The organism is Streptomyces sp. BE303, from assembly GCF_036290945.1.
Classification (GTDB): Bacteria; Actinomycetota; Actinomycetes; order Streptomycetales; family Streptomycetaceae; genus Kitasatospora.
Genome location: NZ_JAQYWZ010000953.1, coordinates 113,123 through 170,793, shown reverse-complemented (window position 1 = coordinate 170,793; position 57,671 = coordinate 113,123). Strand labels below are relative to the sequence as shown.

The following is a 57,671-nucleotide window of genomic DNA, read 5'->3' as shown; positions in this document are numbered from 1 at the left end:
CCGCGTCGGTGTGGACGGTCCGGGGGTGGACCTCCAGCGAGACGACCGCGGGGTTGCCGTTCTGGTCGGTCCCCTCCTCGTAGAGGCGCCGCTCCCGGTACTCGTCGGGCAGGCCGAACAGGTGGCCGATCTCGTGGCCCAGGATGGCCCGGCCCGTGTGCAGACCCCAGATGTCGGAGTGCTCGCGCACCTCCCCGTCCAGGACCCGCACCCGGTGGTGCGCCTGGCCCGCGTCCTCGACGAACTCGGTCCGCACCACCAGGACGTCGCCGTCCGGCAGCCGGTGCCCGGTGTTGTAGTACTCGTCGACGCTCTGCTGGGCGCGCTCCCGCAGGTTCCGCAGGGCCGTGGTGTGGTCCTGACCGGCCGGCAGCCCCGAAGTGTCGAGGTGGATCCGCACGACGGCCTCGACCGCCGGGCTGCCGTCCAGCAGGAGGCCGCGGGCGGCCTGGAACCGCCGGAGGCGGGTGGAGACGCTGCCGTGCAGCGCCGTGTTCGCGGGTGCGGTGACCTCGACCGGATCGAGGACCATGGCGAACCTCAGGTCCGGCGCGGGCGCCTCGTGCGCCGGCCGGACCCGGTTCGGCTGCTGCAGCGGTGCCTCGTCCAGGTCCATGTGCAGGTCCGAGTGCAGGTCCGACGCCGAGTCCCGGTCCTCGGAGCTGCGGTCGGAACCGGCGTCGGAACCGCCCTCCCACTCCATGCCCTCGTCGTCGGAGGACAGCATGAGGTCCAGCGAGTCCGCCTCGGACCTGTCGTCGACGTCCGAGTACTGGTCCATGGCCTCGTCCTGAGAGGAGTCCCAGGACGACTCGCTGCCCGCGTCCGATTGGAGGTCCGTGTCCCCGTCCGCGTCCGGGCGCGGACTCGAAGAGGACGCATCCGCCCTGCTGGTGGAATGCGGAAGGAGCGGCTCTGCTTCGGGGCCCGTCTGCCCGGGGTTCCGCTCGGGGACGATCTTGCGGCCCTGGGAGGCGAAAGCCTGGTCCGGGGAGCCGTAGATGTCGATGATGCGGTACGAGTCCCAGTCCCGGACGACCGTGATCCGGATCCCTTGGTGCTCGACCTCACCGGTCTCGGTCCGCAGGCCCGTGGCGGGGTCCACGCCCGTGCGGTCCGAGCCGATCCGCGAGCCCTGCACCGCCGCGTACCTGGCCTCCGCCAGGGTCCACTCGGGCGGCAGGTTCCGGCCCGGCCGGGGGGTGCCGGCGCCCCCGCCGGGAGGGTCGCCCGACCCGTCCCAGGCCGCGAGCCCGGCGGAGAAGGCGTCTCCGGAACCCATCCCCTCGTCCACCGCCCGGCTGACGGTCGCGGGACGCTCGCCGGTGCCCGGGGTCCCGGGCACGACCAGCGGCCCGTGCGGCGAGGCACCGGCCGGCGCGCCCGGCTGATCGGCCGTCGGACGGTGGATCAGGTGCCGTCCGTCCCGGGTGACGCCCTCGATCCGGACGCCGTCCGCCTCCCCGGTCCAGTGGACGGTGCCGTCGTTGCGGGTGTCTCCCCCGGTTCGGTTCGCGTAGGCACGGTCCACCGCGGAGAGCACCTGCCCGGGCGTCCAGCCCGCCGGGTAGAAGGTCTGCGTCGGGCTGTCCTCGCGGCGGTGCCAGCGGGAGGGGAACTCCGACAGCGGCGTGCCCGGAGTGACACCGGGCTCCAGGAACCAGACGGCCGCGCGGTAGGTCCCGTTGGGGTTGGCCTCCGCCGCCGGTCCGACGGCGATCCCGCGCCGACGGCCGGCCTCCTCGGTCGGCCGGTGGTGCCCGCCCGACAGGGTGAGCCGGTCGCCGTAGCGGACGAGGTCCTCGACCCGGTGGTCGAGGGACCCGTCGGTACGGCGCCACGGCAGGTACGCCGGTGCGTCCAGGCCGCCCTGGTCGTCGGAGGGCCGGAAGTAGGTGATCTGCCCCGCCTCGGTCCGGCCCTCGACCCGGACGCCGCCGTACTCGCCGGTCCACCGGTACGAGGTCGGCCCGGTCTCCGTGGTCGCGCCGGTGCGCCGGGCGTGCTGGTACGCCTGCTCCGCGGCGTACACCGCGTCGTCCGCCGTCCAGTGCTCGGGGAACATCGTCCGGCTGCGCCTCGGCGCAGCCAGGTCGCCCGCCGGGGTGCCGGTCCGCGTCGCCGTCGCGTCGGCCGCTCCTTCGGACACCACCCTGAAGGTGCCGTTGCGGTTCTCGGAGCCGGCCGGCCTCGGCGGCCTCGGCCGCTCCGATCCCGCCGGCGGGTAGAGGTGGCCGCTCCCGTCCCGGCCGCCGTACAGCGCGATGCGGCGCGTGTCCTCCGTCACCAGGGGCCTCGCCGGGGCGCCGCCCGGCTCCGGGCCGCGGTCCCTGCCGAAGGCGATGTCGACCACCGCGCCCAGCTGGCGCAGGTTCCGCGTCGCGAGTGCCCGCGAGGGGTCGATGACGTTCGGCCCGATGGCCATGTGGTCCTGGTCCACCGGGTAGCGGCCGAAGCTGTCGACGTGGCGGCCGCCCATCAGGCCGCCGTCCACGTACACCGGCCGTGCGCCCCTGGACGCCTCCCGGTACTCGTCGGGCAGGCCCAGGAGGTGACCCACCTCGTGCGCGACCACCCCGCCGGTGGTGTCCAGACTCCACGTCCGGTGGTTCTCCCGGTCCGTCTCCGGGAGGACATTGACGGTGTGGTGGCTCTCCGCCTCGGTCTCGACGAACCGGAGCTCGACGCGCAGCCGGTCGCCGCTGGGCAGCCGCTGGCCGACGTCGTAGATCTCCCTGACGCCCTCCCTGGCCGAGTCCCGCAGCGCGTCCAGTGCCCGGACGGTGGCGGGGTCGGCCAGGTCCAGCGTCGAGGTCTCCAGTCGCACCCGCACCGTCAGCACGGTCTCGGTGTCGCCGTCCGCCAGCCTGATGCGGGTGGCCTCGAAGCGCTGGACCACGCGGACGTCCAGGCTCCGGTCGAACGCGTTGCCCGGCGGGACGACCTCGTGGGTGCCGATCACCCGGTGCGGCTCGGGCTGCGGCGCGGTCAGCTGCGGGCAGAACCGCTGGTGCGGCTCGCCCCAGACGTCGGTGATGACCCCGTGCTCCACCCGCACGTTCACCCGCACACCGGCGAAGGTGCCCCGGTGGACCACCGGCGCGGGCGTGCCCGGGCCGGCGACGGCGGCCGGCCTGGTCCGCATGATCTCGCGCGCGGCGTACCTGGCCTCGTCCGCGGTCCACTCCCGGGGGAGGCCGCGACCCGGCCGGTCCCAGGCCTCGGCCGTGAAGTGCGGCCGGAGCCCGGTCGCCCAGTGGTGGCCGCCGTGCGCCTCCACCGGGTCCGGGATTCCGTCGAGGTGCCGCTCCAGGACGAACAGCAGGTCGTGCGCACCCGCCCCCTCGTACAGGCGGGGCAGGGCGGCCCGGAGGGTCGGCGCGTCGCCGAGACCGACCACGGTCGCCGGGACGTCCGGGTCGTCGGTGAACTCCAGCCGCAGGTCCAGCCGCCGCGAACCGTCCCGGTGACTCTCCAGGTACGGCTCGACCTGCGCCCGCAGGGCGTCCTGCGCGCGGTGCAGCTCGGTCTCACCGGCCAGGGCGCCCGGGGTCAGCCGGATCCTGGCGGTGACCTGGACGCCGGAGTCGGCGCCGTCCGCACCGTCGTCGTCGAAGCGCACCTTCCGGATCTCCACCGGCCCGAGGTCCGGGAGCGGGTGCGGCTCCCCGACAGCCGCCACCCCCGCCACGGGCCAGGGGTGGTCCCCGTGCTGGGGAGCCGGCTGCCAGTCGTACGGGCGGTGGAAGAGGAAGTCGCCGTTCGGACCGAACAGCCCGACGATCGAGACGCCGCCGGAGTCGCCGACGACCAGCGAGTGGCCGCCGTCCGCCGGGCCGCCGTACCAGGCGTTCGCCATCGCCTCCTGGACGTGGTGCGCGGTGACCGCCGCCGTCCAGCCCTCCGGGTAGTGCGCCTGCCCGGGCGCGCCCACCGGGCGCCTCCAGCGGGACGGGAACGCGGCGATCGGGGCGTCCGCGGCGATGCCGTCCGCGAGGTGCCAGGTGTCGTACGTCCGGACCACGCCGTTCGGCTCGGTCACCGGCTGCGGTCCGGACGCCGTCCGCTCCGCCCGCGGCGGGGGCGTGACCGCCCCGTCGGACGTGAACGTCTGCCAGCCGGGGTTCCGCAGGGCGGCCGGCAGCGCGTCCTGCGGGCCGACGGGCGCGGTCCCGGCAGGCGCGGTCTCGGGCGCGGTCCCGGCAGGCGCGGTCTCGGGCGCGGTCTGCTGCCCCTCCGCTCCCTCGGTCGGTGCGGGCCCGGATCCGGGCTCGTCGGAGGCCCGGACGGTGTGCGGTATCTCGCCGAGGGTGCGCTCCGGCCGGGAGAGCTGGGACGGGAAGGTCTGGCCCGGGGCCCCGAAGAAGTCGACGATCAGGTCGTTCTCGGTCCGGACCCTGATCCGGATCCCGCCGACCGTCACCTCGTCGGCCGGAGCCGCCGGGGCGGGCCGCTCGTCCATCGCCTTCTGCACGGCGTGCATGGCGTCCAGGCGGGTCCATGCGGACGGCAGGCCGACGTTGACGCCGTCCTTGACCCCCGGGGCGAACCTCGGCCAGCCGTTCGGCGTGTCCGCTCCCAGCTGGGGCAGGGTCGCCGGACGCTCGCCCGTTCCGGGCGTGCCGGGCGCACGCAGCGGCGGCACCTCGGGGCGCGGGTCGCCGTGGGGCGTCCAGTCCGAATCCCCGGCGTGCCAGCCGGCCAGGCCGAGGAGCTCGGAGAGCGGCATCCGGTCCGGGTCGGCGAGGTCCGGCAGGTAGGTGCGCAGGTCGAGGTCCCGGGTGCCGGCGTCTGCGGCGAGGGGGACGCTCAGCCCGTCCCTGGCCGCGACCTTCGTGAACTCGATCTCGAACCGGGCCGGCGGATCGCCCTCGCCCGAGTGCAGGCGGACGTACGCCTCCGCGGCGTTGCGCACCGCCATCTGGTGGCGCACGACCGTGATCTGCGGCGTCCCGGGCGGGAAGTCCAGGTGCACCTTGGCGGTGAGGAGCAGGCCGGTCTGGCCGGCGGCGAAGCGGACGTGCTGGACGACCGCCCGGCGGCTCCCGAAACTCATCGAACCGGGGGAGGACTTCGCGGTCACCTCCTTCCAGTCCCACCGGGTGATCGGCTGCTCGGCCGTCGGGCGGTGGACGAGGTGGAGCCCGTCCCGGGTGATCCCCTCGATCCGGACGCCGCGCGCCTCGCCCACCCAGTGCTCGTCACCGTCGCCCCGGGGCCGGGGGTCGCGCCGGGCCGCGTACGCCGCCTCCACGGCGGAGAGGACCTCGTGCGGCGTCCAGCCCTTGGGGTACATCGTGTGCGGCGCCTCGTCCGCGCTGCGGTGCCAGCGGGTGTCGAAGGTCGACAGCGGCGATCCGGGGGCGACCTTCGGGTCGAGGAACCACGCGGTCGCCCGATACGTGCCGTTCTCGTTCTCGCGCTGCGGAGGGCCGATCATGAGGCCCTTGGCCATGGCGGCCGCCACGGGCGGCGCGTGGTGCGCACCGGTGAGGGTCTGCCGGTCGCCGTAGCGGGCGTGGTCCTCCGCGCCCAGCGCGAAGGTGCGCTCCACCGGGCGCATCGGCTGGAAACTCGGGGTCGCCAGGGCGCCCTGGTCCTCGGACGGCCGGAAGGAGGTGAACTCCCCGCCCGTCACCCGGCCCTCGATCCGCACCCCGCCGTACTCGCCCACCCAGCGGTACGAGCCGGGCCCCTGCTCGGTGACCAGCCCGGTGCGACGGGCACTGTGGTAGGCCTGCTCGGCCGCGTACACGGCGTCGTCGGACGTCCAGTGCGCGGGGAACATGGTCCGCGTCCGACGGGGCGGCTCCTCGCCGTCCGGCTCCGGGCGGCGCGCGGGCACCGCGAGGTCGCCGGCCAGTCCGTGGCTGCGCACCCGCTCGGGGCCGGGATCGCGGTCGGCGACCTTGAACGTGCCGTTGCGGTGCTCCGAGTCCGGGATCCGTTCCGGCCGGGGGCGGTCGGAACCGGGCGCGGGGTACAGGTGTCCCCCGCTGCCGTCCGACGGGCCGTACAGGGCCGCACGGCGGACGTCCTCGCCGAAGGCCACCCTGGACGGCGGGCCGCCGCGGTCGGCCGGGCCGCCGGGGAGGTCGAACAGCGGGTCCACGACGGCACCGAGTTCCCGCAGGTAGCGGACCGGGAGCCCCGGGGCGGCCAGCTCGGCCGCGGCGGCCCCCCGGTGGTCCTGGTCCACGAGGGGCAGGCCGGACCGGTCCAGGTACGGGGTGCCCATGAGCGCGTTGTCCTGGTGGACGGGCCGCGGGCCGCCGGTCGCCTCGCGGTACTCGTCGGGGAGGCCGAGGGCGTGCCCGAGCTCGTGGGCGAGCACCCGCTCGGTGGTGCCGACGCTCCACTCCGTCAGGCTCTCCCGGGCGAGGACCGGGTGGACCGTGACGGTGTGGTGGGCGTCCTCCCGTCGGTCGGTGAACTCCACCTCGACCCGCAGCAGGTCCCCGCCGGGAAGCCGCTGCCCCCGGTTGAACTGCTCGTCGACACCGCGCCGGGCCCGGTCGCGCAGGCCGTCCAGCCGGGGGTCGTCCTGACCCGACGCGCCGAGCGGCGAGGTGTCGAGGTGCACCCGCAGCTTCAGCACCGTCTGGGTGTCGCCGTCGGCCAGCCGGATCCGGCCGGCCTCGAACGACTGCAGGGAGCGCTCCCCGACCCTCGCCAGGAACGCGTCGGAGGGCGGCCGAACCTCCGCCGTGGCGAGGACCTGGTGCGGCCGGTTCTCCCGGCCCGACGGCCGGAGCCCGTGGTCGCCGGGGACGCCCTCGATACTGCTGATCAACCCGTCCGTGATCCGGACCGCGATGCCGGCGCCGGCGAACCTGCCCTTCAGGCGCACCGCCCCCTTCGGGGGGAGGCCGCCGTCCGTCCTCGCCTCCGCCTGCCTGCGGACCTGGTCGGCCGCGAACAGCACGTCGTCGGCGGTCCAGTGCGACGGCAACCCGCGGTGCGGCCGGGTCCAGGCCTCGTCGGTGAAGTGCCCGCGCAGCGATTCCCGTTCCTGCCCCATCCGGTCCGCGGTCCGGGGCGGCTGCTCGTCGGGGCGGGGCGGACCGGGCTCGCGCAGGCTGCCGGGCACGGGCTTCGGCAGGCTCTCCGCGCGGACCGGGTCCAGCACGGAGGCCGGCGCGTGCCGCTCCAGCAGGCCGCGCAGGCCGTCCGGCCCCGCCGCGTCCAGCAGCGGGCCCAGGTGCCGCGCCAGGTCGTGGTCCGTGTCGTCGTCGATCCTCGCGCTGCTGAACGCGTCGTCCGGGTCGTCGGTGAACCGGAGCCGCAGGTCCAGGACCGTCCCGTCGCCGGCCTGCCGGGAGACGTACTGCTGGGCGAGGACCCGGAGGCGCTCGTGCGCGTAGTCCAGCTGCACGAACGACAGCGGCTCCGTCGGCTCCAGGTGGAGCCGGGCGGTGACCTGAAGGCCCTCCTGGCCGTTGTCGAACAGCACCCGCCGGACGGTGACCGGGCGGGTCCCGCCGTCCAGCGGGAGGGCGACCGGCTCGGAGCGCGTGGTAACGGCCGCGTCGTCCCAGCGGCGGTACCCGGTGTGCGGCTGGAGGTCGGCCGGCCGGTGGGTCAGGATCGCGCCGTCCCGGCTGAGCCCCTCGATCCGGACGCCGTGCGCCTCGCCGATCCAGTGCTCCGTCCCGTCCTCGCCCACCGGCGTGCTACGGCGGACCGGGCTGTCGTAAGCCGTCCGCGCCGCCCGGTCCGCCCGGTCGGGCGACCACTTCCTCGGGTAGAGCACCGTCTCCGGCGCGTCCGCCGACGTGCGCCAGCGGCTCGGCAGGGCCGCCTCCGAGGAGCCCGGCAGCAGGTTCGGGTCCAGGAACCAGACCTTCGCCCGGCTGGTGCCGTTCGGGTGGTCGGAGCCCTTGACCGGCACGACCTGGATGCCGGAGGCCCTCTGCTCGGCCGTACCGAGCCGGTGGTGGACCCCGGTCAGCGCCCGTCGGTCGCCGGGCGCCACGGGCTTGCCGAGCGCGGCCGCGTGGTCGGGCACGGGCCGGTTCGGGGCGTAGGGCGGCGGGTTCAGCCCGCTCTGGTCGTCGGAGGGGCGGAACGAGGTGATCGCGCCGCCGGTCGCGTCCCCCTCGATCCGCACGCCGGCGTACTCGCCCGTCCAGTGGACGGGGCCCGGGCCCCCGAGCCCGGCTGTCAGATACGCCTGCTCGGCCGCGTACACGGCCTCGTCCGCGTTCCAGTGCGGAGGGAAGAGGGTGCGGGCGGCGGTACCGCCGCCCGACGACGGCACCATGCGCAGTGATCCGTTGGGGTTCTCCTGGTACTTCGCGCCCGGGTGGGCCCGGTCGAAGCCCGGCGTCAGCAGGTGGCCGTCGTCGCCGCCCGGCCGGCCGTACAACGCGGCGTCGCGGACCTGCGGTTCGACCCCGGGACGCGGCGGAAGGCCCGTGGCGGCCCGGCTCTCGGGCCGGTGCTCGCCGGGCTGCCCGTCCCGGTCGCGGTCCGGGGTGAACGCGCCCTCGACGGCGGTGCCCACGGCGCGCAGGCCGTCCGGGAGCGGCCCCCGCGCGGCCCGGTCCGTGCCGGTCCCCTGGTAGACCTCCCGGTTGCCGTCGCGCAGACCGAGCACCCGTCCGATGTCGTGGCTGACCACGTCCCGGCTGACCCGCGTCCCCCAGTTGCCCTCGTCCTGACGGACGGTGCCGTCGTGCAGCCGCACCGTGTGGTGGGCGGTGGCGGGGGAGTCGACGAACTCGACCCGCACCCGCAGCACGCTGCCGTCGGGCAGCCGGTGGCCGTTGTTGTAGGCGTCGGCGACGCCGTCCAGGGCGCGGCGCTGCAGGGCGGCGACCCGCTCCGTCGGCTGCCGCAGGCTCGTGCTGTCAAGGTGCAGCCGCAGGACGAGTTCGGTGGCCCGCTCCCCGGTGGGCAGCGTGCCGCGCCGGGCCTCGTAGGGCCGCAGCGGGGAAGCCGCCTCGGTGGTGGGCCGGGGGCCGGCGGGCGGGTTGACCTGCGTCGCGGCGTAGCCCGGCCGGAGGTCCGAGCCGGCGACGGGCGGCGGCACGGGCGCGGTCACCTGCTGACCGGAGTCGGTCACCGGCTCGGCCTGGGGCTGGGCCTGGGGCTGGGGCTCGGGCTGGGACTGGGTGTGGGTCTGGCTCTGGGTCTGGGTCTGGGCCGACTGGTCCTGCTGGGCGGTGTGCTCCTGCGGGAGTGACGCGAGCGACGCGTTCCGCTCCTGCGGATTCGGCTGGACGGACGCCCCGTCGAGACCGACGGAGGAGGTCGACGAGGTGACGACGCGGTCCCCGGCCAGACCGGCGGTCTGCTGCTCGACCGACGGCCCGCCCGGTGACAGGGGCGGCCCCTGGTGCGCGGCGGCGGACGCCGTGGCCGGGGCGGACGTCTCGGCCGGGGCGGTCGCCGCGATCGGGGCGGACCTCTCGGGCGCGGCGGACGTCGTGGACGCGGCGGACGTCGTGGACGCGGCGGACGGGGCCGCCGTCTCGGACGTCGTGCGGACCGGCGCGGCCGGGGCGACCTCGCCGGCCCCCGGGTTCTGCGCCCCCGGCCCCTGGCTGACGGTCGGGCGGTTCGGGGACTGGCCCTGACCCGGGGTCTGGTTCGCGGCCTGGTTCGGAGTCTGGGTCTGGGTCTGGTTCTGCGAGGGGTTCGGGGACTGGTTCTGGCCCTGGGTCTGGGTCTGCCCCTGGGTCTGGGTCTGTCCCTGCGCCTGGCCCTGCTGCGGCCGGGCGGTCTCCCCGGTCCTCCCGGGCGCGTTCGGTGCGTCGCCCTGGTGCGACACGGTGGCGACCGGCGCGGGCGCCGGCATCCAGTCGTCGAAGACCTCCTCCAGCCGGGCGTGCCCGAACGCCTCCCGGAACAGTGCCGCGTACTCCTCCTGGGCGGACGTGTCGCTGTACGTGTCCTCGATCTGGCCCCGGCCGAAGGCCTCCCGGATCAGCGCCCGGTTGGCGTCGGCGTCGTTCCCGAAGACGTCCTCCAACTCGGCGTCGCCGTAGGCACGTCGGAAGGCCGAGGCGACGTCGCCGTCCGCCTCGCCGTGGGCGCCGCGCGAGAAGCCGAGCAGGTGCTCGCCCGCCCCTGACGACCCCTCTCCGCCCGAGCCGAGCTGCGGTCCGAGCCGGGGCACCAGGAGCGGGGCCGGGTTGCCGGAAAGGTTGCTCAGCACCGCCAGGATGGTCAGCGGGTGGTAGGGCGGGAAGTACTTGGACTGGCCTTCGCCGATCGCCTTGAACTGGGTGTCCTGCACCCAGGTCATGTACCGCTGCATCATCGGCGCCGCGGCGTGGTGCAGACCACGGGCCATCAGGCCCATCGCCATGCCCGAGCCGAAGGTGGCGAGCGTGGTGGTGAACTCGTGCTTGTCGGTGAAGAGCAGGTTGTAGAAGCCCTCGGTGAGGTTGCCCTGGACGCCCTCCTTGAGCTGCTCGCCGACCGCGTAGCCGAGGTGGAACATCCGGTTGCCCTGCGTCATGTGCTCGCCGACGTCCACCAGTCGGTCCGCGAGCGCGCCGACGCCGCGTTCGGCGAGGTTGTGGCCGCTCTTCTCCATGACCTCGCGCAGGCCCGCGCTCAGCGCGGCGTGGTCGACGCCGTTCTTGCCCCAGCCCTTGACGAAGGTCTCGCCGAACTCCTTGCCCAGGTTCCGGGCGGCGGTCTCGCCGATCTTCTCCTTGAGGTGCTTCTCGAAGGACTGGGTCATCCGCTCGACGAACTTGTCGGCCGCGGCCTTGCCGAAGCCGTGGCGCAGGAGGTTGTCCGAGGACTCCAGCAGCGTGCCGAGGTCGCGGGCGAAGGCCCGGGACGCCGACTTCTCCAGCCAGCTGCCGGTGCCCTCGGCCGCCGCCTTCTTCGCCGTGACGCCGGCGAGGTTCTCCAGCGTGCCGGTCCCGCTCTTGGCCGCTCCCTTGAGGCCGGCCTTCAGCGCCTCGTTCAGCGCGGCCCGGTCGCCGTGGATCATGAAGTCGGACAGCTTGTCGGCCGCCACCCGGCCGCCGGTCTTGCCGAGCAGCCGGCCGAGCAGCTTGCCGAGGCCCATCCCGATCAGGTTGAGCGGACCGGAGATCACACCGCCGATGACGCCGAACAGGACGGCCTGCTTGAGGGCGTCCTTGTCGATCTCCTTGCGGTTCCCCTGGCCGATCTGGATGCCCTGGATGATCAGGTCCATGGTCAGGCCGCTCATGATCCCCGCGAAGGTGTGCAGCAGGATCGTCTTGAACAGGAACTTCATCAACGTCGTCAGCACCGCGCGGGTGAAGATCGTCTTCAGGGTGATCCCGGCGAGGCTGGCGCCGAAGGTGAACGGCGCCCAGAGGATGGCCAGCGCGATCTCCAGCAGCAGCTGGACGAGCTGGGCGATGGCCATCCACTTGGTGTACTCGGCGGCCGTGGCCACGTCGTCGGCGCACTTCGCGAGCGCCGTGGCGGTCTTGGTCGCCGTGGCGATGTAGTCCGACGCGCCCTTCTCGCCGATGAACTGGCTCATCTGCTCGGAGAACTCCCGGGCGGCCTGGCCCTCGAACTGCTGCCGCGCCTTGACCGCGACCTCGGCGATCAGCCGCCGCAGCTCCGGCAGGTCCCTCGCGAGCTTCTGGTAGGCGTCCCGGACCTCGCGCAGATCGCCTTCCCGGATCTCCGGCCAGGGCATGCCGGTGACCTTGGAGAAGAAGTCCGCCGTCGTCTTGTCGACGACGATCGACGAGTAGGGCACGTGGATCAGCCTGCCGTTTCCGGTCGTTCCAGGGGTGGTGCGAAGCCTGCCGGTACCTGACGGCTAGCCGTGGTTGGCGATCTCGGTGGCGAGGTCGTCGGCGCGGTCGAGCTTGTCGGCGAGCTTCTCGCCGTTCTCGCCGACCGTGCCGACCACCTCACGGACCTTCTTGATCAGCTCGGTCAGGTTGGTGGTCGGGTCGTCGATCTGCTCGTGGTACTGCTTGCCGATCTCGTCGCTGCCGCCGACCGTCTTGTTGACCCGGTTGATGATCTCGACCTCGGCCTCGATCTCCTTCAGGAGGTTCTTGAGCTCGGTGAACTCGGCGAAGGCCTTCTTCATGTACTCGGTCTTCGCGAGCACGTTGGCGTCAGCCACCGAATTCCTCCTGCTTGCGGGTCTTCTTCTTCTCGACGTCGTCCGCGTAGCCGGGGCGCATCGCCCACAGCGGCTCCAGCAGGTCGTCCAGGTCGCTGCCGCCGGTCATCGACAGGCGCAGGGTGTCGCCGATGCCCTCGAACTCCCGGATCCGGGCGGCGACCTGCTCCCCCACCTTGGCGCGGGCCTCGTTGAGGAGGTCGGTGAGCAGCGCGCCGAGTTCGGCCGGGGCCTTGTCCCGGTAGCCGGTGGTGTGGAAGGTCAGCGCGAGGACCTGGCCCTGGGGGCCGACCTTCACCGTCACCAGGCGGTCCTTGGAGGTGACGGAGGCGGTGAGCTTCTCCAGCTCCGCCTGCGTCTCCTCGGCCTTGGCGAGCTGGTCGCGCATCGCCTCCATGGTCTGGGCGATCTGGTCCGCGAAGGGATTGCTCATGTGTCGTGCTTCCTCGTCGTTTCGTTCCGGTCGGGGTGGTGCGCCGGCCCTGTCGGTCCGGCGCACCGGCGTCGGTGGCCCCGGTCTCAGCGGCCGATGACGCCCTCGACGGCTCCGCTCTCGGTGCCCCAGACCTCTTCGTCCTCGGCCAGCCAGGTGGTGCGCTGGCGGTCCTTCTCGTTGCCGCCCGCACCGGCGCCGCCGCCCATGCCGGGCGGCATCATCGGCGGCATGGCGCCGCCGGAGCTGGTGGCCACCTGGCGGCCGGTCAGCGCCGCCTGTTCGGCCGCCGCGGCGCGGGCCGCGCGCTCGGCCGCCATGCGCTCGGTGGCCGCCTCGGCCGCGGCCTTCAGTCCGCTCGGGTCGCCGCCGGCGGCGAGGCCCCGCGCGCTCGTCCCGCCGACGGCGCCGGTGATCGGGGAGATCCCGCCCGGTCCCGTGAGGAGGGACCCGCCCGAGCCGCCGCCGGCGGAGCCGAGCAGGCCGACACCGCCGAGGCCCGACGCGCCGAGGCCGAAGTCGTTGGGCGCGAGCAGGTCGTCCTCGGTGCTCAGGTAGCTGTGGCCGAGGTCGTCGATGATCTGCCGGCTCTCGGAGACGGGGTTGCCGCGGCCGTCCAGGAGGGTGCCGTCCGGGGCGATGGTGTAGTCCCGGCCGACCACCATCGGGTTGCCGCGGTTGTCCAGGACGGGCCGGCCCTCGCCGTCCACCACCCGGCCGTCCTCGGTGACCCGGGAGCCGGTCGGCACCACGACGTTCCGGCCGCCGGAGCCGCCGGTTCCGCCGCCGACGCCACCGGTCCAGCTGCCGCTCCCGGGGCCGCCGCTCCCGATGCCGCCGAGCAGGTCGGGGACGTGCACGCCCGGGCCGGGGCTGCCCGTCCCGCCGCCCGGCAGGGTCGTTCCGCCACCCGGGAGGATCGGGCCGCTGCCGCCGCTGCCGCCGCCGGTGACGATCTCGGGCGGCTTCACGCCGCCGGGAAGGCTGGTGGGCGGCTTGGTGCCCCCACCGCCACCGCCGCCGGTGTTCCCGCCGATCCCGCCGATGCCCCCGGTGCCACTGCCACCGGATCCGCTGCCGCCGGTGCCACCGCCCCCGGCGCCGCCGTCGAGCTTGAACTCCTTGTTGCCGGGGCCGCCGCCGCCGAGGTCGTTCTTCAGGTTGAGGTCGTCCTTGCCGCCGGTGCCGCCCCCGCCGCTCCCGCCGGGCGGGGCGTCCACCTTCGGCGGGACGGGCGGCGGCATCCGCAGGGCGACCCGGGGGTGGTTGCTGTTCATCTGGTTCAGGAGTCTGGTGTAGGCCGATTCGAGGAAGATCAGCGCTCTACCCGCCTCGTTGTCCAGCGGCCGATCGAGGTTGGCCAGCCAGATCTCCTTGCCCCGGACGACGACCTTCTCCCAGAACTCCTTCGTCTGCGGGTCACCGAACGGGGACGCGGTCACCTTGAAGGTCAGGTCCCCGTGCCCGTCCGCGGACGCGATGTCGCTCGACTTGAGGTTCGCGTCGTAGGTGGCCTTGGCCACCGTGTCCTTCCGCCAGCGGACCTCGACCGTGGCGTCCTTGAAGGCGTCGGCCACGGCGTCCTGGAGGGCGTTGGCGGGGTGGGCCAGTCGCATCTGGCGCCACTGGTGGAAAGCCATCTCCAGGGTGGACAGGACGTCCAGCAGAGGATTGACCATCCCGCCCAGCGCATTCTTGACGCCGTTGTCCGCCAGTTGGCGCTGGAAGCTGGCGATCTCGCCGTGGAAGGCACCGAGCACCGTGTGGAACGCTCCTGCGGCACTGCCCTGCCAGTCCCCGTCCGGGGCGTCGACCTCGTCGACCCAGGTCTTGCTCCTGGTGACCCACTCCTCGAGGAACTTGGAGGCGCGCTCGTGGGCCTCGGCCACGCGCCCGAAGGCGGCCACGTCGAACCGGTCGTTGGCGAACGGCGGATTCCGCAACGGACTGATGATCTTGAGGAACTCGTGCTGCCACCGGTCGAACGGCGAGCCCGCGTTGAGGGTCGAGTAGTCGAAGTTGATCCCGTAGACGTAACTGCCGCGGTAGTCCTCATTCTCGTACGTGAAGTGGTAGTTCCACCCCCACCAGGCGTCGTGCGGCATACCCTTGCTGTCGGACGTCTTCCACTCGTGGTAGACGGTCGCGTCCCCCATCCCGTCGCCGGGCGTCCACTTGACGTCCTTACCGGCGACCGCGCCGCGGTCGACGAGACTGGTCTGGGTCGACGACGCGAAGATCGCGACGGCGTCCTCGTACTTGCCCACGGTGAACCCCTTCGACTGGACCGGCGCGGTCGGATCGGATCGGCCCCGGAGGGTCGGTGGTGCGGGCCGGCCTGCGCCTGGACCGGCCCGCGTGAGGGCACTGCGGCCGGGGTCAGCGGCCCCCGGCGCCGGGAACGACGTTGTTGAGCAGGTACATCAGCTCGGCCACGCTGATGGCGTCCTCCTCGCCGTTCTGCAGGATGAGGTCGGCATCCTTGAGGTCCAGCTTCATGTCCGTGGCCTGCTTGTTGATGGTTCCGAAGCCGGCGTTGACCGCGCCGAAGTAGTTCTTGAACGCGGTGGCGAGGAGCCCGACGGACGGAGCGCTCGCGCTCGGGTTCCCCGCCAGCAGGTGCGACGGGCGTCCTGTGCTCGTCGTGCCGCCGTCGGTCGCGTAGAGACCGATGTCGAGGACGTACGAGTTCTGCGTGAACCCGTCGATGAGTGCCTGGAGCTTCTGGTTCGCGAAGTCCGCGACATAGCCTTCGGTGATCTTGGTGACGCCGTTTCCGTCACCGGACTCGTTGCCTGCCATGGCGTGTCAGTCCCGTCCGTCGGTCGTCAGCCGATGCCCCGGCCGGCCTCGAAGTCCGCGCTCCAGAGGATGTGGTGGATCTTCGCGAGGTCCTGGGTGGCGGAGTTGATGTCACCGATCATCACCCCGTCCTTCGTACGGAGGGCCTCGGAGAGGTTCTCCGCGGCGGTGGAGAAGACACCGAGGAGGGGACCGCCGTAGAAGCTGTCCAGCTTCTGCTTGGTGATGCGCATCGCGTCCTCCATCCGCTCGGCCGTGTCGCTGAGGTACTGGATGGCGGCCTCGACGCCCGCGTGCTCGACGAACACTTCGCTGACTCCCGTTTCGTTGGAGAGGGGGAACGGCCGGGCAGCGCGCCCGGGCCGGTGGGACTTCGGTTTCGGTCGCCTACTTGGGCGGGTTCAGGGCGTCCTTGATCGGGTCGTACCCGTCGGGGCTCTTGTTGGCGACCGACAGGGCGTTCTCCTCGGCGGCGTTGAAGGTGTTCTCACCGGCCGCCAGCTTGCCCAGGAAGTCGTTGTAGAGGCCGATCACCTCCTGGTACTTCCGCTGCCAGTCCCCGATCTTCTGCACGAAGACGACACTCGACTTGGCCTGGAACTTGGTCTCCAGCTCCTGGATGCTCATGTCGATGTCCCGCTTGACGCCCTCCATGACCCCCATCTGCGACTCGATGGTGCTCTTCACGGCCTGGATGGAGGCCGGATCCGCCTTCGTGACGGCATTCGGGTTCGTGCTGTTGGCCATCGCGGTCCCTCTCGCGTCGGACGTCTCTCTGCCGGGCCCGCCGCACGGGCGGGCCCACCAGGCTGAACGGCCCCGGGGGTCCGGCCGGTTCAGCGCCCCCCGCGGACGGCGGCGGACCGCCTCAGCGCGCGCACTTGCCGTCCGTCGCGGGCGGCTGGACGAGCCCCGTCCCGGTGAGCGCCGCCGGGTCCAGGCTCGGTCCGGCCGGCAGCAGCGCCAGCAGCCGGCTCGGGACGGCCACCGGGGCGGCCCCGGCGTAGCCGAGGCGTTCGACGGCGTCCGGGGTCATCGGGAACCGCACCCCGTTGTCGGTGACCAGGTACAGCGTCGAGCCCTGACCGCCCCCGGACAGGGACCGCACCAGCGCGCCGCCGCCGGGCCGGACGACGATCCGGTCGGCGGGGGTGCAGCTGGGGACGACGCCCGGCTCGGCCACCGGCGGCAGGCCGAGGACGGCGGTGGCGTCCGGCATCCGCAGGTCGACCTCGCCCGCACCGGCGGCGGGCAGCCCGGCGCAGAGTGCCTGCCCGGGGCCGGGGGCGGCCAGCACCGGGGGCCGTTCGGGCAGGCCGGCCGGTGCGAGTTCGGCGGTGACGGCGGTGGGCGCGGAGTGGGCGGCGAGGTCGGCGGCGCCGACCGGGGCGGTGGCCACCGCGCCGCCGCCGTAGGACTCCTTCTGGGTGCGCGGGTCGCCCTGGAGGAGGGCGAGCAGGGTGGCGCCGACCGGCACCAGCCCCTGGCCGGTGAGGACGAAGCGGTCCTCACCGCTGCCCGCGAACAGCTGGCCGACCCTGGTGGGCCGTCCGGAGAGGTCGGGCCCGGCCGTGCCCCGGCCCGGCAGGTCCGGGGAGCGCAGGTCGGGCCCGGCGGCGAAGGTCTGGAGGAAGGCCGCGGTCACGGGGACGGGCACGGCCGCCGTGTAGCCGAGCGCGCGCACGGCGCCGCCCTGGACGTCCAGCGCGTGGCGGCGGCCGTACCGGAGCAGCTGCGGGGCGCCGTCGGGGGCGGCCACCAGCACGGCCCGGTCACCGATGGAGCCGTTCCCCGGCCGGGAGCCGACGGCGAGCGAGAGCAGCGGCGCGGGCCTCCCCCCGGACGCGCCGACGGCCTGGACCGTGCAGGCGAGCCAGTCGGAGCGGTCCAGCGAGGCGGGCGCGGGCAGGCCGTCGGGGGCTCCGACGATCCCGACCGGGCCGCCCCGGTCGGTGCCCTCCAGGGAGCGGCGGGAGACCTCGTCGACCTTCAGCTGGTCGCCCGCCAGCAGCCGGGCACTGGCCTGGTTCAGGACGGGGTGCAGCAGCCCGCCGGCGTAGAGGTAACGGGTGCCGGTCTCCTTGACCACCACCACGGTGCCGGGTTTGCGCCAGCCGGTCGCGCCGCCGGGCTTGACCAGTCCGTAGACGCCCGCGCCGACGCCGACCAGCAGGGCGATCGCCAGACCGATGGCGATGCCCCGGTTGGTCCGGCCGACCGGGCTGTCGGGGGCGTCCGGCTCGGCCCGCAGCATGCCGGCGGAGACCCGGCCCGTCACGAAGAGGTGGGCCTGTACCTGGTCACGGCGGGACTGCATGCGGTGGTCCTCCTGCGGGGCGTGGCGGCCGGTACGGACGGCGGGCCCGGCCGTCGTCGGCCCGTGCGGTGGGCCCCGGCCGGGCGGGCCCCTGTCGGGGGCGGCTCAGCCGCCGAGCCCCCGCATGGTCCGGTAGAAGCCGAGGACCTGGAGGGCGAGGGGCAGCAGCGCGATGGCGGCCAGCGAGTGCGTCAGGTCGCCGGCCCGGCCCCAGTACGGCAGCAGGCGCCGCCCCGGGACGGTCCAGGCGACGACGGCCAGCCCGAGGGCGGCCAGCAGCAGTACGGCGAACAGCACGAGCCGCCCCGTGCGGTCGCTGTCCAGGCCGATCCGCGCGGCCAGCAGGGTCAGGCCCAGCACGCCGGGGAGCAGCACGGCGAGCCGCTGGCGGATGCTGCCGATGTCCCGGGCGTGCAGCAGGAGCAGCGCCGACAGGTCGGCGGCCATCACCGGTGTGCCCCAGCCGGTGTCCCCGACCCCGGCCAGGACGACGAGCGCCGCCGCGCAGACGGCGCCGACGGCCGTCAGGAAGGCGGACAGGTAGCCGTCGGCGACCGTGCTCCGGGCGAGCACGTCCTCGGCGGGGAAGGGCTCGATCTCCTCCTGGAGCTCGTCGGCGTTGCGGGGCAGCGCGGGCAGCCGCAGGCCGGAGAGCTTGAAGGCGAGGCCCGGCACGAAGGCGCCCAGCAGCACCGCGGCGGCGGCGACCAGCGCGGCGATGCCGGTGACGGCCATGCCGCAGGCGGCCAGCGCCCCCGCGCCGAGGACGAGCACGGCGGCCACCAGCAGGCCGGGGAAGAACGCGCCGCCGCCGACCGCGACCAGCGCCACCACCGCGCCGCCCACCGCCGCCGATCCGCCGGCGAGCAGCCGGGTCGGGCCGTCGAGTCCGGGCACCAGCGCGGCCGCGGCGGCCGCGTACGCGACGGCGGCGGTGCCCAGCGCGGTGCCGGCCGGCGCGTCGCCGACCGCGCGGGAGGCCGCGGCGGCGCCACCGAACAGCAGCAGGGCGGCGACGGCCGCGCAGACGCAGCGCACGCCCTCGGGTCCGGGCAGGGCCAGCAGCAGCAGGCCGCCGACGAGCGCGAGCAGGGTGAGGGCGAGGGCCAGGTGGTGGGTGACGGCGGGGCGCCAGGAGTCGCCGCGGGCGATCACGCCGGTGCGGACGCCGTCCACCAGGTCGTCGAAGTGCACCTCCGGCAGGGCGTCCCGGCGCGGGCGCAGGAACAGCTCCTCGCCGTCGCGGACGGCGAGGGCCTCCAGGGTGAGCTCCTCGTCGAAGGGTTCGCCGCCGAGGCGCTGGAGCACCCAGCCGTCGTGCTCGACGCCGCTCTCCTCGACGGCCGTGCCCGCGTAGCCGACCACGGTCGGCATCAGGTCGGCGAGGACGACGTCCCCGGGCACGGCCAGTTCGAACGCGGCCTCGGGTGCGCGGAATCTCAGCCTGCACAGTCCGGTCGCCGCCACTGCACCGCTCACCTGTCGTGCCCCTCCTCCGCCGGGCCGGGCCTGGCCGGTCTCCCACAGGCCACTACGGGCGGCGGGGGCCCGGCGGTTCACCGGGCCGGGCCCGGCCGTCCGCCGGGCCCGGTGAACCGCGCGCGGAGTGCGGGCCGTAGGCCAGGGTGCGGTCCCCGTGCCGCCGCCACCCGGTCCGGGCGGGTCCCGGCCGGGCCGCCCGGCGGTCCGCCCGCCCCGGGGAGGCGCAGTGAGAGGAGAACCCCGTTGAGTGTGGTCGTGGTCGACCGTCCGCCCCGGCGTCCCGGACCGGAGATGCCGGACGGGGAGATCCAGCTGCAGGAGCCGCCCGGCCTGCCGGAGCCGCAGAGCGGGATCTCCCAGATGCTCACGATGGCCCCGATGGCGCTCAGCTCGCTCTCGATGGTGATGATCTTCCTCAACCCGAACGGCGGGGGCGGGCCGCTCCAGTACGTCGCGATGGGCATGATGGGCCTCTCCGCGGTCGGCATGCTGGTGACCCAGCTGATCCGCAGCTCCGGGGACCGCAAGCGGCAGCTGCGCGGGGAGCGCCGCGACTACCTGCGCTACCTCGCCCAGATGCGCCGCCAGGTCCGCCGGCACGTCGTCAACCAGCGGCTGGCGCTGGCCTGGCGCCACCCCGGGCCCGGCACGCTCGCCTCACTGGTGCGCACCTCCCGGCTCTGGGAGCGGCGCTCCTCCCACCCGGACTTCGGCGACGTACGGATCGCGACCGGGCCGCAACGGCTGGCGGTGCGGCTGGCCCCGCTGGCCACCAAGCCGATCGAGGACCTGGAGCCGCTCTGCGCGCACGCGCTGCGCCGCTTCATCCACGCGTACGGGTCGATCGCCGGGCAGCCGATCGCGGTGCACGTGCGCGGCTACGCCCAGGTGCTGGTGCGGTGCGCCGCCCCGGAGGACCAGGACGACGGCGGAGCCGACGAGCCCGATCGGGAGCCGGCCCGCGCGCTGGCCCGGGCGATGCTCGCCCAGCTCGCCTTCTTCCACGCCCCGGACGAGCTGCGGATCGCCGCCGCCGTCGCGCCCGAGCGACGCGCGGACTGGTCCTGGCTCAAGTGGCTGCCGCACGCCCTGCACCCGACCGAGACCGACGGTGCCGGGCCGGTCCGCCTGGTGGCCGGCTCGATGGTGGAGCTGGAGCAGCTGCTGGGGCCGGAGTTCGCCGAGCGCCCGCCGTACGAGCCGGAGGCGCAGCCCGCGCGCGACGAGCCGTTCACGGTGATCGTGCTCGACGGCGTGCGGCTGTCCTCCGGGAGCCGGGCCGCGCTGGCCGGCTACCGCAACGCCGTCCTGCTGGACGTCGGCGAGGCGCTGGAGTGGAAGCACAACCGGTTCCGGCTGCGGCTGCGGATCACCGACGGCGAGCTGGAACTGGTCGGCGCCGACCGCAACCGCAACGACGAGGTCACCCCGCTCGGGCGCCCGGACGCGCTGGAGGTGCCCGCCGTCCGCCGGTTCGCCACCACGCTGGCGCCCTTCCGGCTGGGCGACTCGGTGGACACCGCCGAGCCGCTGAACACCGACTTCGACCTGACCGCCCTGCTCGGCATCCGCGACCTCCACCAGCACGACGTCCGCCGGGCCTGGGCGGACCGCGGGCGGACGAGCCGGCTGCGCGTCCCGCTCGGGCTCGGCGCCGACGGCTCCCCCGTCGACCTCGACCTCAAGGAGTCCGCGCAGGGCGGCATGGGCCCGCACGGCATGCTGATCGGCGCCACCGGCTCCGGCAAGTCCGAACTGCTGCGCACCCTCGTCCTCGCGCTCGCGCTGACCCACTCCTCGGAGACGCTCAACTTCGTCCTGGTCGACTTCAAGGGCGGCGCGACCTTCCTCGGCCTGGACCGGCTGCCGCACACCTCGGCGGTGATCACCAACCTCGCCGACGAGGCCGCCCTGGTCGACCGGATGCGCGACGCCCTGCACGGCGAGATGAACCGCCGCCAGGAGCTGCTGCGCGCCTCCGGCAACTACAGCTCGCTGCTGGACTACGAGGCCGCCCGGGCCGCCGGGACCCAGCTCGACCCGCTGCCGACGCTGTTCGTCGTCGTCGACGAGTTCAGCGAACTGCTCTCCGCGCACCGCGACTTCATGGACCTGTTCATCATGATCGGCCGCCTCGGCCGGTCCCTGGGCGTCCACCTGCTGCTCGCCTCACAGCGCCTGGACGAGGGCCGGATGCACGCGCTGGAGTCCCACCTCTCCTACCGGATCGCGCTGCGGACCTTCTCCGCCATGGAGAGCCGCGGCGTGCTCGGCGTGCCGGACGCCTACCAGCTCCCCTCGCAGCCCGGCAACGGCATCCTGCGCAGCGACATCGCCACGCTCACCCGCTTCAAGGCGTCCTACGTGTCCGGCCCCTACCGCAGCCGGCGCGGCGCCGCCCAGCAGGCCGCGGCCGCCGGGCAGATCGTCCCGTACGACACCGCGTACGTGACGCCCAACCGGCCCGCGCCGGAGCCGATCGAGCCGGAGGCGCGCGAGGAGGAGGCCACCGTCACCCTGCTGGAGCTGGCCGCCGAGCGGCTGCTCGACGCCGGACCGCCCGCCCACCAGGTCTGGCTGCCGCCGCTGGAGGTCCCGCCGACCCTGGACGAGCTGCTCCCGCCGCTCGCCCCGAGCGAGGCCCACGGCCTGACCCCGGACGGGTGGCCCGACCGGGGCCGGCTCACCGTCCCGGTCGGTGTGGTCGACCGCCCGTTCCAGCAGCTGCGCGAGATCTACACGGCCGACCTGTCCGGCGCCGGCGGCCACGTCGGCATCGCGGGCGGCCCGCAGAGCGGCAAGAGCACCCTGCTGCGGACGCTGGTCACCGCGCTGGCCCTGACCCACACGCCGCAGGAGGTGCAGTTCTACTGCCTCGACTTCGGCGGCGGCACGCTGGCCGCCCTGCGCGGCCTGCCGCACCTCGGCGGCGTCACCGGGCGGCACGACCCCGAGCGGATCGGCCGCACGCTCGCCGAGGTGGCCGGGGTGATCAGCCGCCGCGAGCAGAGCTTCGCCCGGCTGGGCATCGACTCGATGACGACGTTCCGCCGGCGGCGGGCCGCCGGGGACCCGGAGCTGGCCGACGAGCGGTACGGGGACGTGTTCCTGGTCGTCGACGGCTGGAACACCGTGCGCCAGGACTTCCCCGACTACGTCTCCGTCTTCAACCTGATCGCCGGACGCGGTCTGAACTACGGCGTCCACCTCGTCATCGCGGCGGCCCGCTGGGGCGAGATCCTCGGCGGCCTGCGCGACCAGCTCGGCACCCGCTTCGAGCTGCGGCTCGGTGACTCGATCGACTCGATGATCAACATGCGGGCCGCGGCGACCGTCCCCCGGATCCCCGGCCGGGGTCTCACCGAGGACCGCCTGCACTTCCTGACCGCGCTGCCCCGGATCGACGGCGTCGGGACGACCGAGGACCTCGCCGAGGGCGTCGCCGACCTGGTGGACGCCGTCAACGAGCACTGGACCGGCCCCCGCGCCCCCGAGGTCCGGATGCTGCCGCTGCTGCTCGACGCCGCCGACCTGCCCGCCCCCGAGGGGCGGCTGCGGGTCCCGCTCGGGCTGGAGGACACCGCCATCGCGCCGCTCTGGCACGACTTCGAGGAGAGCCCGCACCTGCTGGTGGTCGGCGACAGCGAGAGCGGCAAGACCAACCTGCTGCGGCTGATGATCAAGGCCATCACCACCGCGTACACCCCCGCCGAGGCCCGCATCATGCTGATCGACTTCCGGCGCGACCTCTACGACAGCCTGCCGGAGGAGTACCGGCTCGGTTACGCCGTCTCGGTGGACGTGGTCAAGCAGATCGTCTCCGGGGCCGCCCGGGCGATGGAGGCCCGCGTTCCGGGCGAGGACATCAGCCCGGCCCGGCTGCGGCTGCGCGACTGGTGGACGGGGCCCGAACTGTTCGTGATCGTCGACGACCTCGACCTCGTCCCGGCCTCCGGGCCGAACCCGTTCGAACCGCTGCTCGGACACCTCGCCCAGGGCTCCGAGCTGGGCCTGCACCTGGTGATCGCCCGCGCCGCCAACGGGATCGGGCGGGCCTACTCCGATCCGGTGCTGCGCCGGCTCCAGGACATCAACACCCCGGTGACGCTGCTCTCCTGCCCGCCCAGCGAGGGCACGATCTTCGGCAACGTCAAGCCGCGCCAGCTGCCGCCCGGCCGGGCCCTGCACATCACCCGGCGGCGGACGGTCCAGCTCCAGACCGCCCTGGTCGCGGAGCCGGACGCCGGGGCCGACGGGGCGGCCGGGTGACCGCCGCCGGGCGGCGGGCGGACCGCCCGCCCCGCGCGGCGGTGAACCGGCCGCCCGGCGGCGCCCGTAGTCCAAGGCGATGAGCCTCTCCCGCACCGGCACGCCCTCCGGCGACCCCGCGCCGCCGGCCGAACCCCGCCGCCGGTTCGCCCTCCGGCGCGGGCCGCGCCGTGCGCTGCCCGCGGGCGAGGCCGGCGCGCCCGCCCCGGCCGCCGGGACCGCCCCGCCGCCCTCCACCGCGTCGGCACCGTCCACCGCGCTGTCGCCCTTGCCCTCGGCGTCGGCGGCCCCGGTGCCGGCGCCCTCCGTGCTCCGCCCGGTCGGCCCGCACTTCGTCATCGCCCCGGCCACCGCCCGCGACGACGAGCTGTCGGCCGCCATCGGCGCGCTCCGGCCCGTCCCGGACGCGGTCGTCGTGGTCGCCGCCGCCCCCGACTCGGCCAAGGTCCTGCGCGACCGGATGGCGGACCTCGGCGTGGTCGCCCGGGCCCGCGGCGCCGGCAGCCTGGTCCTCGCCGCCTCCGGGCTGGCCGCGCTCGCCCCCAACGGCCGCCGTCCGGCGGAGATCGTCGCAGAGCGGGCGGGCCTGCCGGTCGTCGCGCCGGACGGCCTGGTGGAGATCACCCCCGCCGGGAACCTCAAGGTCACCAGCCCCGAGGGCGCGACCGAAGCCGCCTCCTGGTGGCGGTGCGAGGCCGGGGCGCCGCCCCGCCGGGTCCGCGAGACCATCGGCGCCGCGACGGCGGTCGGGAGCCCGACGACCGCCTCCGGCGCCGCACCCGCCGTCCTGCACGGTCCGGCCGGACGCGCCGACGGTCTCACCGCCGGGTCCCGGGGCGACGCCGTCCGGATCCTCCGGCTCCCCACCGGCTTCTGGCTCACCGACCCGGCGTCCCGGACCGGCGGGCCGCTCCCCGACCTCGGGCTGGCCGCCGCGCCGCCCGGCCACACCGTCCTCCTGATCGGCACCCCGGACCGGCCCGTCCTGCTGCCGGACGACTTCGCGGACGCCGTGCTCTCGCTGCCGCTGGGCACCGACCGGCCGCTGGTCAGCGCCCCGTGGGCGGCCCCCGACCAGCTGGCCGCGCTCACCGGCGCGCTGGCGGCCAGGACGGCGCGTCCGGTGCAGGCCGCGATCGGCCTGCCCGTCCTCGGCCCGGGCGGCCCCACCTCCCGGATCCTGGACCGGCACGGCCGGGCCGGCTGGGAACCCTTCCTGCTGCGCCTCGCCACCGCCCCCGGCCGCCCCACCACCCCCGCCGCGTGGCGCAACGGCGGCGCCGACTGGAAGACCGCCGGTCCGGCGGTCTTCGAGGCGTTCCCCTTCTGGGTCCTGGAGGCCGTCCCGGCCGGTCTCTGGCTGCGCCCCGAACCGCCGCACGTCCTCACCCCTCGGTTCCGGCGGCCCGAGCCGGCCCGCCCGCTGCTGATCGTCGGGGAGCGCGACCGCCCGATCCCGCCCGACGTGTTCGAGGAGCTCGGCGCCCTGCTCGACAGGCTCCCGGCGGTCGGCGCCGAGGGGTTCGGGCTGCTGGCGCACGGTCTGCTGGAGCCGTCCGCCGAGCGGGTCGCCCGGTTCGTCGCCCGGATGCACGAGCTGGACTGGCTCGGGGCGGAGCAGCCCCTCACCGGGCCGCCCGCCGTGGCACCCGTGGCCTACGGGATCGGCGGCACGGGCCGCCCGCAGCGACCGGCCACGGCCGCCCGCCCGGAGTGGCTCGCCACCGGACCGGCCGGCACCCCGGCCGTTCCCGCCCCCACGGCGACGGCCGCCCTCGGGCCCGCCCCGGCGGCGGCGCAGGCCGGCCCCGAGCCGCTCACCGGCTCCGAGGCGCCGGTGCGGCCGGAGGCGGCGGGACCGGCGCCCGCCGAGTCCGAGCCGGTGGCGCCCGCACCCGTCCCCCTGCCCACACCCGTCCGGGCCACCTCCGCTCCCGCCACCGGCACCTCCGCCGCGGTGGCCCCCTCCCGCCGGACCTCGTCCTCGACCGGCGACCCGGCCCGGGACCCGGCCGCCGGTCCGGTCGGCGACCCCGCCGGGTCGGCGGCCGGCGGGAGCGGCACCGCCGCTGCCGTGGCGGGATCGAACGCCGATCCGTGGCCCCGGCCGGCCGAACCGCTCACCCGCACCGCGACCAGCGGTGGCACCCCGGGTCTCTTCCGGGTGCCGGAGGTCCCTCCGGTCGAGCCGCCCACCGGGCCTGACGAGGACGGGCCGGACGAGGACGGAGCGGACGAGGAGGGGCCGGACACCACCGCCGTACCGGAGCCGGACGAGCTCCTGGGCCGGACCGAGGACCCGCCGGCCACCGCGGAACCGGGCGAGGGGGCGTCCGCCGCCGAGTCGTCCGCCGGCGAGGCGTCCTCCCCGGTGGTGCCCGTCGGCGGACCGGAGGGCACCGAACCGCCCCGCGCCGGCCTGCCGGAGTCCGCCGCCGAGGCCGGGCCCGAAGCCGCGCCCGAGGCCGGACCACCCGCCGTCCCGTCCCCCCGCAGCACGCCCGAAGGCACACCCGAAGGCACGCCGCCCGGCGGCACGACGCCCGAGACGCCCGTCGGCCCTCCGCCGGCCCGGCTCTTCCGCACCGACGAGTACCCGCCCCCGGTCACCGCCAGCTCCCCCGCCGACCGGGACGCCGTCCGCACGCTGCTCGGCGAGCACTACCACCGCTGCACCGGCCGCCTGGAGCAGCTCGCCACCCGGCTGCCCGGCCTGCGGTCCACCTCGAAGGACGACCTCAAGCCCGACCTGGCCGCCGTCCTGCTCCACCACGACGGCGCGGGCATCCCCGCGACACGCGCGGACCTGGTGACCGCCGCGCGCTCCGGCGACCCGGCGCTGAGGCCGTTCCTCCGATGCCTCGGCTCCGGCCTGCGGCGGCTCCCGAGCCACCACGGCGCGGTGCTGCTCGGCGCGGACCCCGCGCTGGACCCGGAGTCCGTCCTCGCCCTCTATCCGGCCGGCCTGGAGTTCCGGGAGCCCGCGCCGCTGGCCGGACTGGCCGCGGCCGGGGCGGAGCTGCCGGGTTGCTCCGTCGAGTTCCTCGTGTGGTCGGCCACCGGGCGGCGCACCTCCGTCTTCGACTCCGGCGACGGGCTGCCGCAGGCGGTGTTCGCGCCCGGTACGGCGTTCACCGTCGTCGGCACGGTGGCGGCCGAGGCCGACCGGCCGGCCGGCGTCCTCCTGCGCGAAACCGGCGGCGACCCGGCCGAGCGCGATCGCAGCGCCCTCACCAGGCTGCGGTCGTGGCTGGAGCGCCGTGCGGCGATGCCCCCGGCCGAGCGGCCCCGGGCGGAGTCCCCCGAGCGTTTCCTCCTCACCCCGGGGGTCGAGCCGGAGGCCGGTGCCCGCCGGCCGTCCGGGCACCCCGGCCCCGAGTACCCGGACGGCGAACTCCCCGACCCCGCCGAGCCCGTGGGCGCCGCCGGACCTCCGGAGGCCACCGCACCGCGGTGAACCCGGTGGCGCCCGGCACCCGTTCCCCAGGCGGACGCCACCGGCGCCCGCCCGACCCGCAGACGCCCGACCCGCAGACGCCCGACCCGCAGACGCCCGACCCGCAGACGCCCGCCCCGCCGACCCCGGAGCCCCGATGCCGACCCGGCCCACCCGAGCCGCAGTGCCGCCCGCCCTGACCGCTCTCCTCCTGGCCGCGGTGCTCCCCGCGCTCCCGGCCGCCGCCGCACCCGCACCGACGACCCCACCCAGCGCGTCCCCCTCCGCCGCGTCCCCGTCCGCCGCGACCGTCCCGCCGGCCGACGGCAGGGGCCGGCCCCACCGCACCACCCAGCCCGCCGCCAAGCCCGGCGGCGACCCCACCGGCAGCCCCACCACCAAGCCGACCGGCCGCCCCTCCGGTCCCGCCACCGGCGACCTCACCGACCCGTCCCTCAAGGACCTCGCCCAGCAGATCGTCTCCAGCGCGGAGAACTCGTCGCTCGACTGGAAGGCCCAGTTCGGCTACATCGAGGACATCAAGGACGGCCGCGGCTACACCGCCGGCATCGTCGGCTTCTGCTCCGGAACCGGCGACATGCTCGAACTCGTCCGCCACTACCGCACGCTGAAGCCCGACAACGTGCTCGCCAAGTACCTCCCCGCCCTGGAGAAGCTCGACGGGTCCGGCTCCCACGCCGGGCTCGACCCGGACTTCACCGCCGACTGGAAGCGGGCCGTCCAGGACCCGACCTTCCGCAAGGCCCAGGAGGACGAACGCGACCGCGTCTACTTCGACCCGGCCGTCGCCCAGGCCAAGTCCGACGGCCTGCACGCCCTCGGCCAACTCGCCTACTACGACGCCATCGTCATGCACGGGCCGGGCAACAGCTCCGACAGCTTCGGCGGGATCCGGGCCGCCGCGCTGCGCAAGGCCAAGCCCCCGGCCCAGGGCGGTGACGAGAAGACCTACCTCGCCGCCTTCCTCGACGCCCGCGCCGCCGCCATGCGCACCGAGGCCGCCCACTCCGACACCAGCCGCGTCGACACCGCCCAGCGCGTCTTCCTGGAGGCGGGCAACCTCGACCTCCACACCCCGCTGCGCTGGAAGGTGTACGGGCAGTCCTTCCACATCGACGGGTAGCGCCCGCCGGCCGGCGGTGCCTCCGGAGTCACGCCGCTCCGGAGGCACCGCCGGCCGATGACGTCACCGGGGCCAGGACGGCGCCGCCCGCGCCTCCCCCGGCCCGTCGTCCGCGACGGCCGCCCGCCGGTCCCCGGCCCGCGCGGCGGTCTCCGCCGGGACGCCGAGGCCGGCCGGACCGCCCGAGGTCGCCGGTCCGCCCGACACCGCCGGGCGGACGGCCTCGCCGGGCTCCGCCCGGCCCACCGGAGTGCAGCGCTCCGCGGGCACCCCCCGGCCGGCCGGGAGCCGCGACGCCTCGACGGCCACGGCCGTCCCCAGCACGCCACCGGCAGGCGAGCCGACCCGCAGAGCAGGCACCAACACGCCCTCCGCCAACGGCATCGCGGGCGTGGGCGCCACGCCCCGGGCGGCCACGCCCCGGACGGCCTCACCTGCCGGACGAACCGGCTCGCCGGCGCCCACCGCCCGGCGCTGCGCCGTCACGGCACCGGACTCCGCCGGAACGGCGGACACCACGGGCCGCTCCGCCGACCCGGCCGGGTACCCGCCCCAGGAGCCACCGACGACGGCACCCCCGGAGTCGGACGATCGCCCGCCCGCGCCGAGGCCCGGACCGGAGCTGGTCCGCTGGCCCTCCGAGGTCGCCGGGCCCACCTCCTCGGCGGCGGACGACGCGTCACGCCGGAGCTCGGCCACCGTCGAGGACAGCCGCAGGACGAAGTTCCGCTCGGCCGGGTCGCCGTTCGGCCAGTCGCAGTCCTTGCTGCGCAGGATCCTGCTCCGCAGGCCGCTCCGCGAGGTCTGCCACGGACCGGGCAGCACCCGGACGTTGGGCCGCCAGCCGACGCCGGGCACACAGTGCTCCAGCTCCAGCTCCCACTCCTCGGCCCGCACGTCGAGGGAGGCGCCGGTCCGGCCCTCCAGCACGGAGGTGCCGTACGGGGTGCGCACCACCGCGCGCTGCTCGAAGGCGGCGTCCTTGTCGAGCACCGTGATCCGCAGCGGCCCGTTCATTCGCAGCATGGTCGCCCTCCCAGGGGTCGGAGATCGCGGGACCGTCCCGGCCCCGCACCCTGCTCGACGGTGCGCCTTCCGGCCGGGGTTCACCGGCCAGCCCTGGACCCCCTCGCGCGAACCGCCCGCGGCGGCACCCGGCTCCGCCCCGCCCGCGGACGGCGGCGCCGGGGCGCGGACCCGCGCGGGCCGTCCGCCCGTCCGGCCGCCGGTGAACCCGGGACCGCATGCGGGCCGTTGAGCTCAACACGAGCAGCCCTGCCCCACCCGCACCACCTCCACCGGCCCGCCCCGGGCCCCACCCCTTGGGCCGACCGCCCTGCGCTCTCCCGTGGCGCGTGCCCGGACCTGCACGGACCTGCCCGGACCTGCACGGCCGATCCCGGCGGCCACCGGCCCGGCTTCCCCTTCAGGCAATCCGCGCCTCCCCATCGCGCACAGCTGCCGGCCGATCGGACCCGCGCACCGCCCTCGACGGGCAAGCGCCCCGCGTGCGCCCCCGCCGTCCGGCGCCTCCCCCACCCCGCCGGACGGTCCCCGGTCCGACCGGCTCCGCGAGCCGCCCCGCACCCGCCGGACGGACGGCCCGGGATCGCCACGACCGCCGTCCACGCAGGGCGCCGCCGTTCCGCCCGTCCCGATCGCGCCGCGTCCGCGACCGCGTTTCCCTGATGGATCGTCAATGAACTTCAGGAGAACAACCGCCGACGCCTGCCCGAAGCCCAGCTGACCGGCTCCCGTCAATCCCCCGAAAGGGCGGTCCCCAGGCGCTCCGTGGCCGAACGGCCACGGGCCGGAACCGTTCCCCGGGCGTGGCTAGACTGCGCCCCGCACAGGGACGGAGATCTCCGCCGACCGCTCTCACCTGGGAGGATCCGTTGTTCGTTCGACTGCTGGGTCCGGTGGAACTGCAGGCTGCGGACGGCCGCGCCGTCGAGCCCGCCGGCGCCAAACGGCGCGCCGCGCTGGCCCTGCTCGCGCTCGAACTCGGCCGCACCGTCCCGGTCGAGCGGTTCTTCGAACTGCTCTGGGGCGACGAACCGCCCGCCCGGGCCCGGGCCGCGCTCCAGGGCCACATCGCCGCGCTGCGCAAGCTGCTCGCCGGCTCGAAGCTCGTCCTGTCGACCCGCGCCCCCGGCTACCGGCTGGACGGCCCGGCCGAATCCGTGGACGCCCTGCTGTTCGAGCGGCTGGTCGCGCGGGCCACCGAGGTGGCCGTCCCGGACGGCGACGAGTCCGCCGCCGGACTGCTCCGCCGGGCCCTGGACCTCTGGCACGGCCCCGCGACCCTGGCCGACCTGCCCGAGACGGACCTGCGCGACGTGCTCGCCGACCGCCTCCGCCAGGTGCGGACCCGGGCCCTGGAGGCCTGGAGCGAACGGCTGCTCCGGCTCGGCCTCGGCCCCGACGCCGCACCGGAACTCGACCGCGCGCTCGAAGCCGACCCGTGGAACGAGCCGCTGGCCGCCCTGCTGGTGCTCTGCCTCCGTCAGGCCGGGCGGCCCTGCGACGCGCTGACCGTCTACCACCGCACGCGCCGCCGGCTGGCCGCGGAGCTCGGCGTCGGCCCCGGGCGCGCGCTGCGGTCGGCGGTGGCCGACATCCTCGCCGACGAGCCGGGAAGGCGCCCGCCCTCGACCGCCGTGCGCGTCACCGGTCGTCCCGAACGCACGGCCGGCGCCGCCGGAACAACCGGCACGACCGGCCGCGTCCGCCCCCGGGCGGCCGGGTCGGCCGGCCTCTCCGCCTGCGCGGTCCCGCCCGCGCGGCAGCCGGCCGCGGTCCCGTTCCCGGCCCGCACGCCCGCCGTCCGGCCGCCGACCCCGCTCCGCCCCACCGCCAACCCCGGCCCCACCGCCAACCCCAACCCCGGCCCCGGCCCCGGCCCCGGCCCGGACCAACTCCCGCGCCGGATATCGGGTTTCGTCGGCCGGTCGACCGAACGCCGCTGGCTGGAGGCCGAGTGCGGAGGCGAACGCCCCGGCGGCGGCCTCGCCGTCCTGGTGGGCCCGGCCGGCACCGGCAAGACGGCCGCCGCGGTGCAGTGGGCGCACGACGCGACCGCCGCCTTCCCGGACGGGCGGCTCTTCGCCGACCTGAACGGCTTCGGCCCGGGCCCGCGCGCCGAACCGACCGCCGTCCTCGGCCGGTTCCTGCGCGCGCTGGGCGTCCCCGAGGGCTCGCTGCCGGAGGATCCGGCCGCCCGCGCCGCGCTCTACCGGTCGCTGACGCACGGCCGCCGGCTGCTGGTCGTCCTGGACAACGTCCGCGACGCGCAGGACGTCACCGAGCTGCTCCCGACCGGCCCGGCGTGCGCGACGGTCGTCACCAGCCGCAGCTCGCTGGAGGACCTCGTGGTGACCGAGGGCGCCGCCCTGCTGCGCCTCGGCGCCCTGCCCGCCGAGGACGCGCGGCGCCTGCTGGAGCGCCTGATCGGACCCGCCCGGGTGGCCGCCGAGCCGGAGGCCGCCGGCCGGCTGGCCGAGCTCTGCGACCGACTGCCGCTCGCCCTGCGGATCGCCGGTGCCCGGCTGGCCGCCCGGCCCGGCTGGGCGATCGCCGACCTGCTGCCCGAACTCGCCGACGAGAGCACCCGGCTGCGCGCCCTGGACACCCGGGGCACGGCCAGCGTCCGGACCGCGCTCGATCTGACGCTGCGCCACCTTCCCGCGTCCGCCGCACGTCTGCTGGCCCTGCTCGCCGTCCACCCGGGGCCCGAGACGGACGCCCACGCCGCCGCCGCCCTGCTCCGCACCGGCGCCGCCGAGGCCCGCCTCGCGCTCGGCGCGCTCGCCGCGCACCACCTGCTCACCGAGACCGCCCCCGGCCGCTACGGCCGCCACGACCTGGTCCGGCTGTACGGGGCCGAACTCCTCGACGAGCGGCCCGCGTCCGAGCGCGCCGCCGCGACCGCGGCCCTGACCGACCACTACCTCGCGGTGGTGGCCCGCAGCTCCGCACTGCTCCAGCCCGGTCCCGCCCACGCCACCCACCGCCCCGCGCCCGCCGTCGCCCCGCCGTTCGGCGCCGACCCCGCCGGGTGGCCGCACCTGCCCACCGTGCCCGCCACGCTCGACTGGTTCCAGGCCGCGGAACCCACCGTCCGCGGCCTGGTCACCGCGGCCTCCGAACGCGGCGACCACCGCCGCTCCTGGCAGCTGGCCTACCGCGCCGACTGCCTCTACTACGGCGCCGGCCGCCGCACGGACCGGCTGACCTGCCTCCGGGTCGGGCTCGCCGCCGCCGCCCGCACCGGCGACCCGGCCGCCGTCGCCTCCATGGAGGCGGTCACGGCCCGGGCGCTCGGCGGCAGCGGCCGCACCGCGGAGGCCCACCGGCTGGCCCGCCGCGCGGTCGACCGCACCGTCGGGTCCGGCGACACCGTCCGGGTGCAGGCCCTCACCGTCCTGGCCACGGCCACCGCGGCCGACGGGCGACCGGCGGAGGCCGTACGCCTGGGCGAGCAGGCGATCGCGCTGGCCGAGCGGCACGGCCTGGCCGAGCACGCGCCGTACGCGCTGAGCAACACCGCCGGGCTGTACGGCCTCGCCGGCGAACCCGGGCGGGCGCTGCACCGGGCCCGGGACGCCCGCGCGCTGCTCGCCGACCACCCGCTGGCCGTCTTCCACCTGTCGGCGATGATCAACGAGGCGCACGCCCTCCAACTCCTCGACCGCCGCACGGCGGCGGAGGAGGTCTGGCAGCAGACCCTGGAACGCTGCCGGGTCGCGGGCACCGTCCACCTGCACGCGGTGGCCGAACGCCACTACGCGGACTTCCTGCTGGCGGGCGGCCGCGCCCCGGAGGCCGTCCGCACCCTGCACTCGGCCCGCCGGCTGTACGGGCGGCTCGGCGACACCACGGTGGTGCACGAGCTGGAGGTGCGGTTGGCCGCGCTAGAGCCTGTCTGAGGACCTGCCGGTGCCCGGGGCCGGGCCGCCGGCCGGGCGCGGGGCCGGACCCGGGCCGTCACCGTCCGCCCGGCCCCGGACCAGATCCGCCGTCAGCATCGTCACGCCGTCCTCGCCGAAGCGGTGCAGCAGGAGCGCGACCCACTCCACCGCCTCGGCCCGCTCCAGCGGCGTCCACCCGGACGCCGAGGGGTGCTCGTCCACCACCAGGGCCTCGGCGACCATCCACAGTCCGTCCGGGGCCCTCGTCCGCGGTCCGTCCTCCAGCCCCGCCACGGCCAGCCGCCAGGCGGCCTCGACCACCTCCGCCCCGGTGGCCGGGGGCACCGCCCACCCACCGGCGGCGAGGTCGCCGTCGTCGCCGGGGAGCGCGTCGTCGTTCCCCGCGCGCTCCCCCCTGTCGGCCGGGTCCTCCGCCGCGAGCCACCTCGCCAGGAGCTCCCGGATCCCCGTCTCACCCGCCGCTTCCGCCATGGCGGCCAGCTTGCCAGCACTGCGGCCCGTGGTCATCACTGTCACGTGGACGAGTACGGCTGCCGCCCCGCGCGGCGTTCATTTCCCCCGCCGACGGGTTGCGGCGGCCCGCCCCGCTCGTTATCCGGTCATGAGCTACGACTACCTGCCTTCACCCCGGTCCAAGGACGGAACGTTTCTGTTCGACGCCCCGATCTTCGCCCGACTCGCGCGCCTCTGGCTGGATGCCGGACGGACCGTCCCGGGCCGCCCCGACCAGGAGTGGCAGCACCTGGTCGAGCCGCCCAGGTTCCGCCCCCTCGCCGAGCCCGCCCCGCCCCCGCCGCCCGTCCGGCCCGACGACCCCGCTCCCCCGACCGCACCGGCCGACCGCTGGCCGTTCTGAACCCGGCGGCCGGGCCTGCGGTGCTACGCGCCGACCTGCCCGTCGATCGCCTCGCGCAGGAAGTCGGCGTGCCCGTTGTGCCGGGCGTACTCGTGGATCAGGTGCAGCATCACGAACCGCAGCGAGACCTCCTTCTCCCAGCGCACCTGGTAACCCGTGACGTCCAGCGAGGCGGCCTCCCGCTCGATCCGCCGGGAGTGCGCCACCTCCGACTCCCAGGCCGCGAACGCCTCGGCACGGTCGGCCCCGGCCGCGTCGTACGCGGCCTGGAAGTCCCACTCCGTCGACCAGCGCAGCGAAACGTCCTCCCCGTCGATCACCCGCCGGAACCAGGTCCGCTCCACCTCCGCCAGGTGCCGCACCAGCCCGAGCAGCGTCAGCGTCGACGGCGGGCTCGACCGCGACCGCAGCTGCTCGTCCGTCAGCCCGGCGCACTTCATCGCCAGCGTCCCGCGGTGGAAGTCCAGGTACGCGCGCAGCGTCTCCCGCTCTCCCCCGGTCAGCGGCGGCGCCACCCGCCCGTCGTCCGTGCCCGTCCCGCTCACAGGTCCTCCTCGATCGTCGAAAGTCGGACGGTGCCGATCGGCGCGGCCCGGTCCCCGGCGTCGCCCGCCCTGCCCGTCTCCGTCGGGTGCCGAACGGCCCCCGCACAGCCTCTCAGCCCGCGACGTCGACGCCGAAGCTCCGCGCGAGCTCCTCCAGTCCGTGGTCGAAGCCCTGCCCGACGACCCGGAACCGCCAGGCCCCGCCCCGCCGGTAGACCTCGCCGAGCAGGAGCGTCCGCTCGGTGGTCGCCGCGTCCAGGGTGGCCCGCACGATCGGGCGGGCCCGCGTCCCGCCCGCGAGCGCGATCTCGACCGCCCCGACGTCGCCGAAGGTGGCCGCGCCGTCGATCGCCGCCGCGACGACGATCCGGCGCACCGAGGACGCGAGCGGGCCCACGTCGACGGTCACGCCCTGCTCCTGCGGGCCGTCGAACGCGAGCCGGACCGTCCCGTCCGGGCTCTCCGGCGCCCCGTAGAAGACGAAGTCCTCGTCGGAGGCGACCTGCTCCTCCTCGTCGAGGGCGAAGGCGACCACGTCGACCTCGCAGGTGCTCTGCTGGGCCCAGGACGCGTGGACGGTCCAGCGCGTGCCGTCCGCGGCGAGCGGCAGGTCGATCACGCCGCCGCGCGGCAGCACCACCTCGCCGTCCTCGTCCGGCGCGGCGCCGTCCGGCGACCCGCCCGCCGGGAGGCCCGCCGGCGGCGCACTCCGGACCTCCTCGATCCAGTCCGGTTCGCGGACCGGCAGCCCCAGCCACTCGATCCGCCGCATCCGCCGGTCGGCGTGGGCGCCGGTGAGCGCCAGGACGTCGGTGACGTTGGCCGAGAGGTTCACCGCGGCCGCGGCGCCCAGGTCGACCAGCGCCGTCCGGGCCTCGGCCGACTCCTGGTGCCGGCCGCCCAGCACCAGGATCCGCCGCCCGGTCAACGCCCGCCGCTCCCGCGCCCCGCCGCGCCGCACCGGCGCCCGCCCGCCGGGCCCGGCCGCCGTCGCCGGCGGGACCTGGGCGACGACCGGGGTCGTGTCCGGGACGGCGTCCGGGGCGGGCTGCGCCACGGGGTCCGTCACCGCGCCGGCCGCCCCGGCCGCGACCGGCGACTCCCGCACCGGCGACTCCGCCGCCGTGGGCCCCGGCACGACCGGCGCCGCCGGTCCGCCGCCGTGGGCCGCGTCGTGCGACTGCCCCGGCCGCACCTCCGCCAGCAGTGCCAGGAACGCCGCCTCGTCGACCAGCGGCACGCCCTCCGCCGCAGCGCGCCGGGCCTTCGCCGAAGCCGCGCCGTCCGGCCCCGCGTTGGCGACCAGCACGCTGGTGTGGCGGCTCACCGAGGTCATGACGTTGAGTCCGGCGGCCACCGCCCGTGCCACCAGTTCCTCCCGCGCCGTCACGGTCTCGCCGGTGACGGCGACCTTCATGCCCTGCACCAGCGGCCCGCCCGCCGCCCAGCGTCCCGGGTTGCGGTAGCCGCACGGCGTCTTCGGTATCCGCGGGCGGAACTCCGAGGTGCGCCGGGGCGGGCAGGCGACCAGCGGCAGCGGGACCCCCAGCCGGGCCGCCTCCACCAGCGACCCCCGCAGGATCCCCGCCAGCACCCGGGTGTCGTCCAGGGCGTCGTGGGCCCGCCGCTGGACGACGCCGTAGTGCGCGGCGAGCGTGCCGAGCCTCAGGTCGTCCGTGGGGGTCTCGATCCGGCGGTTCAGCGCGAGCGTGCAGAGCCGCCGGGAGACCGGCAGCCAGGACCGGGCCAGCGCGAACTCGTGGCTGAGGAAGTCGTAGTCGAACTGGGCGTTGTGCGCGACCATGACCCGTCCCTCCAACAGCTCCGCGATCCGGCCGGCGACCCGTTCGAAGGTCGGCGCCCCGCGCAGACGCTCGGCCGTCAGACCGTGGATGTCGACCGGTCCCGGGTCCACCCCGGGGTCGAGCAGCGTCGAGAACTCCCCGGTCTGCCGGCCCTGGGCATCGACCGTCACCACCGCGACCGACAGCACCCGGTGCTGCCCGGGCCTCAGCCCGGAGGTCTCGACGTCGACGAGCGCCCAGTCGTGCTCGTAGTCGGCGGTGTCCGCGACGGGCGCGGCGGTCTGGCGGAGAGGTGACGTAGCCGAAGTCATGCCGTTAAGCATGCTCATCCTCACGTATCACTCACAACCCGATTGACCTGCTTGTTATCCGCGAAACCACCCCCTTCGGGTAGTTCCGTCACCGGCACGTTTGGGTACGTACTGCGGCGCGCGCCCGCGAGCGGGCGCGGACCCACGCACCTCCACGACACCACTCAGCCCTCACACGGAGACCGAGCCCCCATGAGCAACGACCGCATCCCCGCGTCCGTACGCCAGACCTACGGCCCTGACGACCTTTCCCGAGCCGCGAGCTTCGCGGGCGGTTTCATCAACTTCGGGGACTGGCGCGGCATCGACACCACCGCGCCCACGCCGGAGGACCGCGTCCTCAGTCAGGAGAACCTGTACCGCCGGGTGCTGCGCGCCTTCCCCGCGCCGGCCGAGTCCCTGCGGCTGGCCGAGGTCGGCTGCGGGCGCGGGCTCGGCGCCGCGCTCGCGCTGCGGGAGTTCCGCTTCGCCCGGGTGACGGGCGTCGACATCCACCCCGACCAGGTCGAACGCGCCCGCGCCGTCAACGCCCGCGCCCTGGCGACGTTCCCTGACCGGCTCGGCTACACCCTCGGTTCGGCGGACGAGCTCCCCTTCGCGGACGGCTCCCTGGACGGCGTGTACTCGGTCGAGGCGGCGCAGCACTTCCGCGAGCTGACCGGCTTCGCGCGGGAGACGGCCCGGGTCCTGCGGCCCGGCGGCCGGCTGGTGGTCACCACGTTCTTCAGCGCCGAGGGTCCGGAGGCGGCCGAGCGGCTGAGCATCCTGCTCGGGAGCTTCGCCGACGGCCTGGACGTCGCCCACCCGCTCGACGCCTTCACGGCCGACCTCGCCGACGCCGGGTTCACCCGCATCGCCACCGGATCCATCGGCGAGGACGTCTGGCCGGGGCTGGACCGCTACCTGGAGGGGACGGTCCCGTCCGGCCACTGGACCCGCAACTTCCTGACGACGTGGCGGGACGGCCTGCTCGACTACCACGTCGTCACCGCCGAACGGTCCTGACCGGCGCGCGGGCCGTCACGGGCCCGGCTCGGCCGGCGACCGTTCCGGAGGCCGGGTCCACGCGCCCGCAGGCCGCCCGCCCCGTGAGGGCCGGCCGACCGGCGCGTCCGTGGACCCGGCGGGGATCAGCAGGGGACGGGCACCGAGACGGTGGCGGTCGACGGCGGCCAGCCCCACTTGGTGACGGAGAACGTCCCGGTGACGGTCGATCCGCAGGGGGCGGTCCCGGCCACGTAGCCGACCGGCCGGCCGCCGACGGGGATGACGACGTTCGGGGTGTCGGTCCCCAGCGAGGCGCCGCCGACGATCCCGGCCGTGAGGTCGAACGAGACCGTCTGCGGGGTCCAGCTGATGGCGACCGGGGTGGCGTAGCCGGACAGCCAGACCTGGTCCCCGTCGACGGTGGCACAGAGCTGGGTCCGCAGGATGCCTTCGAAACCGTAGACACAGGTCTTGGTCGCCGTCGTGGCGGTGGAGGCCTGCGCGGTGGCCTCGGTGGCGCTCACGGCGCCGAGCGCGGACAGGGCGGCGGCACCGGCAAGGATCGCGGTGAATCGTTTCATCGGAGATCTCTCCTTCACAAGGGCACAGGGTGGGCCGAGGTGCGAAGCAGTGCAATTTCACGCTTCACATGTCAGATGTTTCCATGGGTTCCGGAGATTCACCGGCTGTTCGCCTTGCGTCCGAAGATGATTACCTGATCCGACCTTCACATGGCTGGATCTCGCGGTTCCGCATGCGGCGGCCACGCCACCCTCCCGGCCCCGGGTTCCGCCGCTCGCCCGCACCGGCCACCCCCCTGAACCACCCCCACCCCACCGGTGGACTCTCGACGATCTCCCGGTGGTGCGCCAGACTCTCCCTACGGCTCCCACCGCACCCTCCGCAGCACCACTGATCCTCGGACCACACATCGGAGAACCCCCACGGTGACTACGAGTCGAACCTTGGACATCAGCTTCTCGAACGGAAGATCCGGCAGCGGCCCGGCCACCTGGGGCCAGCAGGCCATCTGGGACGTCGTCAACCGCCTGACCCCCGCCGACCGTCCGCGCTACAACATCACCACGGCCTCACCCGTGGACCCCGGCGTCCCCGTGCAGACCACCCTGGACGCCCTGCGCGACCTGCTCCACCTGCACGACTCCCTGCACACCCGTCTGCACCCGGACGAGAGCGGGACCGGGCTGCGCCAGACCGTCGACCCGGACGGCCTGCTGACCGTGCACACCCGGCACTGCGACGACGACCCCACCGAACTCGCCACCGCCGGCAGCGCACTCCACCGCCGGCTGGCCGCCGACCCGTTCGACAGTGCCACCGACTGGCCGCTCCGGGTCGGTCTGGTGATCGCCGACGGGCTGGTCCGGCACATCACCCTGGTCCTCTCCCACACCGCGGTGGACGGCAGCGGAATGGGCCGGGTGATCCAGGACCTCACCGAGCTGGCCCTGGGCGCCACCCCCGAGTCCGTCCGGGCCGAGCGGTCGCCCCAGCAGCCGCTGGAGGAGGCGGAGTTCCAGCGGTCGGAGCGGGGAAGACGCCGCGACGCCAACGCCCGCGCGCACGTCCTGCGCAAGCTGCGGCTCGGCCCGCCCCGCCTCTTCCCGCCCACCACCGCGGAGTCCGCGCCGTTCCCGAACGCACTGCTCGACTCGCCGGCCCTGCTCCGCGCGGTCGACCTGGTCGCCACCGCCCACCGGGCGAGTTCCTCCTCCGTGCTGCTGGCGGCGGCCTGCACGATGACCGCCGAGCTCTCGGGATCACCGGACGTCGTGATCCAGGTCATCGTCAGCAACCGCTTCCTGCCGGGCCTGACCGACGCGGTGAGCGTGATCGCGAGCGACGGCGTGTTCCATCTGCCGAACGCCGCGGGCGACTTCGGCGAGACGGTCCGGCGCACCCAGGCCGCCGCGATCGCCACGTACCGCCACGCCTACTACGAGCGGCGCCTGCTGGACGGCGAGATCGACCGCCTGACGGCGGAGGGCGTCCCGCTGGCCGACCGGTCGTGCATCTTCAACGACACCCGCGACCTCCTGCCGGCCACCCTGGCGACCGCCCCCGTGCCGTCCTCCGAGCCGCTCGACCGGGCTCGCGAACGGACCACCCTGACCTGGCCGACCGAGTTCGACCCGCGGCCCGGCCTCAGCTACGCGCTGGACGCCCTGCAGACCGGCGACGCCCTCCAGCTCGCCATGACCGCCGATCCGGCCGTCCTCCCCCGCCCCGCCATGGCCCGCTTCCTCCTCGGCATCGAGAACCTGGTCGTCGGCGAGGCCGAGGCCCTGGCCGGGGCGGCCGAGGCCGTCGCCGTCCCGGCGGGCTGACCCGCCGAACCGGACGGCCCGGCCGTCCGCGCAGCTGCGCGGGCGGCCGGGCCGGAGGTCCCGCCCGGGCGTCAGCCCCGGTGGTCGTGGACCGCGTTGGTCTCCTGGATCTTCTTCCACGACTTCGGCTCCGGCGGCACGTCCGCCGCGCCGGACGCCGGTGCGGCCGCCGACGGGGCGGTCGCCGACGGGGCACCGAACGACGGAGCCGACGACGCGACGCCCGCCGCGACGCCCGACGAGCCGACCGCCGGCTTCCCGACGGTGAACAGCCAGGTGTTGAACAGCCCCCCGAGCGGCTTGCCGGAGATCCGCTCCGCGTACGCCTGGAACTGCTGGACGGTGGCGTTGCCGTACTTGCGCTCGGTCGGCCAGCCCTTCAGGATCCGGAAGAACTTGTCGTCCCCGACGGTGTTGCGCAGCGCCTGAACGGCCAGCGCCCCCCGGTCGTAGACGGCGGCGGCGAACTGGTGGTCCGCGCCCGGGTCCCCCGGCTTGACGGTCCAGAAGGCGTTGTCGGCCGGGTAGAAGGCGTAGACGTAGTCGGCCAGCTCCTGGGCGGTGCCCTCGTTCTCGTGCTCGGACCAGAGCCACTGCGAGTACCGGGCGAAGCCCTCGTTGAGCCAGATGTCGCTCCAGCGCTGGACGGAGACGCTGTCGCCGTACCACTGGTGCGCCAGCTCGTGGACCACCACGCCGGTGTTGGCGCCGCGCGCGAACTGGGCGGGGCTGTAGAAGATCTGGGTCTGGGTCTCCAGCGCGTACCCGGTGCGCACGTTGGGCACGTAGCCGCCGAGCGAGCCGAAGGGGTAGGGGCCGAAGTACCCGCTCAGCCAGTCGGCGATCTCGCCGGTCCGCTCGACGCTGGCCCGCGCGGCGCCGTCGTTCTCGCCGAGGTCCTTGCTGTAGGCGGTGGTGACGGGGAGTCCGCCCGCCGTGGTGTCGGTGTAGAGGTCGAACCTGCCGATCGCCAGCGTGGCCAGGTAGGTGGCCTGCGGCTTGGGCTGCCGCCAGTTGTAGCGGGTCCAGCCGGCCCGCGAGCTCTGGGTCAGCGTGCCGTTGCTGATCGCCTGGGTGCCGTCGGGGACCAGGACGGAGACGTCGAAGCTGGCCTTGTCGGTGGGGTGGTCGTTGCTCGGGTACCACCAGGCCGAACCCTCGGGCTCGTTGGCGACGACGCCGCCGTCGGGGGTGCGGATCCAGGCGGAGTAGCCGCCGCGCTCGACCTCGCCGGGCTTGTCGGCGTACCGGACCACCACGGTGATCCGGCTGCCCCTGTCGATCGTCCGGGCGGGGGTGATCTCCAGTTCCTGGTCACCGGTGGCGGCGAACCTGGCGGGGCGCCCGTTGACCAGCACCTCGTTCACCTTGAGCACGAAGTCCAGGTTGAACCGGGTGAGGTCCTGGGTGGCGGTGGCGAGGAGGGTGGCGGTGCCCTCCAGCTCGTCGGTGACGGGCTGGTACTTGAGGCGGATGTCGTAGTGCGAGACGTCGTAGCCGCCGTTGCCGGCGTTCGGGTAGTAGGAGTCTCCGATGCCGGCCGCGCCTTGGCCGGCCTGGGCGGCGGAGGCGGGGACGGACAGGAGCAGGGCGAGCGCGCCGGCAGCGGCAGAGACGATCAGCCTCTTGCGCACAGGGGTCCTCCACAGGATCGCTGGGACAACGGGTCGCAACGATCCTTGTCCCGGCGGACCTCGTCTCACGCCTTGGAGATGAAATGTTCATGAGAAGAAACAGGCCGACATCACCGTGCCGCGCCCGTGCCGCGCCCGTGCCACGTCCGGCCGGGTGCGGCCTCCGCCGCGCCCGGACCCTCACGCCCCCAGCGCCACCGGCGCCCGTACCAGCGAGCCGTACTCCGTCCACGACCCGTCGTAGTTCTTGACGTGCGGGTACCCCAGCAGCTCGGTCAGCGCGAACCAGGTGTGGGCCGAGCGCTCGCCGATCCGGCAGTAGGCGATCACCTCGCGCTCGGACTCGACGCCCTGCACGCCGTAGAGCGCGCGCAGTTCCTCCGCCGACCGGAAGGTGCCGTCCTCGTTGGCCGCCTGCGACCACGGGATGTTCACCGCACCGGGGATGTGCCCGGGCACCTGCGCCTGTTCCTGCGGCAGGTGCGGCGGCGCCAGCGCCTCGCCGCGGTACTCGGCGGGCGAGCGGACGTCCACCAGCACCGCGTCCGTACCGGGCTTGGCGAACACCTCGGCCTTGGCGAGCACCTCGTCCCGCAGCGCCCGGACCTCGGGGTGCTCGGGTTCGGTCATCCGGTACCCGCTGTGCTGGTAGTCCATGACCTCCCGGGTGAGCGGGCGCGCCTCCAGCTCCCACTTCTTGCGCCCGCCGTCCAGCAGCCGCACCGGCCCGAAGCCGCGCAGCCGCATCAGCCAGTAGGCGTACGCGGCGAACCAGTTGTTCCTGCCGCCGTAGAGCACCACGGTCGTGTCGTCCTCGACCCCGGCGGCGCGCAGCAGGTGCTGGAGGCCGGTGCGGTCGATGTAGTCGCGGCCGACCGGACTGTGCAGGTCGGTGGCCCAGTTCCAGCCGACCGCGCCGGGGATGTGGCCCTGCTCGTACGCCCCGGTGTTCTCGTCCACCTCGACGACGCGGAGCGTGCCGTCGTCCAGGTGACGCGCCAGCCACTCCGTGTCGACCAGCGTCTCGGGGTGTGCGTAGCCGTTGCCGGTCATCGACGCCCTCCTTCACTCGGACGGACCCTTCGAACCTACGTCCGCGCCCGCGCCCCGGCCACCCGCCGGCCCCGCACCCGCCGCTACGCCGGGGTGCCGGCCGGGCGCGCCACGTAGTAGAGGTTGAGCACGTCGCCCTCGACCCGCCGGGTGTCCACCGTGCCGAACCCGGCCTCCGCCAGCATCCGCCGGGCGGTCTGCTCGCCCCAGACCGTGCCCAGCCCGGCGCCGCCCTCGCCGAGCGAGACCGTCATGCAGTAGAAGACCGAGAAGGCGTACAGCGCGGGGCCCAGCGGGTGGTCGAGGTTCTCCTCCAGCCGGCTGCTCGCCGCGATGTCGCCCATCAGGAAGACGCCGTCGGGCCGCAGCGCTCCCGCGACGGCGCTCAGGGTGGGGGCCGGCCGGGCCAGGTCGTGGATCACGTCGAACGCGGTGACCAGGTCGTACGCGCCGGTGAGCCGGGCGGAGTCGGCGAGCACGAAGCGGGCGTTGTCCAGGCCCTGCGCGGCGGCCTCGGCCTCGGCCGCCCCGATGCCCTTCTCGGAGATGTCCACGCCGGTGAACCGGCTCGCCGGGAAGGCCTTCGCCAGGACGTTGACGGCGTGGCCCTGTCCGGTGCCGATGTCGACCGCGTCGATGCCGGCCCGCAGCCGCTCGGTCAGGCCGGGCACCAGGGGCACGACCCCGTCCACCAGCACCCGGTCGTAGACCGCGGCGGTCTCCTCGCCCTGGAGGGCCTGGAACCGCGGGTACGCCGAGTAGGGCAGGCCCCCGCCCTCGCGGAACGCCGTGACGACCCGCTGCTCCACCTCGCCCATCAGCGCGAGGTACTGCATCATGCCCGCCGCGTTGTCCGGCCCGGCCGCCCGGGTCAGCGAGGCGGCGTGCTCCGGCGGCAGCCGGTAGCGACCGTGCTCGGGGCCGGGCTCGGGCCCGGGCTCGTACTCCACGAAGCCGCCGACGGCCATGCCGCCGAGCCACTCCCGGACGTAGCGCTCGTCCAGCCCGGCTGCGGCGGCGATCTCCCCGCTGGTCGACGGGGCGAGGCCGGCCATCGTGTCGAAGAGCCCGGTCTGGTGGCCGACGCTGGCCATGATCCCCAGGCAGGCGTCGTTCAGCACCTGCACCACGCGACCCGCGAACCGCTCCTGCCTCGCCGGGTCCGGCTCCCGTGCGGACATCGTTCCTCCTGCACAACTCGGGACGTGCGCGAACCCTCCCCTCGTCACGCTACGCCGCCCCGGGCTACCGTGCGGGCCAGGGCACCTCCGGCCGCCGCTCGTAGGCGTACCCGGCGGCGTCCCAGCGCGCGCCCTCCTCGGCGAGGCGCCGCTTGAACCCGTCCCAGTCGAGGGCGGCCTTCGGCGACCAGCCCAGCTCGGCCAGCGCGGGCAGCCGGGGCAGCAGCATCAGGTCCAGTTCGTAGGGGGTGTCCAGGGTCTCGGTCCAGAGCGGTGCCTCGATCCCGATCACCGACCCGGCCGGCAGCTTGAGCACGTTGTCCGGATCCCAGGTGTAGGCGTGCCGGGCGTCGATCGTGCCGGCCCAGACCAGCCCGAGCGGGTAGGACTTCTCGTACTTCATGTCCAGGTAGCTGCGGCCGGACGGCGACATGATCACCTTGGCGCCCCGCTCGGCGGCCTGCCCGAGCTCGACGTCGCGCCCGCCGCGGCCGTCCCAGTACTGCAGCACCCCGACCCCGGCCGGCGCGGCCTGGTTCCAGCCCACCGGCGTCTTGCCCGCGGCCAGCACCTGGGCGTTCACCTGCTGCACGAACCCCGCGTACTCCTCCGCGGAGATCGTCTTCACCTCGTCGCCGCCGATGTGCAGGTACGGGCCGGGGGTGAGCCGGGCCACCTCGGCGATCACCTCCCGGGTGAACGCGAAGACGGCGTCGCCGGTCGGGCAGAGCGTCGAGAAGCCGACCTCGATCCCGGTGTACGGCCAGGGCCGGGCGCTGCGGGTGCAGTCGAGCTCCGGGTAGGAGGCGAGGACGGCGTTGCTGTGGCCGGGCAGGTCGATCTCGGGGACGACGGTCAGGTAGCGCTCCTGCGCGTACCGGACGATCTCCTGGTAGTCGGCCGCCGTGTAGAAGCCGCCGGGGGTGCCGTCCACCTCGCTCACCGCACCGACCCGGGTGAGTTCGGGCCGGGACGGGATCTCGATCCGCCAGCCCTGGTCGTCGGTCAGGTGCAGGTGCAGGTGGTTGACCTTGTACAGGGCCAGCCGGTCGATGAACCCCTTGACCTCGGCGGGGGTGAAGAAGTGCCGCGCCACGTCGAGCATCGCGCCCCGGTAGGCGTAGCGGGGGCGGTCCTCGACGGTGACCGGCGCGACCGTCCACTCGGTGCCGTCAGCCGCCTTCGCCGGGCCCTCGATCTGCGGCGGGAGCAGCTGCCGCAGTGTCTGGGTGCCCCGGTAGAGGCCCTCGGGGGTGCGGGCGGAGATCCGGACGCCGGTGGCGTCGGAGGTCAGCCGGTAGCCCTCGGCGCCGGTCTCGGCGGGGAGGGCGGGGTCGAGCAGCAGGCCGATGCCGTCGGCCGCCGCGTCGCCGTCGGCCACCACCTCGACCGGCAGGCCGGTCGGGCGGCGCAGCGCCTCGGCGAGCTGCCCGGCGATCCGCCGCACCTCCTGTGCCTGCTGCGCCGGGGCGTCCGGACCGGTGGCGGTCCGGACGGCGGTGCGGGCGGTGAGCCGGTAGCCGGGCCCGGAGCCGGTGGTGGCGGAGAGCGGCGCCGGGACGATCCGGTCGGCGGTGCGCGGCCCCGCCGGGGCGGCGGCCGGGGCGGCGCCTCCGCCGGGCCCGGCGTCCCCGCCGCCGGCCGCCCGCTGCACGCCGAAGCCGACGGCCGCGAGGAGCAGCACGGCTGCGAGGACGAACACTCCGCGGGCCCGGGCGGAGAGCCCGGCTGTTCGGATCGGCACGGTCGCTCCCGGTGTCGTCGCGCAGTCGACCGGCCCGCGTTCACGGCCGGTTCACCGGAATGGTCTCAACCAATTCCCCGCTTGTCCCGCGCTTCGTACGAATTCGCCGTGCGGAGGCGCGGCGGCCCGGACGGCTCCGCTACGAGAACAGCACCGAGCGGACGTGGAGGCGCCGCCCGGCCGAGCCACCCGGCTTCAGCGTGTAGTAGACGTCGCCCCCGCACCCGAATTCCAGGAAGACGACGGAGGTCCCGCCGGTCCGGTTGACGGGAGCGAAGGCCGGGTCGGCCTCGGTGGCCCCCGGGAGGTCGATGCACGTCTCGCTCGCCGGATCGACGAGCTCGCCACGCTGCCCGGACCCGCCGTCCAGATAGGTGTAGCGGAAGACGCCGTCGGCGGCGTTGGCGGAGACCGGGACGGCGAGGACGAGAGCGACGGCGCTGGTGGCGGCGAGCACGGCGTTGCGGAGACGCATGGCGGGTGGCCCTTTCAGGGCGGTACCGGGTGGTACCTGGGTAATTGATGCGAGTTCACCCTAGAGGCCCAAAAATCGGTGAAACGATTCTGCTAATCCATCCTTTCGGGTGGTTTAGCACCATTTCCCGCTACCTTCCGTCATCGCACGGCCGTCGTCGGCGCCGCCGCCGCCCCGTTTCACCCCGGCGGCGCGGTGAAGCGGTACCCCGAGTCGATCAGCACCGGCAGGTACGTCTTCAGCGCCGCCACGGTCTGCGAACGGTCCCCGCCACCGTCGTGGTTGAGCACGATCGCCCCGGGCCGGACGTCCTTGAGGATCCGGTCGGTGATCACGCCCGTCCCCGGGCGGGCCCAGTCCCGGGGGTCCACCGACCAGGCCATCGGCCGCATCCCCAGGTCGGCGCTCACCTTGAGCGACGTCGAGGACCAGTCCCCGCCGGGGGCGCGGAACCAGGTCGGCACCTTCCCGGTGGACCGGTGCAGCAGGTCCGAGGTGCGTTCCAGCTCCTCTCGGACCTTCGACTCGGAGAGGCTCCGCAGGTCGGGGTGGGACCAGGTGTGATTGGCGATGTGGTGGCCCCGGGCGGCGATCTCCCGGACCAGCCCGGGGTGTTCGACCGCGTTCTCCCCGATCAGGAAGAAGGTGGCCCGGATCCCGTACTGCTCCAGCAGCGCCAGGACGGTCGGGGTGTGGCGGGGGTCGGGACCGTCGTCGATGGTGAGCGCGACCACCCGGCGCTCGGCGTCCAGCTCGTACACGGGCCGGGTCTCGGCCGCCGTCAGCGCCCGCGCCACCGGCGGGGGCACCGACGGGGCGGCGGTCGGGGAGGGCGCCGCGGACGGCGACGGGGAGGGGGAGGGTTCCGCCGGGGGCGACGGGTCGGCGGAGCCGGGTACCGCGCCCGGGCCGGGCGGGCCGGCGGCCTCGGCACCCTCCGCCGCACCCCCTCCCCCGCCCTCGGCCGGACCCCGGCAGCCGGCGATCCCGAGCAGCGACATCCCGGCCGCGACCAGCAGCAATCTTCGCGAAGTAATCTGACGATCAGACAGCATGTCGAATGTCTCCCCCGTTCACCGCCCCGCCTCCCGGCGGCAACTCCGACGAGCTCGATCACCACCCTGACGGACCAAACCGCAGCTCATCCCCCCTCCCCCCGACCGGAGCCGGGCCGGGCCCGCTAGTCTGACCTCTCCCAGTGTGATGATCTGTCTTCAGAGGACGTGGCCATGACGACGAGTCAGGACTTCGCCGACCAGCCCGACAACGACGCCGCCGAGCTCAGCCAGTGGGAGAAGTACGGGGTCGACACCAGCGCCCCGCACTCCGCCCGCGTCTACGACTACTGGCTGGGCGGGAAGACCAACTTCCCGCCGGACCGCGCCATGGGTCAGGCCATCGAGCAGGCCGTGCCCAGCGTCAAGGCGATGGCCAAGGAGAACCGCGCCTTCCAGGGCCGCGCCGTCCGCCACCTGGCCGAGCAGCAGGGCATCCGCCAGTTCCTCGACCTCGGCACCGGCATCCCGACGTCGCCGAACACCCACGAGATCGCCGAGGCGGCCAGCCCCGGCACCCGGGTGGTGTACGTGGACAACGACCCGATCGTGCTGGCCCACGCCCGCGCGCTGATGGTCTCCACCCCGGCCAGCCGCACCACCTACATCCACGCCGACCTCGGCAAGCCCGCCGAACTGCTGTCCGACCCGGCGCTCACCTCCACGCTGGACCTCTCCCAGCCGGTCGGCCTGCTGATGATCGCCGTCCTGATGCTGATCGCCGACGAGGACGACCCGTGGGGCAAGGTCGCCGCGCTGCGGGACGCCCTGCCGGCCGGCAGCTTCCTCGCGCTCACCCACCCCACCCAGGACTTCGACCCGGTGGCCGTCGGCAAGGTCGCCGACGCCGCGCGGGCCGGCGGCATGACCCTCGTCCCGCGCACCAAGGAGGAGGTCTCCCGGTTCTTCGACGGCTGGGAGCTGATCGAGCCGGGCGTCTCCCCGGTCATGGCCTGGCACCCGGACGGCGAGCAGCCGGCCGACCCGTACGCCGCGTACTACTGGGGCGGCGTCGCCCGCAAGCTCTGAACGCCCACGACGGGCCCGGCCCCCGCACGCCGGGGGCCGGCCTGCGCACCGACCGCGGGGCCGGGTCGGGGCCACGGACGGGGGCAGGGGCGGGGGCACGGACGGGACGGGCGCGGGACCGGCGGGCTACTTGAGCAGCCGGGAGAGCCGCCGGTCCGCCAGCAGCCGGCCCCCGGTCTGACAGGTCGGGCAGTACTGGAACGACGAGTCGGCGAGCGACACCTCCCGCACGGTGTCCCCGCAGACCGGGCACGGCTGCCCGGTCCGGCCGTGCACCCGCAGGCCGAGCTTCTTCTCCGCCTTCAGCTCCCCCGCCGCCAGCCCCCGGGAGCGCTCCACCGCGTCGCGCAGCGTCGACCCGAGCGCCTCGTACAGATGCGCCGTCTCCTCCTCGGACAGGCTCGACGCCAGCTTGTACGGGGACATCCGGGCCGCGTGCAGCACCTCGTCCGAGTAGGCGTTGCCGACGCCGGCCAGCACGCCCTGGTCCCGCAGCACGCCCTTGATCCGGCGCTTCTCGCCGTGCAGCAGTTCGGCGAAGCGCTCCGGGGTGAATCCGGGGTCGAGCGGGTCCGGGCCGAGCCGGGCCACCCCCGGGACCTCCGCGGGGTCCCGCACCACGTACACCGCGAGGCCCTTCCTGGTGCCCGCCTCGGTGAGGTCGAACCCGTCCCCGTCCGGCCCGTCGAGCCGCACCCGCAGGGCGAGCGGGTTCCGCCCGCCCGGCCGCGGCGGCTCCGCGGGCAGGCTCTCCTTCCAGCGCAGCCAGCCCGCGCGGGCCAGGTGGACCACCAGGTGCAGGTCCCCGGCGGCGACGTCCAGGAACTTCCCGTGCCGGACGACCGGCCCCACCGTGCGCCCCTCCAGCGCCGTGACCGGCGGGTCGTACGTCTTCAGCGCACTGATCGCCACCGGCTGGACCCGGGCGATCACGCGCCCGGTCAGCCGCTCGGACAGGTAGGCGGTGAGGGCCTCGACCTCGGGCAGCTCCGGCATGCGCCCAGTCTCGCGCAGCCGCCCGCGCTCCGCCCCCGCTGCGACCACGCTGCGACCCCGCACAGCACCACCGCGCACCGCGGCCCCGGCGGCTCTCTTTGCCGACCGGCCACCCCCGGCGCAGGCTGGGAGGTGGACCGCGCACCACCGAGGGAGGCCGCCCCGCCATGTGCACGCTGGAGGAACAGATCGACATCGACGCCCCGGTGCTCGCCGCCTGGGAGCAGCTGCACCGCGTCCACGACTACCCGCGCTTCGTCGACGGCGTCCGCAGCGCCCACCCGCACGGCCGCAACCTCGCCCACCTCGGGGTCGAGGTCTCCGGCAGCGAGCACGACGTCGAGACCGAGATCACCGACCGGGGCCGGGGCCGGGTGATGGCCTGGCGGACCCTGGACGGCCTCGACCTGCACGGCGCCTTCGCCCTGCTGGCGCTCGACCGGGAGCACACCCGGCTCCAGGTCCGGGTGGAGTACGACCCGGAGGCGGTGCACGAGGCGTTCGGCGGGCCGCGCGGTTTCGCCCAGGCCGGGGCGATCGAGCGGACAGTCCGGGCCGACCTGGAGCTGTTCCGGGAGCTGGTCGAGGCCCGGATGGCGGCTGCCTCCCGGCCCGCCGACCCGGTCGTCGCGGCGCCCGGCACCCAGGACGTAAACGGCCCATAAGTGCAGCTCAGGGCCGTGGTGAGGATCTTCACAGGGGGCGCCCTGAACAGTCGTCCGGGTTTCAACCTGTGGCAGACTCGGATCCTATGCAGACCCACACCGGCCCGGTCGGCCCGGCTTCCAGGACGCTCCGCGCGGCGGTCTTCGCCGCGCTGCTCGTGCTGCTCGCCGGGCTCGGCCAGGTGCTGGTCACCGGCCGCCCGCTGCCGCTCGGCACGCTGGCCGTGGCGGGGGCCGCCGTCTTCGCGGTGGCGTTCGCGCTGGCCGGCCGCGAGCGCGGCTACCGGGCCGTCGCGGCGGTCTTCCTGCCGTTGCAGCTCGGCCTGAGCGCCCTGTTCGACCTCGCCCAGTCCACCTGCCCCTCGCTGCCGCCGGGCGCCGCACGCGGCCTCGAACCGCTGCTCTGCGGCGGTGGCTCGCTCGGCGGGTTCCTGGTCGGTCACGGCCTCTCCCGACCGACCAGCCTGCTGCTGCTCCTGCTGCTGCACTCGGCGATCGCGCTGGCCGCCGCCTTCTGGCTGCGCCGTGCCGACGCCGCGCTGACCGGCCTGGCCGGGTCGGTCCGGATGCTCGGGGACTTCGCCCGGCGCTTCCTCTCCGCCGCCGGCCGCTGGGTGCTGCTGCTCGTCGCGCCGCGCCCGGCCCGCCCGGTCGTCCGGATGCCGTTCCCGCGCGCCAGCCGGGTCCGGGTACCGGCCGAGTCCGTCCTGCTCCGGCCCGCCGTCCGGCGCGGCCCCCCGGTGTCCGCGCCGGCCTGCTGAGCGACCCCGTCTCCCCGGTGGTCCTCCGCCGGTCGTCCCGCCGCGCCCGCACGCACGCCACGAGCACCAGGACGACGTCACCATGAGCACCGCCCCGAAGAACCCGAAGAACCCCAAGAACACCAAGGGCGCCACCGGCCCCAAGGCGTCCGCCAGGGCCGCCGCCCGCCGGGCCGCCACCGAGCGGATGCGCGAGGAGCGCGAGCGCACCGAGCGGTCCGCCCGGATCCGCCGCCGCACCGTGGTCGGCGTCGCCTCCGCCGCCGTGCTCGCCCTCGCGGCGGGCGTGGCCTTCGCCGTCGGCGGCTCCTCCGGCTCCGGCGACACCGCGGCCGCGGGGCCGCTGGTCACCCCGGCCAACGCGGGCGCCGACGGCACCGTGATCACCTACGGCAAGGCCGACGCCCCGCACACCCTGGAGGTGTACGAGGACTTCCGCTGCCCCTACTGCGAGCAGCTGGAGACCACCACCGGCGCGACCATGCAGCAGCTCGCCGACGCCGGCACGTACAAGATCGAGTACCGCCTGGCGACCTTCCTCGACCAGGGCCTCGGCGGCAAGGGCTCGCGGACCGCGCTGGCCGCCGCCGGTGCGGCGCTGAACGAGGGCGTGGACAAGTTCAAGCAGTTCCACGACGTGCTCTACGCCAACCAGCCGGACGAGCGGGACGACGCCTTCGCCGACGTCAACCACCTGCTCGACCTGGCCGGCCAGGTGCCGGGCCTGAAGACCGACGGCTTCGTCAAGGCGGTCCAGGACGGCACGTACGTGCCCTGGGCCGAGCAGGTCAACAAGGCCTTCGACAAGAGCGGCGTCACCGGCACCCCGACCGTCCGGCTGGACGGCAGGAAGCTCGACGTCTTCTCGGGCGGCGCCCCCGCCACCCCGGAGCGCTTCACCGCCATGGTCAAGCAGGTGACCGGGTGACCGCCGCCGCCCCCGCGACCGGTTCCGGCGCACCCGGGACCGGCGCACCCGCCCGCCGCGCCGGCCTCGGCGCGAGCCGGCCGTTCGCCCTGCTGCTGGTGATCGGCGGAGCGCTCGGGCTGTTCGCCTCCGCCGTCCTCACGCTGGACAAGATCCGGCTGCTGGAGGATCCGTCCTACGTCCCCAACTGCAACATCAACCCGATCATCAGCTGCGGCTCGATCATGCGCAGCGACCAGGCCGAGGCCTTCGGCTTCCCGAACTCGCTGCTCGGCCTGGCCGGCTTCGCCGTCGTCCTGACGATCGGCGCCGGGCTGCTGGCCGGGGCCTCCTACCGGCGCTGGTTCTGGCTGGGGCTGCAGGCCGGGACGGTCTTCGGCATCGGCTTCGTGAGCTGGCTGACGTACCAGGCGCTGTACCGGATCGGCGCGCTCTGCCCGTACTGCATGGTGGTCTGGGCGGCGATGATCCCGCTGTTCTGGTACACCACCCTGCACAACCTGCGCTCCGGCGTCCTCCCGGTGCCGCGCGCCCTGCGCCCGGCGGTCCGCGAGGCGGCCCGCTACCACTGGGTGGTCCCGGTGCTCTGGTACGCGGTGATCGCCCTGCTGGTCCTCAACCGCTTCTGGTACTACTGGCGCACGCTGATCTGAGCGGCGGGCCGGTCACCGCGGACGGAACCGGTCACCGCCCCTCCGGGGACGGTGACCGGTTCGCACCCGCCCGGCCCGAGCGGCCCGCGGCAGGTACGGGACCGACTGCTCGCGCCGTCCGGTTCATGGGGGCGGGCGGACCGGACTGGTCGGGGGCCGCGGCCAGAACATAGGCAGAGTCCCCCGTTGTCCGGCCGCGCGAGGATCGGGAAGATCACGGTGGGGGCGGCGGCCCGCCCCCCGGCAGGGTGCCGGCCGGACCGGCCCGATGCGAGCGGTCCCGGGCGACGCCCCCGCCACGCCGGACCACCGCGACCGACACCCGTTGGAGGAGTCCTTGGACGAGCAGCGGCGGACCACAGTGCGGTTCTCGGTCCTCGGCCCCCTCCAGGTCGAGGTCGCCGGCCGGCCGGTGCCGCTCGGACCGCCCAAACAGCGGCTGGTCCTGGCCATGCTGCTCTGCTGCCCCAACCGCCCCGTCTCGCTGGAGCTGCTGACGGAGGCCGTCTGGCAGGACGAGCCGCCACGGACGGCCCGCAAGAACCTCCACGTCTACGTGTCCGCCCTGCGCCGGCTGCTCGGCGACGAGGCCGGCGAGGGCGGCGACGGCGACCGGGCCCGGATCGTCCACGACTACGGCGGCTACTGCCTGCGGACGGAGCGGTCGGAGTACGACGTCTCGCGGTTCCAGGACCTCGCCCAGGCCGGCCGGACCGCCGCGGTCGCCGGCGAACTCGACGCGGCGGCGGGCCTGTTCCGCCAGGCACTGGACCTCTGGCAGGGCGACCCGTTCGCCGGCCTGCGCTGCTCCCCCATGGTCCGGGCCGAGGCCGCCCGGCTGGAGGAGCGCTGCCTCGGCGGCTACGAGGACTGGGCCGAGACGGAGCTGGAACGCGGCGGCGCCATCGCCGCGGTCGCGGAGGGCGTCGGCGAGCTGATCGAACGGCACCCGCTGCGCGAACGGCTGCAGGCGGCCCGGATGAACACCCTGCACGTGCTGGGCCGCCAGGCCGAGGCCCTGGCCGCCTACGACCGGTACCGGCAGCTGCTGGCCCGCGAACTGGGCCTGTCGCCGAGCCCGGCCCTGGAGCGGCAGTACCGCCGCATCCTGGCCGCCCGGCGCGGCGGCGGCCGGCCGGGTCCGGCCGGCGGACCCGCCCGGACCGTCCTGCCGCCCGACACCGCGGACTTCACCGGCCGCGCGGAGCAGGTGCGCGAGCTGCGGGAACTGCTCGTCGACGGCGGCCGGGTGGCGGCCCTGGTGGGCCCCGCCGGGATCGGGAAGACCACGCTCGCCGTCCGCATCGCGCACCTGCTGCAGGCCGACTTCCCGGAAGGCAGGATGCTGGTGCGGTCCCGCACCGAGGACGGGTCGCCCCGGTCCTGGCAGGAGGTGCTGGGCGACGTCGCACGGCTGGCCGGCATGGCCGAGCAGCCCGCCGACGACCCCTGCCGGACGGTCGCCCGGTGGCACGCCTGGCTGGCCGACCGCAGGGTGCTGCTGATCCTCGACGACGTCCCGGACGAGACGGTCGCCCGGGCGCTGCTGCCCGCCGACGGCGTGAGCGCCGCCGTGGTCACCTCGCGCGTCCACCTGGCCGGCCTCGCGCCGGTGCACCGGGTCGAACCGCCCCCCTACTCGCCGGACGAGGCGCTGGAGCTGCTCGGCCGGATCATCGGCCCGGACCGCCTGCGCAGCGACCTCGCGGCCGCGGAGGAGATCGTCGACGCGACCGGGATGCTGCCCCTCGCGGTGCGCGCCGGCGGGCTGAAGCTCGCCGTCCTGCGGCACCTCCCGCTGCGCGAGTACGCCGCCCGGCTGGCCGACCCGGACGCGGTGCTCGACGAGCTCGCCGCCGGCGACGTCGCCGTCCGCCCGCACCTCGCGCGCTGCTGGCGCGAGCTGACGCCCTCGGGCCGGGCGGCGCTGCTGCGCCTCGCGCGGCTCCCGCTGGCCCGCCCGTTCACCCTCGCCGAGGCCGCCGCCGCGCTCCACTGCGACGAGAGCGCCGCGCTGCGGGAGCTGGAGGCCCTGATCAGCGCCGGCATGGTGACCTCGCCGGTCGACGAGGTCACCGCGCACCGGGCGGTCTACGCCGTGCCGCGGCTGATCCACCTGTACGCGCGGGAGGGCGCGGCCCCGCCGCCGGACCGCCCGCAGGCGCACCGTCCCGGACACTGCGGTCAGCGGGTCGCCCGCTGACCGCGGTCCTCAGGACCCGGCGAGCCGGCGGTAGCGGCTGCCGTGGAAGACCAGGGGCGGGGTCTGCGGGTCGACGCCCGTGACGTGCACCCGCAGCAGGACGATCCGGTGGTCCCCGGCGGTGATCTCGCGCTCGACCGAGCAGTCGTACCAGGCGCACGCGCCGTCCAGCAGGACCGCGCCCTCCCCGGTCCGGCACCAGTCGAGCCCGGCGAAGCGTTCGACGCCGCGCGCGGACAGCTGCCGGCAGACACCTTCCTGGTCGCCGCTCAGCACGCTCACACCGAGCCTGGCGGTCCGCCGCAGCCGCGGCCAGGTGGTCGAGGCGAGCCCGGCGCAGACGGAGACCAGCGGCGGGTCGAGCGACACCGGGACGAAGGACGACGCGGTCATCCCGACCGGCTCGCCGTCGACCAGCGCCGCCAGCACGGTCACGCCGGTCGGGAAGGCGCCGTAGACCCGGCGCAGCGCGAGCGGGTCGGTGGTCCGGAGCACCGGGGTCCCGACGCCCGCGCCGGCTCCGACACCGGTGTCGGCGTTCACGGTCCCACCGGCGCCGCGTCCGGTCCGCCGCGGCGGCGGCGCCGGGCCCCGGCGAAGGCCGCGGCCGTGGCGGTGTAGTCGGACGCGGCGCGCGCGGTGTCCATGATGAACGTCCGGCACCCGGCGTCGAGGTAGCGGGCGATCTCGGCCTCGACCTTCTCGTGGCTGCCCACGAGGTAGGGGCAGAAGGTCGCGTAGGTGCGGAACGGGCCCATCCAGTAGGGGCTGTCCGGCCCGCCGGGGAACTCGTCGGCGGCGGACAGCCGGGCCACCCACTCCGAGTCGGAGACGCCGCGCGCCAGCATCTGCGCGAGCCGGCCGGCCCGGCTCGCCGGGAAGCGCTCGTGGGCCACGGTCCACGCCTCCCGGTCGGTGTCGCGGGCGATGATCCCGATCCGGACGCCCCCGCCGTCGAGGCCGCCGAGATCCCCCTCGGTGCCCGGGCCGGGCGGCACGGGGTAGCGGACGGGGACGGCGCCGAGCGTCCCGGCCGCCCGGCGGCCGGCCTCGGAGGAGCCGGACATGTACAGCTCCGGCGCCAGCCCGGCGGGCAGCGCGGGGGCCAGCGGCAGGTTGCGGGCCCGGTAGTAGCGGCCCTCGAAGGTCACCGGGCCCGCACCGGCCAGCAGCAGGCCGACCAGCTGGGCGTACTCGGTCAGCCGCAGGTAGCGGTCGTCGTGCGGGGTCGCGTCGCCCAGTGCGGTGAGGTCGCCGACGACGCCGCCGGCCACCAGGTTGAGGGCGATCCGGCGCCCGTAGAGCATGCCGTAGCTCGCGATCCGCTGGGCGACCGCGTACGGGTGGGCGTACACGGGCTGCACGGCGACCAGCGGGGCGAAGTCGGTGGTGGCGGCGAGCACCTCCTGGGCGACGACCCAGGGGTCGACCGTGTTGTTGTCGGAGTAGACGAGCGCCCCCCGGAAGCCGGCCTCCTCCGCCAGCCGGGCGGCCTGCCGGACCACCCCGAGGTAGCCGTGCCGGTCCGCGGGCGGCGGAACGGTCGTGAACAGCCGGAGGTCCGGCACTTCCTCGGCCACGGCAACACCTCTCGTCGTCGGCCCGACGGGTCACGGAACATCACCCCCACAGTGGGACGCGTTCCCGGCCGCGTCCAGGTAAGCGGCAGGCAACTTTGCTGCCTGCGGACCGGGGCCCCGGCTGCCGCCCTCTTGCCTGTTCCCGGTCGACGCGGCGCTCCTAGGCTGACCCGGCGTCAGCCTCGGGCGCAGGTCGGGCGCCACACGAACGAACGGAGTCCTCCGTGAACGAGCCGGTTCCCCTCTCGTACGGCCAGCTGTCGGTCTGGCGCGACGTCAGGCACCTGGCGCGCGGCCGGTGGCACGAGGCCAACGTCCGGACGGTGTGGATCCCGCCCGAGGACGGGGCCGGGGTCAGCGTCGCCGAGGTGCAGGACGCCGTCCTCGCGCTCGCCGCGCGCCACGAGTCGCTGCGGACCGTCTACGACGTGTCGGACCCGTTCGCGCCGTCCCAGCGGGTGCTGCCGACCGCCGACGGAGTCGACGCCGGCGTGGTCGAGTGCACCGCCGAGACCTTCGACGGGATGACCGCCGCGCTGGCCGCCGAGCCCTTCGACCTGGGCGCCGCGCCCGCGTGGCGGTTCCGCGTCGCGACCGAGCACGGCCGGCCCCGCGCGGTCGTGGTGATCAAGCACCACATCGTCGCGGACGGCTGGAGCCTCGGCATCCTGGAGTCCGGGTTCCGCACCGCCCTGGAGCGGGGCAAGCCGTCGGACGGCGCCCCGCCGCCCACGCCCCGGGAGCTGGCGGTGTGGCAGCACGCGACCGGCCGCGGGGCGCGCCGGGCCGCGCTGACCGGCTACTGGGAGCGGGTCTTCGGCCTCTCCGCCGCACAGCTCGGCCCCGCGGGCCCCGGCACCGCCCAGGACACCGCCCAGGACGAGGCCGTCCAGTACACCGTCCGTTCCCGGGCGGCCCACGCCGCCGCGCGCCGGCTCGCCGAGGAGCTCTCCGTGCCGCTGTCCAGCGTCGTGCTGGCCGCCTTCGCCCGGACCGCGGCGCTCGCGGCCGGACCGGGCGCCCTGGTCGGCCAGCTGATGTCCTCCAACCGCTTCGTCCCTCCGTGGAACGGCGTGGTCAGCTCGATGAACCAGTGGGCGGCGGCCCCGTTCGACTCCGGCCCGGAGGAGTTCGGGCCGTACGCCCGCCACGTCCACACCCGGAGCCTGACCGCCTTCCGGTACGGGATGTACGACGTGGACGAGGTCGACGCGCTGCGCGACGCCGTCCGCCGCGACCGGGACCCCTACCGGGCGACCTTCGCCTTCAACTTCCTGCCGGGCGAGGCGCCGCCGCCCTGCGCCGAGGACGAGACCGGACCGGTCCGGGAGGACCCCTTCTCCCGGATCGGGCACCCCTGCTACCTGCGTGTCACCAACGAGGGCGAGCAGGCGCTCGAACTGCGCCTGCGGACCATGGGCCTCGGCGACGCCCTGACCCTCGACCTCCTCCGGGGAACCGTCGCCAGGCTGGCGGACTCCGCCTCCTGAACCGGCCACCGCTCACCCGAACCGGTCCTCACACCCGGGTTCCCTGCCCGCCGTCCCTGGAGCCGCCCGTGCCCGCCGCCCCGTCCTCAGCCCCGTCCGCCGCCCCCTCCGCCGCCCACGTCGTCGTGCTCCACCGGTGGACCGACTCCTACGCCGACTACGCCGCCTACCTGGACCACACCGCGTACCGGGTCAGCTACGTGACCACCCCGGGCGGCCGGGCCGGGATCCCCGCCTCGGCCTCCGCCGCCGTGGCCGTCGTCCCGAGCACCGAGGACCGCGCCGCGGTGCGGGCCGCCGTCGACCGGCTGACCGCCGAACACGGCGCGCCCGCGCGGATCGTGGCGCTGCACGAGGTGGACCTCGACGTCGCCGCCGAGCTCCGTGAGGAGCTGGGCGTGCCCGGCGAGACGCCCGCCCGGCTGCGGCCGTTCCGCGACAAGCTGGCGATGGCCCGAAGGCTCGCCGCGCAG

At 75.3% G+C, this 57,671-nt stretch carries 38 protein-coding genes (2 of these 38 running past the window's edge); 15 read left to right on the top strand and 23 right to left on the bottom strand.

Annotated features, from left to right (window positions below):
• From PUR56_RS40620 to eccD, 9 genes are all read right to left on the bottom strand, one after another.
• Positions 1-11,707: part of an EndoU domain-containing protein coding region (locus tag PUR56_RS40620; protein WP_329952661.1), annotated on the bottom strand (this coding region is incomplete at its 3' end). Its footprint begins 12,247 nt before the window's first position; the window shows 11,707 of its 23,954 annotated nt.
• Positions 11,708-11,770: 63 nt separating this feature from the next.
• On the bottom strand, positions 11,771-12,085 hold the full coding sequence (locus PUR56_RS40615; protein WP_329884416.1) for a hypothetical protein: 315 nt from the start codon (positions 12,083-12,085) through the stop codon (positions 11,771-11,773).
• Positions 12,078-12,518 carry a YbaB/EbfC family nucleoid-associated protein gene (locus tag PUR56_RS40610; RefSeq protein ID WP_329884414.1) on the bottom strand — a complete coding sequence of 147 codons (441 nt, stop codon included), beginning with the start codon at positions 12,516-12,518 and terminating at the stop codon, positions 12,078-12,080. The genes PUR56_RS40615 and PUR56_RS40610 overlap by 8 nt, the downstream gene beginning before the upstream one ends.
• Positions 12,519-12,604: 86 nt before the next feature.
• Complete coding sequence (locus PUR56_RS40605) at positions 12,605-14,785, bottom strand: hypothetical protein (protein ID WP_329952660.1); 2,181 nt, start codon at positions 14,783-14,785, stop codon at positions 12,605-12,607.
• Positions 14,786-14,897: 112 nt separating this feature from the next.
• Positions 14,898-15,320: a hypothetical protein gene (locus PUR56_RS40600; RefSeq protein WP_329952659.1), complete on the bottom strand. Its 423-nt coding sequence runs from the start codon at positions 15,318-15,320 to the stop codon at positions 14,898-14,900.
• Positions 15,321-15,346: 26 nt separating this feature from the next.
• Positions 15,347-15,628: a hypothetical protein gene (locus tag PUR56_RS40595; protein ID WP_329884408.1), complete on the bottom strand. Its 282-nt coding sequence runs from the start codon at positions 15,626-15,628 to the stop codon at positions 15,347-15,349.
• 79 nt (positions 15,629-15,707) lie between these two features.
• The gene (locus tag PUR56_RS40590) at positions 15,708-16,067 is read right to left on the bottom strand and encodes a WXG100 family type VII secretion target (protein ID WP_329884406.1); all 360 of its coding nucleotides are present in this window, start codon (positions 16,065-16,067) and stop codon (positions 15,708-15,710) included.
• 121 nt (positions 16,068-16,188) lie between these two features.
• Entirely contained in the window at positions 16,189-17,637 is a 1,449-nt protein-coding gene (eccB, locus tag PUR56_RS40585) for a type VII secretion protein EccB (RefSeq protein WP_329952658.1), read from the bottom strand.
• 105 nt (positions 17,638-17,742) lie between these two features.
• Positions 17,743-19,116: a type VII secretion integral membrane protein EccD gene (gene eccD / locus PUR56_RS40580; protein WP_329884401.1), complete on the bottom strand. Its 1,374-nt coding sequence runs from the start codon at positions 19,114-19,116 to the stop codon at positions 17,743-17,745.
• Positions 19,117-19,410: 294 nt separating this feature from the next.
• Between eccD and eccCa the strand changes: the two genes are divergently transcribed.
• From eccCa to PUR56_RS40565, 3 genes are all read left to right on the top strand, one after another.
• Positions 19,411-23,388 (top strand): type VII secretion protein EccCa, encoded by a 3,978-nt coding sequence (eccCa, locus tag PUR56_RS40575; protein WP_329884427.1) that lies wholly within the window; start codon positions 19,411-19,413, stop codon positions 23,386-23,388.
• A gap of 79 nt (positions 23,389-23,467) precedes the next feature.
• A complete protein-coding gene (locus PUR56_RS40570) occupies positions 23,468-26,845 on the top strand; it encodes a hypothetical protein (protein ID WP_329952657.1) in 3,378 nt (1,125 codons plus the stop codon).
• Positions 26,846-26,981: 136 nt separating this feature from the next.
• Complete coding sequence (locus PUR56_RS40565) at positions 26,982-27,968, top strand: chitosanase (RefSeq protein WP_329884397.1); 987 nt, start codon at positions 26,982-26,984, stop codon at positions 27,966-27,968.
• Positions 27,969-28,031: 63 nt separating this feature from the next.
• Here the strand turns inward: PUR56_RS40565 and PUR56_RS40560 are convergent, their stop codons facing one another.
• Positions 28,032-28,994: a hypothetical protein gene (locus PUR56_RS40560; RefSeq protein WP_329952656.1), complete on the bottom strand. Its 963-nt coding sequence runs from the start codon at positions 28,992-28,994 to the stop codon at positions 28,032-28,034.
• 869 nt (positions 28,995-29,863) lie between these two features.
• Between PUR56_RS40560 and PUR56_RS40555 the strand changes: the two genes are divergently transcribed.
• Positions 29,864-32,896 carry an AfsR/SARP family transcriptional regulator gene (locus PUR56_RS40555; protein ID WP_329952655.1) on the top strand — a complete coding sequence of 1,011 codons (3,033 nt, stop codon included), beginning with the start codon at positions 29,864-29,866 and terminating at the stop codon, positions 32,894-32,896.
• Here the strand turns inward: PUR56_RS40555 and PUR56_RS40550 are convergent.
• Positions 32,882-33,415 carry a hypothetical protein gene (locus tag PUR56_RS40550; protein ID WP_329952654.1) on the bottom strand — a complete coding sequence of 178 codons (534 nt, stop codon included), beginning with the start codon at positions 33,413-33,415 and terminating at the stop codon, positions 32,882-32,884. The two genes, PUR56_RS40555 and PUR56_RS40550, sit on opposite strands and share 15 nt — an antisense overlap.
• Before the next feature lie 85 nt (positions 33,416-33,500).
• Between PUR56_RS40550 and PUR56_RS40545 the strand changes: the two genes are divergently transcribed.
• Positions 33,501-33,755 (top strand): hypothetical protein, encoded by a 255-nt coding sequence (locus PUR56_RS40545; protein ID WP_329952653.1) that lies wholly within the window; start codon positions 33,501-33,503, stop codon positions 33,753-33,755.
• Positions 33,756-33,778: 23 nt separating this feature from the next.
• Here PUR56_RS40545 and PUR56_RS40540 read toward each other — a convergent pair whose 3' ends face one another.
• Together PUR56_RS40540 and PUR56_RS40535 are read right to left on the bottom strand one after the other, a co-directional pair.
• Positions 33,779-34,300, bottom strand: a complete 522-nt coding sequence (locus PUR56_RS40540) for a DinB family protein (RefSeq protein WP_329952652.1) — start codon at positions 34,298-34,300, stop codon at positions 33,779-33,781.
• Positions 34,301-34,412: 112 nt separating this feature from the next.
• Positions 34,413-36,416, bottom strand: coding sequence for a DEDDh family exonuclease (locus PUR56_RS40535; RefSeq protein WP_329952651.1), 2,004 nt, complete (start codon positions 36,414-36,416; stop codon positions 34,413-34,415).
• A gap of 192 nt (positions 36,417-36,608) precedes the next feature.
• On the opposite strand from PUR56_RS40535, the gene PUR56_RS40530 reads away from it, so the two are divergent.
• Entirely contained in the window at positions 36,609-37,421 is an 813-nt protein-coding gene (locus tag PUR56_RS40530) for a class I SAM-dependent methyltransferase (RefSeq protein ID WP_329884383.1), read from the top strand.
• Between the two features lie 125 nt (positions 37,422-37,546).
• Here PUR56_RS40530 and PUR56_RS40525 read toward each other — a convergent pair whose 3' ends face one another.
• A complete protein-coding gene (locus tag PUR56_RS40525) occupies positions 37,547-37,984 on the bottom strand; it encodes a hypothetical protein (RefSeq protein WP_329952650.1) in 438 nt (145 codons plus the stop codon).
• Positions 37,985-38,368: 384 nt separating this feature from the next.
• Here PUR56_RS40525 and PUR56_RS40520 point away from each other — a divergent pair, with 384 nt between their 5' ends.
• On the top strand, positions 38,369-39,751 hold the full coding sequence (locus PUR56_RS40520; protein WP_329952649.1) for a condensation domain-containing protein: 1,383 nt from the start codon (positions 38,369-38,371) through the stop codon (positions 39,749-39,751).
• 71 nt (positions 39,752-39,822) lie between these two features.
• Here PUR56_RS40520 and PUR56_RS40515 read toward each other — a convergent pair whose 3' ends face one another.
• The 6 genes from PUR56_RS40515 to PUR56_RS40490 form a co-directional block, all read right to left on the bottom strand.
• Positions 39,823-41,385, bottom strand: coding sequence for a M1 family metallopeptidase (locus PUR56_RS40515; protein WP_329952648.1), 1,563 nt, complete (start codon positions 41,383-41,385; stop codon positions 39,823-39,825).
• A 180-nt stretch (positions 41,386-41,565) separates the two neighbouring features.
• Entirely contained in the window at positions 41,566-42,438 is an 873-nt protein-coding gene (locus PUR56_RS40510) for a sulfurtransferase (RefSeq protein ID WP_329952647.1), read from the bottom strand.
• A gap of 83 nt (positions 42,439-42,521) precedes the next feature.
• The gene (locus PUR56_RS40505) at positions 42,522-43,619 is read right to left on the bottom strand and encodes a class I SAM-dependent methyltransferase (protein WP_329952646.1); all 1,098 of its coding nucleotides are present in this window, start codon (positions 43,617-43,619) and stop codon (positions 42,522-42,524) included.
• A 64-nt stretch (positions 43,620-43,683) separates the two neighbouring features.
• Positions 43,684-45,363 carry a beta-N-acetylhexosaminidase gene (locus tag PUR56_RS40500; RefSeq protein ID WP_329952645.1) on the bottom strand — a complete coding sequence of 560 codons (1,680 nt, stop codon included), beginning with the start codon at positions 45,361-45,363 and terminating at the stop codon, positions 43,684-43,686.
• A 139-nt stretch (positions 45,364-45,502) separates the two neighbouring features.
• On the bottom strand, positions 45,503-45,838 hold the full coding sequence (locus PUR56_RS40495) for a hypothetical protein (RefSeq protein ID WP_329952644.1): 336 nt from the start codon (positions 45,836-45,838) through the stop codon (positions 45,503-45,505).
• Between the two features lie 179 nt (positions 45,839-46,017).
• Positions 46,018-46,893, bottom strand: coding sequence for a polysaccharide deacetylase family protein (locus PUR56_RS40490; protein WP_329952643.1), 876 nt, complete (start codon positions 46,891-46,893; stop codon positions 46,018-46,020).
• Between the two features lie 174 nt (positions 46,894-47,067).
• Between PUR56_RS40490 and PUR56_RS40485 the strand changes: the two genes are divergently transcribed.
• Entirely contained in the window at positions 47,068-47,922 is an 855-nt protein-coding gene (locus PUR56_RS40485) for an SAM-dependent methyltransferase (protein ID WP_329884366.1), read from the top strand.
• A 126-nt stretch (positions 47,923-48,048) separates the two neighbouring features.
• Here PUR56_RS40485 and PUR56_RS40480 read toward each other — a convergent pair whose 3' ends face one another.
• Entirely contained in the window at positions 48,049-48,918 is an 870-nt protein-coding gene (locus PUR56_RS40480; RefSeq protein WP_329952642.1) for an Fpg/Nei family DNA glycosylase, read from the bottom strand.
• Positions 48,919-49,085: 167 nt separating this feature from the next.
• On the opposite strand from PUR56_RS40480, the gene PUR56_RS40475 reads away from it, so the two are divergent.
• From PUR56_RS40475 to PUR56_RS40455, 5 genes are all read left to right on the top strand, one after another.
• The gene (locus PUR56_RS40475; RefSeq protein ID WP_329952641.1) at positions 49,086-49,583 is read left to right on the top strand and encodes an SRPBCC family protein; all 498 of its coding nucleotides are present in this window, start codon (positions 49,086-49,088) and stop codon (positions 49,581-49,583) included.
• 86 nt (positions 49,584-49,669) lie between these two features.
• Positions 49,670-50,344, top strand: coding sequence for a hypothetical protein (locus PUR56_RS40470; RefSeq protein WP_329952640.1), 675 nt, complete (start codon positions 49,670-49,672; stop codon positions 50,342-50,344).
• An 82-nt stretch (positions 50,345-50,426) separates the two neighbouring features.
• The gene (locus tag PUR56_RS40465; protein WP_329952639.1) at positions 50,427-51,272 is read left to right on the top strand and encodes a DsbA family protein; all 846 of its coding nucleotides are present in this window, start codon (positions 50,427-50,429) and stop codon (positions 51,270-51,272) included.
• Positions 51,269-51,925, top strand: a complete 657-nt coding sequence (locus PUR56_RS40460) for a vitamin K epoxide reductase family protein (protein ID WP_443034628.1) — start codon at positions 51,269-51,271, stop codon at positions 51,923-51,925. Before PUR56_RS40465 ends, PUR56_RS40460 begins: the two co-directional genes overlap by 4 nt.
• Before the next feature lie 268 nt (positions 51,926-52,193).
• Positions 52,194-54,128 carry an AfsR/SARP family transcriptional regulator gene (locus PUR56_RS40455; RefSeq protein ID WP_329952638.1) on the top strand — a complete coding sequence of 645 codons (1,935 nt, stop codon included), beginning with the start codon at positions 52,194-52,196 and terminating at the stop codon, positions 54,126-54,128.
• 9 nt (positions 54,129-54,137) lie between these two features.
• Here the strand turns inward: PUR56_RS40455 and PUR56_RS40450 are convergent, their stop codons facing one another.
• Entirely contained in the window at positions 54,138-54,671 is a 534-nt protein-coding gene (locus PUR56_RS40450) for a flavin reductase family protein (RefSeq protein WP_329952637.1), read from the bottom strand.
• Positions 54,668-55,708 carry an LLM class flavin-dependent oxidoreductase gene (locus tag PUR56_RS40445; protein ID WP_329952636.1) on the bottom strand — a complete coding sequence of 347 codons (1,041 nt, stop codon included), beginning with the start codon at positions 55,706-55,708 and terminating at the stop codon, positions 54,668-54,670. Before PUR56_RS40445 ends, PUR56_RS40450 begins: the two co-directional genes overlap by 4 nt.
• Positions 55,709-55,932: 224 nt before the next feature.
• On the opposite strand from PUR56_RS40445, the gene PUR56_RS40440 reads away from it, so the two are divergent.
• A complete protein-coding gene (locus PUR56_RS40440) occupies positions 55,933-57,198 on the top strand; it encodes a condensation domain-containing protein (RefSeq protein ID WP_329952635.1) in 1,266 nt (421 codons plus the stop codon).
• 68 nt (positions 57,199-57,266) lie between these two features.
• Positions 57,267-57,671: the start of an ATP-grasp domain-containing protein gene (locus PUR56_RS40435; RefSeq protein ID WP_329952634.1), read on the top strand. 2,130 nt of this gene lie beyond the right edge of the window; 405 of the gene's 2,535 nt are visible here — the first part of the coding sequence; it begins with the start codon at positions 57,267-57,269; the stop codon falls past the right edge of the window.

Coding starts and splice junctions, on each gene's coding strand:
- PUR56_RS40610 (WP_329884414.1), bottom strand. CDS start 12,518: ATGAGCAATCCCTTCGCGGACCAGATCGCCCAGACCATGGAGGCGATG.
- PUR56_RS40600 (WP_329952659.1), bottom strand. CDS start 15,320: ATGGCAGGCAACGAGTCCGGTGACGGAAACGGCGTCACCAAGATCACC.
- PUR56_RS40590 (WP_329884406.1), bottom strand. CDS start 16,067: ATGGCCAACAGCACGAACCCGAATGCCGTCACGAAGGCGGATCCGGCC.
- eccB (WP_329952658.1), bottom strand. CDS start 17,637: ATGCAGTCCCGCCGTGACCAGGTACAGGCCCACCTCTTCGTGACGGGC.
- eccCa (WP_329884427.1), top strand. CDS start 19,411: ATGCCGGACGGGGAGATCCAGCTGCAGGAGCCGCCCGGCCTGCCGGAG.
- PUR56_RS40570 (WP_329952657.1), top strand. CDS start 23,468: ATGAGCCTCTCCCGCACCGGCACGCCCTCCGGCGACCCCGCGCCGCCG.
- PUR56_RS40565 (WP_329884397.1), top strand. CDS start 26,982: ATGCCGACCCGGCCCACCCGAGCCGCAGTGCCGCCCGCCCTGACCGCT.
- PUR56_RS40560 (WP_329952656.1), bottom strand. CDS start 28,994: ATGCTGCGAATGAACGGGCCGCTGCGGATCACGGTGCTCGACAAGGAC.
- PUR56_RS40545 (WP_329952653.1), top strand. CDS start 33,501: ATGAGCTACGACTACCTGCCTTCACCCCGGTCCAAGGACGGAACGTTT.
- PUR56_RS40535 (WP_329952651.1), bottom strand. CDS start 36,416: ATGACTTCGGCTACGTCACCTCTCCGCCAGACCGCCGCGCCCGTCGCG.
- PUR56_RS40530 (WP_329884383.1), top strand. CDS start 36,609: ATGAGCAACGACCGCATCCCCGCGTCCGTACGCCAGACCTACGGCCCT.
- PUR56_RS40525 (WP_329952650.1), bottom strand. CDS start 37,984: ATGAAACGATTCACCGCGATCCTTGCCGGTGCCGCCGCCCTGTCCGCG.
- PUR56_RS40510 (WP_329952647.1), bottom strand. CDS start 42,438: ATGACCGGCAACGGCTACGCACACCCCGAGACGCTGGTCGACACGGAG.
- PUR56_RS40505 (WP_329952646.1), bottom strand. CDS start 43,619: ATGTCCGCACGGGAGCCGGACCCGGCGAGGCAGGAGCGGTTCGCGGGT.
- PUR56_RS40495 (WP_329952644.1), bottom strand. CDS start 45,838: ATGCGTCTCCGCAACGCCGTGCTCGCCGCCACCAGCGCCGTCGCTCTC.
- PUR56_RS40490 (WP_329952643.1), bottom strand. CDS start 46,893: ATGCTGTCTGATCGTCAGATTACTTCGCGAAGATTGCTGCTGGTCGCG.
- PUR56_RS40485 (WP_329884366.1), top strand. CDS start 47,068: ATGACGACGAGTCAGGACTTCGCCGACCAGCCCGACAACGACGCCGCC.
- PUR56_RS40480 (WP_329952642.1), bottom strand. CDS start 48,918: ATGCCGGAGCTGCCCGAGGTCGAGGCCCTCACCGCCTACCTGTCCGAG.
- PUR56_RS40475 (WP_329952641.1), top strand. CDS start 49,086: ATGTGCACGCTGGAGGAACAGATCGACATCGACGCCCCGGTGCTCGCC.
- PUR56_RS40470 (WP_329952640.1), top strand. CDS start 49,670: ATGCAGACCCACACCGGCCCGGTCGGCCCGGCTTCCAGGACGCTCCGC.
- PUR56_RS40465 (WP_329952639.1), top strand. CDS start 50,427: ATGAGCACCGCCCCGAAGAACCCGAAGAACCCCAAGAACACCAAGGGC.
- PUR56_RS40455 (WP_329952638.1), top strand. CDS start 52,194: ATGCGAGCGGTCCCGGGCGACGCCCCCGCCACGCCGGACCACCGCGAC.